The sequence below is a fragment of the Bradyrhizobium sp. STM 3561 genome, assembly GCF_045571455.1.
In the GTDB taxonomy this organism is placed as follows: domain Bacteria; phylum Pseudomonadota; class Alphaproteobacteria; order Rhizobiales; family Xanthobacteraceae; genus Bradyrhizobium; species Bradyrhizobium vignae.
Genome location: NZ_CP120695.1, coordinates 7343693 through 7399713 on the forward strand (window position 1 = coordinate 7343693; position 56021 = coordinate 7399713).

A 56021-nucleotide genomic window follows, 5' to 3' on the forward strand; every position below is an offset into this window, starting at 1 on the left:
GCGGTCGACCAAGCTGCCAGATCTCTCCGGGATCTTCGCATTGCAGAGGTCGTCAAGCTCGATATGCAACTGGATGACAAGGGAAAAGTCGAGGCCTATCGCGCCAAGCTCAACGTATCGTTCAAGTTCGAGGGCTCCTGAGCCTCAGTACCTCGCCCCTTCCCGGGCGAGGATGACTCGTTGGAAAAGGCGCATTGCGATCCGCCCAACCGGACGCCGTGGCCCATCCCGGAAGTTGGCACTAGTCCGACTAAGACCGAAATGGTTTGATGCGAAGGGGCGTATGGCGCGTGGTGACTCCATGTACATGGTCATTCGCAAGTACAGCAAGGTTCGTTCGGTAGCGGACGCCGCTCGTCGCGCTAAGAGCGGCGTTGGTGAGATCCTAAGGCAATCGCACGGATTCAGATCTTATCATGTGCTGGATGCGGGCGATGGTGTCGGTATCGCCGTGATGATATTTGACGACCGCGAAAGCGCCAACGCAGCGAACGCCAAAATACTGGCATTTGTTCAAGCCAGTCTACCTGACCTCGATCTTGGAGTTCCTGAAATCGCTGCCGGCGAGGTTTTGGTAAACATAGAGCCTAATGGGTCCTGAGGCATCAAGTGGCCGAATACGCTGCCTGCTGCATGGCCTGCCGCCCGCTCATGACGCAGTCAACCTGACCCGCATCGCGTTGGCGACGATCGCGCCTGGCACCGGCGTTTGCCGGCAAAGACTTTGCGACTGCGCATATTTTTCAAGGAGCACACGGACATGAAGCAACACACCTCCGAAGCATTTTCCACTGCAGCGGTCGGCCGGACACTACTCATGCTGACGCGCATCGTGATGCCACCCAGGGATCCCGACGAAGACGAGGAGGAAACGGTCACGGCACCAAAGTTGCGGAGGAGATGCTCACGGGCTTTGAGCACAATCTAAAGACACTGCGTGAGCATCGAGAGATAGTCGTCAGAACGATTGAGCAGATCGACAACGGGCTGGCTTGATCACTCGACCTTACAAGGTCCGACCGAATCGGTTCCTTCTTTACCCATGCGGAGCCAACACCGACGGCCCATTGATGAGGTTGCCTTGAAGTCCCTCGTCGGCCTCCTCGATGGCCCTAACGATGAGTTCTCAGTGTTCGCGCATTACTTGGAGATTGGCCTCGAATACCCGCAACGTTTCCTCCGCGAGCTTCGTGTCTTGACCGTCGCGTCGTAGGTTCTCGGTCAAGGCCACTTGCTCTTCGATCACGCGTTCAGCTTTCGCTACGTGTTTGTTGGCAATTGATAGCTGTTGCCGCTCAAAAGATTGCCGCTCCTGCGCCTTCCTTTTTCTATCGACAGCTGCTTGCATCCGAAAGCCATCAGGCTGCTGAGGTGATGGTTTTTTGATCTCGTGCTGCGGGGTCTTTGGAATGTGGGGTCGAGGATTTTCCGAAGCACTTTGCGGCCCAGCGCAATACAATAGCCGCGCGTCCCGACGCCAAGTGACGAGCATCGTGCTCTTTGTCGAGAGACGAGAGACGGAAAAAGCGGAGACCTGGCAACACCATCCCGGCGTTCCCTGTGACAGGCGGAAGCGCGACCAGGTCCCGTTGCCAGGACGCAGAACCGCCGGCGACAAGGGCAGCTGGGGGCGGGGGCCAATAACGGAAATTACTGGACCGGCGGGAGATCGCCCCGGTTTGACCAGATCAAATCGAAATCATATTGGCTTCAACAACCTCCTAGAACGCACATAGTCCATTTCGGCGCGGGCTCTCAAAATGGCTTCCTGCGTTTTCCTTATGGTCTCTCCCGCTTCCAAAATTGCCTTATCGGCTCTTTGCAAGAGGTCTAAGAAACGTGCGTCTGAGCTCGTCCGAACGGATGCGGTCGCGTTGGTCTTTCGCATCAGAACGGCTGCGGTCGCGTCGGTTACATGATGGACGAGCGCGACTATCGATCCCTTTTCATCCACCACAGGCCAGTTTTTCGGAAGCCAATAGCGCACCTGCCAAGGCCGTCCGTCTGGTAGGATATCATACCGTTGCAGAGGCATCACGTGCCCGCGCCCTTCGTGGAGCACCTTCTCAAATGATGCGGCCAGATTACTTACCCCATCCGCGAGTGCGACATGCGGGTTGTCGGGAAATGCATCGAACATGTGCAGGCCAGCCAGCGCGTCCCGCGTACGCAATACCTCTCGAAGATAGCTCTCATTGGCATCCACTATCTTCAAGTCCGGCGTGAGCAACAGTACCGGGACAGGGGAATGCTCGAACAGCCGATGCCACGCGTCTTGTGCTTCAGCCATCAAAGCTTCCGGGGACCGGAAGTTCGGTTGCATAGTTCTCATATCTTTGGCTCGTGATTTCCGGGCAAAATGCCGTGCTCGGAAAGTAAGCCGTCGCAAACCCTTTGTGAATGGGTGGAACCATTGCGCCGCGCGGCGTTCCCTAAAGCATGATCCGGAAAAGTGCGAAGCGGTTTTCCGGAAGATCATGCGCAAAACAACAGCCTGAAGCGCGATGACGATTCATCCAAATCTCATCGCGCTTTAGAAGTGGCGGCGGCCTTGCGCCGGGCTACGCTGGGCTTTTGCGATGCAAAAAGCTATCTCACAGGGCGCGAGCCAATGTTGAGTACCCGCGAGCGGCCAGCAATTGCTCCCCGTTCGGCGAGCGCGCGAGGATTGCGTGTGTCCTTATCGCTCAGGCATGGAAGATGAAGCGTGTGCCCGTGTAGGAGCGCAGGAGCTTGTTCGGCATCTCGGCCTTTGCCATTTCGTAGAACGGCTCACCAGTGCAATGCAGTGGAATGACGTAGTCGATATCGAGACCCTTCAGCGCTGCGATCGTCTCGCGCACATAGTCCTCCTTGTAGGGTGCGAGGTGGAAACCGCCGATCACCGCATGAACCTTGCTAATACCCGAAGCCGCTTGGGCTTGTTTGATTGCGTTGATGACCCCCCGATGGCTGCAGGAGGTCAATACGATCAACCCGCGACCCTTCAAATTGAACGCGGTGGCGATCTCGTGCCGGAACTGGTCCGGGATGACAGCCTTCGTCCGTTCGTCCTCCGGAAGCTTGTCAGCATAGCATCCAATGCCGTGGTCCACGCCGATCTTCATGGCGCTGGGCGAGAGCAGCTTCTCGAAGCTCGTCTGACCGATAGGGCCGGTGGAGAAGCCGTGGTCGGCAACCGATGCCGGCCCTTCTACATACGTCACCGCAACATTGGCGTCTTCGAGTGCTTTTCGATCCAGGGCTCCGAAGTCGCCGCGCACCGGCGGAGCCGTCCATTCCCGCGAGCAGAATGCCTCCTCGCCGCCGATGTAAATCGGCAGCTTGGCTTTGAACTTGCCGTTGTTCTGCTTCAGGAAGCCGGCGAGGCCGCCGAAATGATCGTAGTGACCGTGGCTCAAGACAAGGGCGTCGAGCGCAGCCGGATCGATGCCGACGAGATGGGCATTATTCACCAGCGCATCAGGGGTGAAGCCGAAGTCGACCAGGATATTTCGTGTTTCGGCGCCACGCCGCGACTCGACATGCATCGACAGGCCGAACTCACTGATCAGCGTCTTGCCGGGCGGCTTGCCTTCGCCGATGCCCCAGCCGAAGTGCTCGATGTCGACATCGGCGATCTTCCGGCTCGGTGCCACAGCGAATTGGTAGCTGTCGACGACGACGCGCACTGCCACGCGCTCGATCTCCGGAACCTTGCCGGTGATCGTTTCTGCGCGCACCGGCTTCCCGCTGCCGATCAGCGTGGCCACAATGGCGCTGAACAGGGCCGCGCCGCCGCCGCACACGACGTCGCGTCGATGAATTGCGTTGCACGAGCAAATTAACATGGTCAAATCCTCACCTTGCGTCGCCTTCGCTGCCGCAAGGCGTCATGCGCAACCGCGCTCCGGGGCGGAGGCGTTGGGGTGCCGAACACGCCAGCGCCTGGCAGCCCGCACATGAGGATTGGACGCATCCTATCCCGCGCGGGATAGTGTGGCGAGTCGCATTGGTCTGCTCCGGGTCAATCGCGTCGACTTAGCTACATCCTCGGCGCGTCCGGTATGGCCTTAACTGCTGACGTGCCGGACGCGATCTCGATCTTCGCCTTAGCGCTACAGGCGACCTCAGCTTGCTCAGCGTGTGCGGCCCGGAGTCACCCCACCGGTACTCTGCGCCTTCGACGAAGCATCAATCATTCCGCCGCGAGTGCTCGGCTCTCATTCGGTCTCGCAAGGCGATCTCACCTGCAGCCGCCAAGTCTGCAATGGATTGCGAGCCTCCTATCACGCTGAAGGCGGCTGACTTCCGCGTAGCCTTGGAAACTCTTGATACGGAGCTGCGCGGGGCTCGCGCTATCCTGGTTCTTCCGATGCTGCCATCCTGCTCCTGTTTTGCCCGACGGTGCAACAGTTTCGTAAAATCAGCAGAATGCGCAGCGGCCTTTCGAAAAGATCATGCTTGATCGACGAGCGAAGGCGCGGTGGCGATCCATCCCATTTCATCGCGCTGTAAGCCGTTGATTTTGCTGCCCCCGGCTACTGTGCATGGGGTTGTTTTCGAGCTTTTTGTTTGGAGGTGCGAAAGCGCCACGCCGAACCGGACCTGATCCGGCCTTCGCCCGCTACTTCATCACCCTCAGCCCCTTGGTCGTGAACCGCTGCGTCTTGCCGCCCGGACGCACCGGCCGCCGCGTGCCGGCGGCCTTGCCGGTGCCGGGCGGCTGGTGGGCGGGGACGAGCTGGTGGGGCTGCGAGCCGATCAGGTCGGCGCGGCCCATCTCTTTCAGCGCCTCGCGCAGCACCGGCCAATTGTCGGGGTCGTGGTAGCGCAGGAAGGCCTTGTGCAGGCGGCGCTGGCGCAGACCCTTGATCGCCTCGACCTTGTCGCTGCCGCCGTGGCGCACGCCGCGCAAGGGGTTGACGCCGGTGTGGTACATCGCCGTGGCGGTCGCCATCGGCGAGGGCAGGAAGGTCTGCACCTGGTCGGCGCGATAGCGGTTCTTCTTGAGCCAGAGCGCGAGGTTCATCATGTCCTCGTCGGTCGTGCCCGGATGCGCCGCGATGAAGTAGGGGATCAGATAATATTTCTTGCCGGCGCGTTCGGCCGCTTCATCGAACATCCGCTTGAACTTGTTGTAAGCGCCGATGCCCGGCTTCATCATCTTGTCGAGCGGGCCGCGCTCGGTATGCTCGGGCGCGATCTTCAGATAGCCGCCGACGTGATGGGTGACGAGCTCCTTGATGTATTCGGGGCTCTCGACCGCAAGGTCGTAGCGCACGCCGGAAGCGACCATCACCTTCTTGATGCCCTTGGTCTCGCGCACCTTGCGATAGAGCCGGATCAGATCGTCATGCGAGGTGTTGAGGTTCGGGCAGATCTCGGGGAAGACGCAGGACGGCCGCCGGCACGCCGCCTCGACCTTCGGGTCCTTGCACGCCATCCGGTACATGTTGGCGGTGGGGCCGCCGATGTCGGAGATGACGCCGGTGAAGCCCGGCGTCTTGTCGCGGATGCGTTCGATCTCGCGCAGGATCGAGCCTTCCGAGCGGTTCTGGATGATGCGGCCCTCATGCTCGGTGATCGAGCAGAAGGTGCAGCCGCCGAAGCAGCCGCGCATGATCGTCACCGAGAATTTGATCATCTCCCAGGCGGGGATTCTGGCATCGCCGTAGGACGGGTGCGGGGCGCGCGCGTAAGGCAGGTCGTAGACCGCGTCCATCTCCTCGGTGGTGAGCGGGATCGGCGGCGGGTTGAGCCAGAGATCGCGGTCGCCATGACGCTGCACCAGCGGCCGTGCGTTGCCGGGATTGCTCTCCCGGTGCAGCACGCGCGAGGCGCGCGCATAGGCCTCGCGGTCCTGCTCGACCTGCTCCAACGCGGGCAGCCGGATCACGGTCAAGCCCTTCTGGCGCGTTGCGCCTTCGTCGGCGGAATCGAGATCGTCGGCGTGCAGCTCGGCGTAATCCTGGGGGACCTTGCGGAACAGCGCGACGCCCCTGATGTCGTCCAGCTCGCGCGGCGTTTCGCCGGCGGCGAGGCGATGCGCCACCTCGACGACGGCGCGCTCGGCATTGCCGTAGAGCAAGAGGTCCGCCTTGGCGTCGGCCAGCACCGAGCGGCGCACCTTGTCGGACCAGTAATCGTAATGCGCGATCCGGCGCAGCGAGGCTTCGATGCCGCCGAGCACGATCGGGGTGTCCTTGAACGCCTCGCGGCAGCGCTGGGCGTAGACGATGGTGCAGCGGTCCGGCCGCTTGCCGCCTTCGCCGCCGGCCGTATAGGCATCGTCGCTGCGGAGGCGCCGGTCCGCGGTGTAGCGGTTCACCATGGAATCCATGTTGCCGCCGGTGACGCCGAAGAACACCCGCGGCTTGCCGAGTGCCTTGAACGGCTCGGCCGAGTGCCAGTCCGGCTGCGCGATGATGCCGACCCGAAAGCCCTGCGCCTCCAGCAGGCGGCCGATGATCGCCATGCCGAAACTCGGATGGTCGACATAGGCATCCCCCGTCACCAGCACGATGTCGCAGGCATCCCAGCCGAACGCATCCATCTCGGCGCGGCTCATCGGGAGGAACGGCGCCGGCTTGCGCGGCTGCGCCCGGGCCATCAGCGGTTTTTCGGCGGTGATCATCTGGGTGTCCATGGCGCCTACGCATAGGGCCCCGAGGCCACGAATTCAACCGATCGATGTGTCGCCGGGTGCGACGGTCAGCCGAGGGGTTCCGGTCGCAACGCGACGGACCGATGCGGTCCGAGGAACCAACCGCGCCTGCGAACATTCTGCTTGAGGGTTCGAAACGAGCCCGGGTCGCGTGCGCCCTCAATCTCGGCGTTCGTGACATCGCCTCTGGCGATGGGGGAATTGTGAGCACGGTCATAGAGAACTTGCTGACGCGGAAACAGAAGCTCGTTGAGGAACTCGAGAAGGCGCAAGCCGTCGAGGACCGCGACAGGATCGAGCATCAACTCGAACAGATCAACACCGCGCTGGATTTCCTGGACAGGCCGGGACCGAAGGATGGGACGTAGTGGCGCTTAACCGACCTTCAGCGCCTCTACCTTCAGCGCCTCTACTTTCAATGCCTTGGCATAGACCACGCCCGAATTGGTGATATGCGTCGTCATCAGGTCTTCGAAGGCGGCGAATTCGCCGCGTGCGAACAAATCGAGCAGCTTGCGATGCTCGTCGAAGGACGTGCGGGTGCGCACGTCGATCGGTGAGGTCAAATTGGTGCGGAGCGCGGCGACGCGGCCAGAGACGAGCTGATAGGATTCGGCGAGATAGCGGTTGCCGCAATGGGCGAACAGCGCCTCGTGGAAGGCGGCATCGGCGCGGCCATAGGCGATGTTGTCCTTCGCCGTGACCGCGGGCTCCATCGCCGCGATCGCTGCGCTCATCGCCGCAATCGTACCGTCGCGGTCGTGGCGGAAGGCGAGCTCGGCCGCCTTGGGCTCCAGCGCGATGCGGAAGGTGCAGAGCGCATTGATGTCCTCGGCGCTCGGCGTGAACACGAAGCTGCCGACCTGCGGCCGGATCACGACGAGGCCTTGCGCCTGCAACTGTCCCATCGCCTCGCGCACCGGCGTGCGGCTGACGCCGAAGGAACTTGCCACCATCTCCTCGGAGATGGCGGCGCCGAGCGCGAACTCGCCATCGATGATGGCCTGGCGCAGCCGCTGCATCACGCGCAGCGCCAGCGATTTCGGCGTATCGAGCTTGAGCGATCGCATGGTGCCCTCAGATCACCTTGCCGGGATTGAGCAGGTGATCGGGATCGAGCGCAGCCTTCAGGGTGCGCATCAGCGCGATCTCGGCCTCGCTCCTGGCATGGCCCAGCCACTGCTTCTTCAGCGTGCCGATGCCGTGCTCGGCGGAGACGCTGCCACCCATCTCGCGCACCAGACCGTAGATGATCGCGTCCATCTCCTCCTTCGGCTGCTGCGCGACGGAGAGGCCGGTGACCCAGGAGACGAGATGCAGATTGCCGTCGCCGATATGGCCGTAATAGACGCTCTCGCAGCCATTGATGCCGTCCGCGAGCGCGGCCTTGCAGCGCGTGACGAACTCGTCCATGCGCTTGACCGCAAGGCCGATGTCGTAGGAGATGTGCGGGCCCAGCACCTGGCCGAATTCCGCGCAGATGTCGCGCACGCGCCAGAAGGCTTGCGTCTGCGCCAGCGATTGCGCGACAGCGGCGTCGGCGAGCAGCCCGCGCTCCATCAGTTCTTCGAGCCAGCTTTGGAAGCGCGGCGCATCGATGCTCTCGTCGGTGCCCTGCGCTTCCACCAGCACGTAAAGGCCGTGACCTGCTGCGACCGGCGGCTTCACGCCGGCGCGCATCGTGATCACGTCCCAATAGTCCGGCCACATCACCTCGAAGGCCGACAGCAGCGGGCCGAGCCCCGAGCGCGCGGCATCCAGCAGCGCGATCACCGCGGCATAATCCTTCAGCGCGCAGAGCGCGGCCATGGTCGAACGCGGCTTCGGAAACAGCTTGAGCACCACACGGGTGACGATGCCGAGCGTGCCTTCCGAGCCGATGAAGAGATGCTTCAAATCGTAACCGGCGTTGTTCTTCATCAGCTTGTTGAGATTGGTGATGATGGTGCCGTCAGGCAGCACCACTTCCAGGCCAAGCACCAGCTCGCGCGTCATGCCGTAGCGGATCACGCGGTTGCCGCCGGCATTGGTGGAGAGATTGCCACCGATCGCACACGAGCCGCGCGAGCCGAGATCGAGCGGAAAGAAGAAGCCGGCCTCGTCCGCAGCCTTCTGGATCGTCTCCAGCGGCGTGCCTGCCTTCACGGTCATCGTCGCGGAGGCGCGATCGATCTCCTCGATGCCGGTCATGCGCTCCAGCGAGATCGCGACCCAGCCCGCTTCGGGCGAGGCGCCGCGGCATAGGCCGGTCAGTCCGCCCTGCGGCACGAAGGGGAGCCGCGCCTGCCGGCAGGTCGCGATGGCATCGGCAACGCCCTGCGCATCGAGCGGCCGGATCACCGCAAGCGGGGTTTGCGGCAGGCTCGCGCTCCAGTCGTTGCAATTGCGCGCCGGCACCTCGCTGCCGGTCAGTACCGCGGCCGCGCCGAGCCTGTCGCGCAACGCGCCGAACACTTGGTCAGGGCCTTCAATGGGGGTCACCATGTTCATGCGAGACCTCCTCTGGATTCGGCTGCGCCTCATGCGCGCCGTGACGGTGGAAAGGGTTTGCACGCGTCTTGTATGTAAGGTACAAGATCAAAAGTAAAGTAAAAACAGGGCTTCGGAAGCGCGGAAGATCATTGGGGATCAGCGGCTTAGTTCGGGGCGGCAGCAAAGGGCGGTGTGATGACGGAGGCAATTCGCGGGTTCTGGGTGGCGTCGGCGACGCCGCTGGCGGCCGATGGCAGTGTGGATCACGCCCGGCTCGCCGGCCATGCCAAGCACCTCTTCAGCAAGGGCGTCGAAGGCGTCGTCCTGTTCGGCACCACCGGCGAAGGCACCTCATTCAACGCCAGCGAGCGCGTCGCAACCATCGAAGCCATGCTCAAGGCCGGCGTCGCGCCGGAGCGCATCGGAATCGGCGGCGGCTTCCCCGCCATCACCGACAGCATCGCTCTGACGCGCGCCGTGCTCGGCCTCGGCCTGCGTCACGTGCTGCTGCTGCCGCCCTATTTCGACCGCAACGTCACGCCTGAAGGCATTGAGGATGCCTTTGCCGCGATCATCGATGGTGTCGCCGACGACCGGCTGCGCGCCTCGCTCTATCACATCCCGCAGGTCTCGGGCGTCGCGATCCCGACGACAGTTGCCGCCAGCCTGCGCCGGCGCTACGGCAAGATTGTCGCCGGCCTGAAAGACTCCAGCGGCGACTTCAAACAGTTCCAGGCGTTCCGCAATGCCGCGCCCGAGCTCGCCATCACCGTCGGCAACGAAGCCGACATCGCCCGCGCGATCGCCGCGGGCGGCGCCGGCACCATTTGCGGCATGGCCAATGTCGTGCCGGAGCTGGTCAAGGGCATGCTCGATGGCAGGGATGTCGAGGCGCGCATGCAGGCGGCGATCGACGTCGTGGTGAAGACGCCGTCTCTGGTCGCGACGTTGAAGGCGATCCTCGCCGTGCAGACCGGCGATAGGGGCTGGTTGCGCGTGCGCCCGCCGCTCCGCGCGTTGTCCGACGGCACTGCGTTCAAGCAGAAGCTCGACGCGTTGATCGCGCCTGCGCTCGCGTGAGCCTGCGCAAGATCGCGCCGCGCGGCCGCGAACGCGCGTGCCGCGCCCTGCCCTCGGCGTGACGGCGATTGGCGATTGCCATTCAGCGCCGCCTATTCTTAGAACGATTCAACACTAGAGCGATTCAAGTCCGCTCACGGTTCTCTTCACGCATGGCGGCTGTTAGACGCGCGAGCTTCAATGCGGTGTCTGACCTGGAAGTGAATCGAACGTGCGTGCTCATCTGGGTGGTCGCGACAGCGGCCATCGAATTCGTGCCGGCAAGAGCCGTGCAGGTCTTCTCATCGGAGCAGCGGTGCTGCTCGCCGAATGCCCCTCCACCCCGACGACCGCGCAGGCGCAATCAGCTCTGCCGCCGGTGACCGTGGACGCGCCGGCACAGCGGCCGAAGTCAGCGCGCGCATCGGATCAGTCTTCACGCCGCACGCAAGCCGCGCGCCAGCCCAATCATAATCCCGCCCCCGCAGCGCCGACGCCCTCGGAGCGTGCCGCCGCGGAGGCCGCCGCACAGCAGGCCGCAAAGCTCGGCTACCGCGCGACGCCGAGCGCGACCACGCTGCGCAGCGGCGCCTCGCCGCTCGACACCTCGCAGGCCGTCAACGTCGTGCCCGAGCAGGTGCTGAGGGACCAGCTGCCGCGCAACATCGACGATGCGCTCATCAACGTCTCGGGCATCACCCAGACCAACACGCTCGCCGGCACGCAGGACGCCGTGATCCGCCGCGGCTTCGGCGACAATCGCGACGGCTCGATCATGCGCAACGGCATGCCGCTGGTGCAGGGCCGCAGTCTCAATCCCGCAGTCGAGAGCGTCGAAGTGCTGAAGGGGCCGGCCTCGCTGCTCTACGGCATCATGGATCCCGGCGGCATCGTCAACACCATCAGCAAGCGCCCCGAACTCTATCAGCACGGCTCCGTCACACTGCTCGGCTCAGCCTACAATTCGTCCAAAACCGGCGCCGACGGCCTGCTCGACGTCACCGGCCCGATCGGCGATCATGGCCTTGCCTACCGCTTCATCGGCTATGGCGTCAGCGAGGATTACTGGCGCAATTTCGGCCGCCATCGCGAGATGCTGATTGCACCGTCGCTCGCGTGGTACGGCCAGAATACCACGGTGCAGCTCAACTACGAGCATCGCGGGTTCATCACTCCGTTCGACCGCGGCACGGCCTTCGTCAACGGCGCGCCGCTGGCGATCCCGGCGACGCGTCGGCTCGACGAGCCCTACAACAACATGTGGGGGACGTCCGACCTGATTCAGGCCTCCATCGAGCATCGCCTCAATCAGGACTGGAAGCTTTTTGCCGGCTACAGCTACAACACCGAGACCCTCAGCGCCAACCAGCTCCGCGTCACCGGCGTCAACGCGAAGACCGGCGTCGAAACGCGCAGCAATGACGGCACGCAGGGTTCGCTCAGCAATTCGAGCTACGGCACATCCTACATCTCGGGCGGCTTCTGGCTCGGCGACATGCGCAACGAGGTGCTGTTCGGCGGCGACGGCCAGTATCGCACGATCTACCGCGATAATCTGATCCGGCAGGCGGCCCCGTCGTTCAATGTCTACAACCCGGTCTACGGTCTGATCGGGCCGGGCACGACGGTTTCGAATAGCGACAGCGCCCAGACCGACAAGCTCGGCCAGTGGTCGTTGTTCTTCCAGGACACGTTGAATTTGACCGAGCGTTTCGCGCTGGTCGGCGGCGTGCGCTACATGGATTATGATCAGCTCGCCGGGCGCGGAAAGCCGTTCAAGACCAACACCAACGTTTCGGCGGATGCGGTGCTCCCGCTCGGCGGCGCGATCTTCAAGCTCACCGAACAGATCTCGCTTTACGCGAGCTACACCCAGTCGCTGAAGCCGAACTCGACCATTGCTCCATTGAGCAATGGCGGTGGCGTCGTGCTCGGATCGAACATCGCGCCCGAAGAGGGCACGCAGTACGAGACCGGACTCAAGTTCGATCTCAACAAGCGCCTCTCGGGTACGGTCGCGGTCTACGACATCGAGAAGCAGAACGTGCTGGTCAGCCAGCTCAACACCGTAGCCGGTCTCAACGTGTACACCGCGGCCGGCAAGGTCCGTTCGCGCGGCCTCGAGATCGACGTCACCGGCCGGCTCTCCGACGATTGGAGCATGATCGGAAGCTATGGTTACACCGATGCGCGTGTGACCGAGGATCCGACCTATGCGGGCAAGCAGTTGCAGAACGTTGCGATGAACACGGCTTCGCTCTATCTGGTCTACGATCTTGGCACGGTGTTTCCTGGCCAGCTCAGGCTCGGCGGCGGCGCGCGCTATCTCGGCGACCGGCCTGGCGATGCGTCGAACACGTTCGTGCTGCCGTCCTATGTCCTCGCGGATATCTTCGCGACTTATGAGACGAAGCACCAGGCACTGCCGGTCATCTATCAGCTCAACGTCAAGAACCTGTTCGACACCGTCTACTATGCCTCCGCTCAGAACAATCTGGGCGTCGCCATCGGCGATGCAAGACGCGTATCGCTGTCGGCAACTGTGAAGTTCTAGCGATGATGCGGCTGCGTGGGCACACGATCAAGGCGGTCCTGCTCCAGGTCCATTCCATCGCGGGGCTCGTGCTCGCGCTGCTGCTCGCCCTGATCGCGCTGACCGGCGCGATCATGAGTTTCGAGGACGAGATCGTCGATCATCTGAACGCCGACATCATGCGCGTCATACCGCGCGAGATGCGGCCGCTGACGCCTGATGACCTGATCGCGCGACTGAAGGCAGCGCAAGACGTCGGCAAGGTCTCGGCCGTCACGCTGTCGAGCGATCCGGCGGCGGCCGTCCATGTCCGCTTCGCGCGCGACGAACACGGCGGCCGGCCGGCCTCGCTCTATGTCGATCCCTACGACGCGCGTGTGCTGGGCCTGCCACGTGGCGAGGCGTTCTTCGCGACCGTGCGCAGGCTGCACCGCTGGCTGCTGATCCCCGGTGACGCCAGGGGCTGGGGGCGCCCGATCACCGGCACCGTCGCGCTCGGTCTGGTCGTCATGCTGATTTCGGGTCTCGTGCTGCGCTGGCCGCGTCGCGCCGGCAGCGTCAAGACGTGGCTGAAGCCGAATCTCGGGCTCAGCGGCCGCGGCTTGCACCGCTCGCTTCATGCGGTGATCGGCACCTGGGTCCTTCCGGTCTATCTGGCGATGACGCTCACCGGGCTGTGGTTCTCCTTCGAATGGTACAAGGATGGGCTCATCTGGCTGTTGTCGCGTCCGCAGGTTGCTGCTGCGAAGATGCCGCCCAAGATGCCACCAAAACCGTCCCGTGGGGCCGACCGTTCCGAGCCGGCTCAGCCGATCGGATTCGATCGGGCATGGACGACGTTCCAGCGCGAGGAGGGGGACCGCTTCTCCAGGGCCTTGCTGACGCTGCCGGCCGGCCCAGGCACCGTGATTCGGATCCGGTCGTGGGGGAAGGACCGCACGCTCGAGGCCACGCGTGACGAATTTCGCATCGATGCGGCTGCCGGGCAGCTGGTCTCCGCCGAGCGCTACGACGACAAGAGGTTCGGCGAGAAGATCATCGCGGCGATCTACGACATCCATCGCGGCGCGATCCTGGGGTGGCCGGGCAAGCTCGTTTTCATGATTGCGGCAGTCTTGATGCCGCTGTTCTCGGTCACGGGCATCCTGCTCTATCTGTCGCGCCGCAAGCTGCGGCGCCCGGCACAGCGCCCGCTTGGGCGCCTCGTTCCCGGCGAATGAGCCGGCAAGGCTAGCCAACGCGCTCTCAATCGTTCAAAAGCCCATGGCCTGTCCTTCCCAGGGTCCACGCCATGAAGCTCCCGACCGTCACTCCCGCCGATATCCGCCGCGTACTGCTCCTGCGCGAAGAAATCGCGCTGCTCGATCTCAGATGCGAGGCGGCCTTCGCGACCGGCCATCCGCTGTTCGCCGCCAACATGGCGGCGGACCGGATCGCGGTCGAGGCGCAGGTGCGGCTGCCGCGCAAGGATGTGCCGATCGTGCTCTATGATGACGGGGAGGGGCTGGTCGCGACCGGAGTCGAGCGCCTGGCGGCGCTCGGCTACACCAATATCAGCACACTCGACGGCGGGCTGACGGCCTGGCGCGCTGCGGGCTTTGAGCTGTTCGAGGACGTCAATTCCTACTCGAAAGCGTTCGGCGAACTGGTGGAGTCGCGCCGCCACACGCCCTCGCTGAGCGCCGACGAGGTCGCAAAGCTCATCGCCGACAAGGCCAACATCGCCATCCTCGACGTCCGCCGTTTCGACGAATATGCGACCATGAACATCCCGGGCTCGGTCAGCGTGCCCGGCGCGGAGCTGGTGCTCCGGGCGGGACGAGCCGCACCCGATCCCGAGACGACGATCATCGTCAACTGTGCGGGCCGCACCCGCTCGATCATCGGCACCCAGTCGCTGATCAATGCCGGCGTGCCCAACAGGGTCCGCGCGCTGCGCAACGGCACCATCGGCTGGACGCTGGCGCGCCATGCGCTCGATCACGGCGCCGACAGGCGAGGCGCAATCGGTCCGTTCGAGGGTGGCCCGGCCAATGCCCGCGATGTCGCTTATCGCGCCGGTGTCCGCCACATCGGAGCGAACGAGATGTCGGCGCTTGCCGCGCAGACCCATCGTACGCTGTATCGCTTCGACGTACGCGATGCCGAGGAATATGCAGCCGGCCATCTCCCCGGCTTCCGCCATTATCCCGGCGGCCAGCTCGTCCAGGAAACCGACATGGCCGCGCCCGTGCGCGGTGCGCGCATCCTCCTGACCGACGACAGATGCGTCCGCGCCGACATGACGGCGTCCTGGCTGGCGCAGATGGGCTGGGAAGTCTATGTGCTCGAAGGCGGCTATGACGGTGCGCTCGAGGTCGGCCCGCCGCAACTCTTGCCAAAGCCGGATCCGGCACACCGCTACCGCCGCCCCTACGAAGGCACTGATGTTGCCGAAGCCGCGATGCAGGCCTATCTCGACTGGGAATACGGCCTCGTCGAGCAGCTCCGCCGCGACGGCACGCACGGGTTCTACGTGATTTGACCGAGTCGGTGGGATGCCAAGCCCACCCATCGCCTCGCCATCTTCTCCCCGTGTCCAAGCCCTATTGTGCTGCGCACCGCCCGCGGTCTATGAGCTGCGGCAAAGCTGCTATTTACGGAGATTCCATGTCAGCCCCAGGCCAAAGCCCTGAGCGAAGCGCCAAGGCGCTGCTGCTCGAAGGCGTCAATGACAGCGCCGTGGACCTGTTCCGGAGCGCGGGCTTCAGCAATGTCGAGCGGCTGACCAAGGCGCTGGACGGCGAGGACCTGCGGCGCACTCTCAAGGGCGTGTCGCTGCTCGGCATCCGCTCGCGCACCCAGATCACCGATGAGGTGCTCGCCGCCGCCGACCAGCTTCTCGCGGTCGGCTGCTTCAGCGTCGGCACCAACCAGGTCGATCTCTCGGCGGCGCGCAAGCGCGGTATTCCGGTGTTCAACGCGCCGTTCTCCAACACGCGCAGCGTCGCCGAGCTCGTGATCGGCGAGATCGTGATGCTGCTGCGGCGGATCTTTCCGCGCTCGGTGTCAGCCCATGCGGGGGGCTGGGACAAGTCGGCGACCGGCAGCCGCGAGGTGCGCGGCCGCACGCTCGGCATTGTCGGCTACGGCAATATCGGCTCGCAGCTTTCGACCCTGGCCGAAGCCATGGGCATGCGTGTGATCTATTTCGACCGCACCGACAAGCTTCGTCACGGCAACACCGAGCCGGTCGAGAGGCTGGAGGAGTTGCTGGCGCAGAGCGACATCGTCAGCCTGCACGTGCCGGAGACGCCGGAGACTGCAGGCATGATAGGCGAGAAGGAGCTGCGGGCGATGAAACCGGGCTCGTTCCTGATCAACAACAGCCGCGGCACTGTGGTCGATCTCGACGCACTCGCGCGCGCCTTGCGCGACGGCCATCTTGCCGGTGCGGCAATCGACGTGTTTCCGGTCGAGCCCTCGTCGAACGCCGAACGCTTCAAGAGCCCGGTGCAGGGTCTGGAGAACGTCATCCTCACGCCGCATATCGGCGGCTCGACCGAAGAGGCGCAGGAGCGGATCGGCGGCGAGGTGGCGCGCAAGCTGGTCGACTATTTCATCACCGGCTCGACCATGGGCGCGGTGAACTTCCCCGAAGTGCAGTTGCATCTTCGTCCCTCCGGCGCGCGCTTCAGCCATGTCCATCGCAACGTGCCGGGCATGCTGCGGCGGCTGAACGAGGTCTTCCTCCAGCGCGACATCAATATCGCCGCGCAGTATCTGGAGACCGCCGGCGACCTCGGCTATGTCGTGCTCGACGCCGATCTCGGTGGTCAGGACTCCGGCGAGCTCCTCCAGCAGATCCGCGCCCTCGACGGCACCGTCGGCGCGCGGCTGGTGTTCGAGCACTAGAGGCTTGTTGACGGCCCTCGGGAGGTCGCATTCAATGTGGTCTCCTGACAGATCGAACAACAGCTGGGTGGAAACGATGACTCTGACGAGGGCGAAGCTGTGCGCATGGCTCGTGGGGACGGCAGCTGCGCTGAGCGCGAACGCCGCGCTCGCCGCGACATTGCCTAAGGACGCGGAGACCGTCTGCAAGGGGCTCAATGGCGGCACTGACGCCGTGAAGATCGATTCCGCAGCGTTGCAGGCACCCTCGCAGCTCGCCGTCGCCGAACGTGGGCCGACCCCGTCCGGGCGCATCACGCCCGTCAATCCAGCCTTTTGCAAGGTGCTTGGCCATATCGACCCCGTTGATCCCAAGGCGCCGCCGGTCAAATTCCAGGTCAACCTTCCCGTCGAATGGAACGGCCGCTCGCTGCAATATGGCGGCGGCGGCTTCAACGGTGTGCTGATCACGGGGCTTGCGCTGCCGCCAGCCTATCCCTTCGACAAGCCGTCGCCGCTCGCGCGCGGCTTCGTCACCTACGGCACGGACTCCGGCCACGAATCCAAGCCGGGCGAGCCGCCGCAGCTGTTCGCGCTGAACGACGAGGCTTTCGAGAATTTCGCCCATCGCGCCTACAAGACGGTGCGCGATGCAGCCGTCGCGTTGATGCAGCGCGCTTACGGCAAGAAGCCGGAGAAGATGTACTTCATAGGCTCGTCCGAAGGCGGCCGCGAAGGCCTCACCATGGCGCAACGCTACCCCGACGATTTCGACGGCATCTTCGCCCGCGTGCCCGTGATCAACTGGGTCGGCCTGCAGCATGCCGGCACGCGCTCCGGCCTCGTCAGCATGGGCGAGGGCTGGATCAATCCGGCGCAGGTGAAGCTGGTCGCCGATGCGGTGCGCGCGGCCTGCGACAAGGCCGACGGCTCCGACGACGCGCTGGTGCAGAACCCCGTCGCCTGCAAGGCGGCATTCAAGGTCGAGACGCTGCGCTGCGCGGCGGGCCAGAGCGGCGACCAGTGTCTCACCGATGCGCAGATCAAGGCGGTGAACACGCTGCACGCCACGTACAAATTTCCGTTCGTGCTCGCCAATGGTCTCGACGATTATCCGGGTTGGGGCGTGTCGGGCGAGGACACGCCGGCGGTCGGGCCGACCGGCGGCTGGGTTGCGTGGTGGCTCGGCACCGCGCCGCCGGCGCAGCCGCCTGCGCCGAACAACGGCATCGCCTGGATCTACGGTGCCGGGGGCATTCAATATGTGTTCGCGCGTGATCCGAAGCTCGACGTCACCACCTACAAGGTGGAGGACCACAAGGCGCGGCTGCTCGAGGTCTCGAAGCTGATGGATTCGACCGATCCCGATCTCAGCCGCTTTCGCGCGCGGGGCGGCCGGCTGATCATGCTCGAACACATGGCCGACTATGCGCAGAGCCCCTATGCCGGCATCCGCTATTTCGAAAGCGTCGAGCGCAAGATCGGCAAGGCAGAGACGGCGGAATTCGCGCGGCTCTACACCGCGCCCGGCGTCGATCATGTCGGCTCCGGCGCGCCGGCCAATGTCGACATGCTGAGCGTGCTGGTCGACTGGGTCGAGAACGGCAAGGCGCCCGGCGACCTCGAAGTCAGCGAGCAGAAGGTCGAGGCGCCGTCCTTTGCGGTGACCCGCTCGTTGCCGCTGTGCCGCTGGCCGGCCTGGCCGCACTACAAGAGCGGCCCGGTGACGGAGGCGTCGAGTTTTGCCTGCGCGCCGTGAGTTTTCACCTCTCCTCGCAAGCGGGGAGAGGTGAAAAGCCTAATGCGCGCCACCACCGGCACCCGCCGCCCTTACCCGCCGCGTCAGAAGCACCGCGATCGCGGCGAGCACCAGCACCACGCCGATCACCGCAAAGGTGTCGGAATAGCCCATCACCAGCGCCTGGCGTTTCACCGTCTTGCCGAGCGCGATGATGGCCTGCTCGCGTGCGGCATTGGGATCGGGGACGCCGTGGGCCATGAAATAGTCCGTCATCTGCACAATGCGGCTGCGGACCTCCTCGCGGCCGAGCGTGACGGAATGGCCGATGATGTTGGAGTGGAATTGCTCGCGCTTGGTGACGATGGTGGCGAGCACCGCGGTGCCGATGGCGCCGCCGAGGTTGCGCATCATGTTGGAGATGCCAGAGGCGGCCGCCGCATCCTGCGGCGCGACGCTGCCGAGGCTGAGCGCCGAGAGCGGCGCCAGCGTCAGCGCTTGGCCGACCGCCCGCACGATATTGGGCACCAGGAACTGATCGCCGGAATAATCGAGCGACATCTGGATGTTCATGAAGGAACTCGCGGCGAATAGCAGCAGGCCGACGGTGGCGACATAGCGGCCGTCGAACCGCTGCATCAGCTTCGGCACCAGCGGAATCAGCAGGAGCTGCGGCAGGCCGGTCCAGGCCAGCACGTTGCCGATCTGCTCGGCATTGTAGCCCTGCACCTGACCGAGATAAGCGGGCAGGAGATAGACCGAGCCGAACAACGCGAAGCCGAGGAAGACAGCCGCGATCGTGCCGATGCCGAAATTCCACTGCGTCAACAGGCGCAGGCGCAGCAGCGGCTTCTCCACCACGAGCTCGTTGACGATGAACAGCGACAGGCTGACCGCGGCAATGACCGCGAGACGCACGATGAAGGGTGAGCCGAACCAGTCGTCCTTGTTGCCTTCCTCCAGCACGGCCTGCAGCGAAGCGAGGCCGATCGCCATGGTGGCGATGCCGAACCAGTCGCCTTCGCGCAGCAGAGTGAGGTTGAGCGGTCGGCGCTCCAGCGTGAAGAACAGCGTGGTCACCATCACCGCGGTCGGCAGCACGTTGACGAAGAAGATGGTCTGCCAGCCGTAATTCTCGGTGAGAAAGCCGCCGATGGTCGGGCCGATCGCGGGTGCGAACGTCACGGCGAGCGAGAACATGGCAAGACCGATCGGCTGCTGGCCCTTCGGCAGCTTGGTGAACACCAGCGTGAAAGCCATCGGAATCAGCACGCCGCCGAAGAAGCCCTGAAGACCTCGCATCGCGATCATCGACGGCAGATCGTGGGTGAAGGCGCAGGCGACCGAGAAGGCGGCGAACAGGCTCGCGAAACCCAGGATGATGTTGCGGAACGAGAACACCCGCGACAGATAGTCGGTCAGCGGAATGACGATGATCTCGCCGATCAGGTAGGACGTCGAGATCCAGGATCCGTTGTCGGCGCCGGTGCCGATGCCGCCTTCGATGTTGAGCAGCGAGGCGTTGGTGATCTGGATGTTCAGGATCGCCATGAAGGCGCCGATCATCGCCGCGAACACGGCGATCCAGATCGTGGCGCTGGCCCGATTGGGGTCGGCAGCGACGCGCTCAGGCGTCGCGGCCGGAATTGCTTGTGCTGGCATCGATATTGAGAGGCTGTTTGACATGGCACGACCCTCCGGAAACAGGTTTTGCTTTGGGCGTCGCTGCCGCCTGAGCGGTCGGCGCCGAGCGCGTTGCGATCGTCGGGATCACGGACATGCCGGGCCGCAGCTCGATCGCAGGCGCGGTCTCGGCGTCCAGCGCGATCTTCACGGGAATGCGCTGCACGATCTTGGTGAAGTTGCCGGTGGCGTTGTCGGGCGGCAGCAGCGCGAACTCCTGGCCGCTGGCCGGCGCGATGGAATCGACGTGCCCATGCACGACCTGGCCCGGGAACGTGTCGACCTCGATCTCGACGCTCTGTCCGGCGTGGACGTGGGTGAGCTGCGTCTCCTTGAAATTGGCGACCACATAGGCGCCCGTGGCCGGCACGATCGACATCAACTGCGTGCCCGCCTGCACATACTGGCCGATGCGCAAGGTGCGATTGCCGACGACGCCGTCGATCGGCGAGACGATCGTGGTGTAGCCGAGATTGAGCTCGGCCTGTTGCTGGACTGCGGCTGCGCGCGCGGCGGCGGCCCTGGCTTGCACGATCTCGGCCTTGAGCAGATCGACCTGCTTCTGTGCGGAGATGAGGTTGGCGTTGTCGCGCGCGATCGCGGCGTCCGCGCCGGCATCGCGCGCCTGCGCCTGCTGCGCATTCTGCACGCTGCCGTAACCGGTCCTGGCGAGATCGGTGTAGCGCTTGTTCTCCTGCTGCGCGAAAATCTTCGCGGCGGTGTCGACATCGATGGTCGCCTTTGCGGCCGCGATCACCGCTTCCTGAACCTCGAGCTGGGCCTGCTTGCTGGTCACCGTCGCGTTCGCGGCGGCGACGTCGGCCTTGGCCTGATCAAGCGCGACGCGGAAGTCGCGGTCGTCGATCCGGGCCAGCATCTGGCCGGCCTTCACATGCTCGTTATCGGCGACCAGGACGCGGTCGAGATAGCCGCTGACCTTCGGCGCGATGGTGGTGTTGTCGGCCTTCACATAGGCGTCATCGGTGGAGACGAGGAAGCGGCCGACGGTCCAGTAGTCGTAGCCGTACCAGCTCGCGCCGGCGAGCGCGATGGCGGCCACGCCGGCCAGCAACAGCTTGCGAAGGTTCAGCTTTCGGCGCGGAGCGGGGGTCGGCGCGGCGGGCAGGATGCCCTCGGGCGGGCTGGTTGGCACCACGATGGTTTCACTCTTGGACGGGTTGGTGTGCACGGTCATGGCCGGGTCCCTGAATTAGGAAACTTGACGATTTCCAAAATAGGACTAGCTTGGGGAGAGTCAATGGAATGACAGGCATCATCTAAAAACATGGCTCAGGCAAACCCGTCATCAGAAGGCCGTCCGCGCGGGCGACCGCCGGTGCGCAGCGACGACGAGACGAAGCGGATCGTGATCGAGGCGGCACGGCACGCCTTCGCCGTCGACGGCTACGCAGCAACCAGCACCGAAGAGCTGGCGCGTGGCGCCGGCATCTCCACCAAGACTCTCTATCGGCTGTTTCCGAGCAAGGCGGCGCTGTTCGAGGCGATGTGCGCAGATCGGCTCGACCGGTTGCTCTCCGACGTCAATCTTCACGCCAACAATCAGGCCGACATCGAAACGAGCCTGGCTGCCGTGCTTGTCGCCTGTGCCGATCTCGCGCTCGATCCGGAGGTCGTGGCGCTGCAGCGTATGGTGCTGCAGCAGTCGGCCACGTTTCCCGACCTTGCCGCGAATTTCTACAGGGACGGCATCTCCCGTACGGCGGCGGCACTCGCGGGCTGGCTCCGCGATCAAGTTAAGAAGAAGCGCATCACGCTCGAAAACGTCGATGAAGCCGCCGGGATGATGATCGGCATGATGGTGTCGGCGCCGCAGCGTGCTGCGATCTATGCGAACCTGACATTGCCCTCACGCAAGGAGATCGAGAAGCGGGCGAAGGTATGCGCCGCAATTCTGCTCGACGGCTGTCGCGGGCCGTTGGGCAACTAAGCGACGGCAGGTTTTGACAATCCGCCGGAGCTCGACTATATGTTTCGCATGCGAAATAAATCGCCAGAGGCGAGGCATCACCGGCTGATCTACCTGCTCAACGTCGCACAGCGGCGTTTGCAGCGCTGGATGGCGGCGCAACCGCAAAATGAGGTGACGCCGGCGCAGGCCGGGCTGCTGTTCATTCTCGGCAAGCAGGATGGCATTCTCATGGGCGAGGCGGGCGCGGCGCTCGACATGGGGCCGGCCGGGATTTCCGGGCTGGTTGATCGCAGTGCTGCGGCAAGGCTGGTCGAGCGCAGGGCCGATCGCGAGGACGGACGCGCCTTTCGCGTGTGGCTGACCCCGAAGGGATGGACCGTGCTGGCGCAGGCGAAAGCTGCCGCGGCGGAAGTCAACGCGGCGCTGACGGACGGATTCACGGCTGCGGAGATCGACATCGTCGCGCGCTGGCTGACCAGCATTCAGGACAAGTTTCCAAGATCTTCAGAAGCAAGACATTCAGACGAATAGAAGGAGCAGAGCCATGACCGAGCATGTCCGGATCGAGAATAGCGACCGAATTCTCACCCTCACGCTGGCGCGTCCCGACAAGAAGAACGCGCTGACCGATGCGATGTACGGCAAGCTGGCGGATGCAATCGAATCCGCCGAGTTCGATCCGTCCGCTCGCGTGATCCTGATCCGCGGCGAGGGCGACATGTTCACTGCCGGCAACGACGTCGGCGAGTTCGCCGCAGTTGCCGCCGGCAAGTCCGAAGGCAGCCGCAACGTCGTGCGCTTCATCCAGTCGCTGGCCCGCTGCACGCGGCCGCTGGTTGCGGCCGTGCAGGGCCGTGCCGTTGGCGTCGGCACCACGATGCTGCTGCATTGCGATCTCGTCGTGCTTGCCGAGGACGCGCAATTGTCGACGCCGTTCGTCAGCCTCGCGCTGGTGCCGGAGGCCGCGTCCAGCCTGTTGATGCCGGCACGCATCGGCTACGCCCGCGCCTACGAGATGTTCGCGCTCGGTGAGGCCGTTCCTGCCAAGTCGGCGCTGGAATGGGGCCTCGCCAACCGCGTGGTGCCGCTCGACAAGCTCGATGCCGAGGCGCTCGCGCTCGCCCAGCGTCTCGCCCGCCAACCGGCCGGTGCCCTCATCGCCACCAAGCGGCTGATGCGCAACGGCGAGGCACTGGTCGCGCAGATGCAGGCCGAGGGCGAGCAGTTCGCGCAGCGCCTGCGTACCGCTGAGGCGCGCGAGGCGTTTACGGCGTTTGCCGAGCGCCGGCCGCCGGACTTCACGAAGGTGGCGTGAGCCGGCTGCCTAAAAAGCCGGCAACTCCGGGACGCATATCACTCGAGATAAACCTTAACGAAAATTTGGCATGTTGCCGTGCAAGATGACTGCTCGCGACAAGCAGGTCTTCGGTCCATGTCAATTCTTAAGAAATCGGTAAGCACGCTCTCCTGGTCTTGATGGCTCTGCTGGCGGCTGGCGCGCTCACCAGCACGGCGATCCAGATGGCCGGAGCATTCGGCCGCTACAGCGACAGTCTCGAGACGGCCCGGCTTGCCGCCGCCGACAAGGCGATCTTCCATGGCGTGGTCGCGCTGCGCAACAATCGCGGCGACGCCCAGAGTGCGTTGCTTGGCGAGGACGATCCACGCGCCAAGCTCGATGCCGCCGATAAGGCCGAACACGCCGGCTATGACGCGATTGTCGCTGCGCTCGCGACGGTCGAATTCGCCCGGCGCGACAAGCTCGCCAGCACGCTGAAGCAGCGCTGGAGCGAGGCTGAAGAAATTCCAGCTTTTCTACGACGAGGCGAAGCAGCCGCGCGCCGAGCGCAAGCTGGAGCGTACCAGCATCTGGTACGATTCCATCACCAAGGTGATCGATACCGCCAACCTGGTCTCCACCGCGGTGTCGAACCGCGCCTGGATTAACGATCCGTTCATCGCCCGCATGATTCAGGTCCGCCGGCTCGCCTGGCAGGTGCGCGACCGCTACGGCATCCCGTGCTCGACGCTGCGGCCGAACGTCAACACCAGCAAGCCGCTCGACGAAAACCAGAAGCAGACGGTGGCCGGCTGGAACGGAACCGTTGCCTTCGGCTGGACCGGCATGGACGAACTGCTGGCCGCGCCCGACGTGGCCGCAGATCTGGTCGAGGCGGCGAAGGAGGCGCGGGCAAAGACCGACGGCGCGCTCAAGAAGATGGGAGAGATCACCAGGAATTTCGACGGCAGCGGCAAGCCCGCGATGCCCGCTGCGGAGTGGAATGCGCTGTGCCAGTCACCCTTCGCATCCATCGTCGCGATCGCCAGCAAAGCGCTCGACCTGTCGATCGCGCACGCCGAGGCCGTGCAGGCGAAGGCCCTGACCAATCTCATCGTGCAGTCTTTCGCGTTCCTGCTCGCGCTGGCCGTGATCCTGGCCGCCGTGTTCGTGGTGCGCAATCGCCTCATGCGGCCGGTGCGCGCAATCCTCAACGCGATCGCGCGCATCAGCGCCCGCGACTATGCGACACCGGTTCCGCAATCCCGGCATCCCGACGAGTTCGGCACCATGGCTGCTGCGCTCGAAAGCCTGCGCGAGAGCGCGGCGACCGCGGAACGGCTGGGCCAGGAACGCGAATCGCAGCAGGCGCTTCAGCTCGCCCGCTCCGGCACCGTCGATGCGGCCTGCCGCAGCTTCGACGATACCGTGCAGGCGGTCATCCAGAGCGTCGTGGCCTCGACGCGGGAGCTCGACGCGACCGCGACCGGCGTACGCTCGCTGGTCCTGGAATCGAGCAGCCAGACCGCCGCGGTCTCGTCCGCGGCCGAGCAAGCCACCAACAACCTCGAGACCATCGCGGCCGCGACCGAGGAGCTTTCCGCATCCGTCGGGGAGATCTCCGCACAGGTACAGTCGAGCGCACGCGAGGCCCGCGAGGCCGTGGCACAGGCCGAGCAAACCAACGCCATCGTCGAGATCCTCGATCAGACCGCGAGCCGCATCGGCGAGGTCGTGAAGATGATCAACGCCATCGCGGCCCAGACCAACCTTCTGGCGCTGAACGCCACCATTGAAGCTGCGCGCGCAGGCGAGGCCGGCCGCGGCTTCGCCGTGGTCGCCGGCGAGGTCAAGAGCCTCGCCTCCCAGACGGCCACAGCGACCGAAGAGATCTCGCGCCAGGTCGAGGAGATCCAGGGGGCCACCGGCCAGGCCGTCACCGCGATCCGCTCGATCGGCGGCGCCATCAGTGGCATCGACGAGAAGATGACGGCAATCGCCGCCGCCGTCGAGCAGCAGCGCGCGGCCACCACCGAGATCTCGCGAAATTTCCAGCAGGCAGCCCAGGGCACCCGCGAGGTCACCGACACCATCGGCAGCGTCGCGAGGCTCAACCAGGAGACCGGCAACGCCGGCACGGTGCTGTCGGACTCCGTCAAGAAGATGTCGGCCGATGCCGATCGTCTCCGCGTCGTGGTCGAAGGCTTCTTGGGAGCCGTGAAGACGGCATAATCTCGTCGTCTCTTCATCAGGTGTCGCGCGGGGCATTGCCGCCGGTCCGCGCGACGGGTAGATGTGTCAGCCACGCCGCGCGAGTGCGGCGACGGACGTAAGACACATCAGGGATGGAGAGTTCGATGCCGGTCACCCCCCACAAGGCCCAGCGCCCGTATCGCGGCGTGTTCCCGGTCGCGCCCACCATCTTCGACGAGCGCGGCGAGCTCGACCTCGAGGGCCAGCGCCGCTGCATCGACTTCATGATCGATGCCGGCTCACACGGTCTCTGCATCCTCGCCAATTTCTCCGAGCAGTTCGTGCTCACCGATGCCGAGCGCGAGACCGTGATGCATACGGTGCTGGAACATGTCGCTGGCCGGGTCCCCGTGATCGTCACCACGACGCATTTCAGCTCGGCCGTGTGCGCCGCGCGCAGCAAGCAGGCCGAAGCGGCGGGGGCCGCCATGGTGATGGTGATGCCGCCCTATCATGGCGCGACCTTCCGCGTGCCGGAGAAGGGCATCGTCGAGTTCTTCAAGGTGCTCTCGGGCGCGATCGACATTCCCATCATGATTCAGGATGCGCCGGTGGCGGGCACGCCGCTCTCGGTCGAGCTGCTGGCGCGGCTGTCGCGCGAATTCTCCAACATCCGCTATTTCAAGATCGAGGTGCCGGGCGCGGCTTCGAAGCTCCGCAGCCTGATCGAGGCCGGCGGCAAGGATATCGAAGGTCCCTGGGACGGCGAGGAGGCGATCACGCTGCTGGCCGATCTCGACGCCGGCGCCACCGGCGCCATGACCGGCGGCGGCTATCCCGACGGCATCCGCCAGATCATCGATCCCTATTTCGCCGGCGATCGCGAGAAGGCGAAGGCCGCCTACGAACGCTGGCTGCCGCTGATCAACTACGAAAACCGCCAATGCGGACTGATCGCCTGCAAGGTCATGATGCAGGCCGGCGGCGTGATCAAATCCGAGATGGTACGGCATCCCTTGCAGCCGCTGCATCCGGCGACGCGCGCCGGCCTGCTGGAACTCGCCAAGGAACGCGACGCGCTGGCGCTGCGGTGGGGGAAGTAGCGGCGCCAGACCATTCATTGTCGTCCCGGACAAGCGCGCAAGAAGCGCGCGCAGATCGGGGATCCATATCCACAGGGAGTGGTTTGGCGAAGACTTTGGGTTACCAGCTCGCGCCAAACTTCTCGCTGCGGATACGGGTCCTGGCTCCCGTGCGCAATTGCGCACCAGGCCGGGACGACACCGGATGTGAGCTACGAGCTCCGGCCGTATTCCGCCGGGCTGAAGGCGTCGAATTAGCGCGGCCCCGGGCCGTTTCCCGCAGCTCCGCGATGGCATATTGTACGCCCGCCAACCAGGCCCCGCGGAGCAATCTCGAAACGTCGCCGAACACCTCTTCATTATGCCGTTATCCCGAGCCAAGTTGGCGCGAACCGACAGAACAGGGAGGCAGTGCCATGACGATGAGGCCGGATCCCACCTTTCACGCATCGCCCAAGCTTGCGATGGAAGCGCCTGCGGAGAACTTTGCCTACACGTTGCTGCTCAGTCCGGATTTCTCGAAGCCGGATGCTCTCGCGGTCATCGACGTCAAGCCGGGATCGCCGACCTATAGCCAGATCGTCCATACCGTCACGATGCCCAACAAGGGCGATGAGTTTCATCACTTTGGCTGGAATGCCTGCTCCTCCGCCCTGTCGCCGCTCGCCGGACACGCCTTCATCGAGCGGCGCTATCTCATCATCCCAGGGCTCCGCTCGTCGCGGATCTACGTCATCGATACCAAGCCCGATCCGACGAAGGCCAAGATCCACAAGATCATCGAGCCGGAGGAGGTCTTCAAGAAGACCGGCTACTCGCGGCCGCACACGATCCATTGCGGGCCGGACGGCATTTACGTGAGCACGCTGGGCGGCGGCGGCAAGGACGGCACCAACGGTCCTCCCGGCGTTTTCATCATGGATTGCGAGACCTTCGAGGTCCTGGGGCGATGGGAGATCGACCGCGGTCCGCAGACGCTGCATTATGATTTCTGGTGGAACCTGCCGCGCGACTACATGGTGACGAGCGAATGGGCATTGCCGCCGCAGTTCGAGAACGGGATCGTCCCGGAAGATCTGCTGTCGAACAAATATGGCCATCGTCTCCACTTCTGGGATCTTCGCGCCCGTCGCAACGTCCAGACCATCGACCTCGGCGCCAATCATCAGATGGCGCTGGAGGTGCGACCGGCGCACGATCCGGTTCGCGAGTACGGCTTCGTTGGCGTCGTGGTCGACACCACCAACCTTGAAGCATCGATCTGGACCTGGTGGCGCGAAGGCGGGACATTCCATGCCGAGAAGACGGCGACGATCCCACCCGAGCCCGCGCCCAAGGAGAAGCTCCCGCCGCTGCTGCAGGGATTTGGCGCGGTGCCGCCGCTGGTGACCGACATCGACCTCTCGATGGACGACCGGTTTCTCTACGTCTCGTGCTGGGGCACGGGTGAAATGCGCCAGTATGACGTCAGTGATCCGCGCCAGCCGAAGCTTGCGGGCTCCGTCCACATCGGCGGCATCGCGCGCCGCACGCCCCATCCGAACGGCAAGCCATTTGCGGCGGGTCCGCAGATGGTCGAGATCAGCCGCGACGGCAAGCGCGTCTACTGGACCAATTCGCTCTATTCCACCTGGGACGACCAGTTCTATCCCGATGGCGTTCCGGGCGTCGAGGTCATGGCCAATGTCGGTCGCAACGGCGGCCTCGAGCTCGACAAGAACTATTTCGTGAGCTTCCCCGACGGATATCGTGCGCACCAGATCAGGCTCGAGGGCGGCGATTGTTCGACGGACTCCTTTTGCTATCCGTCGGTCTAGATTGGGGGCACGCGAGCCCGGCACTCGGCTGGCTGTGGCTCGCTCTTGTTGCGAGCGGTCTCTACCACGGGATCAATCCTGGCATGGGATGGCCGCTCGCCGTTTCGGCGGGGCTCATGGACAAGAGCCCGCGCGCGCTCCTCCGCGCCTTGTGGGCCTTGTCGGCCGGGCATCTCCTGGCCACGCTTCTCGTGCTGCTGCCATTCGCGTTCCTGCTCGTGCTGGCGGAGTGGCAGCGTCCGATCCAGCTGGTCGCGAGCCTTCTCGTCATCGGCTTCGGCGTCTATCGGTTGATCGTTGGGCGCCATCCCCGCGCGCTGGCACGAATCCCACCGACGCAATTGGCGCTCTGGTCGTTTGCCGTCGCCATTGCTCACGGCGCCGCCTTGATGCTGGTGCCGATCTATCTCGGGCTTTGCCAGGCCTTCGAGCTCGATGCCGGCCATGAGGCGGCGGGCGAGTTGATGAAGGCGAGTGTCGGGATGGCGGTGCTGGTGTCCCTGGTGCACGTTGCCGCCATGATCAGCGCCGGCGGATGTCTGGCGTGGCTGGTCTACCGCTATCTGGGATTGAAGTTCGTCTCGCGAAGCTGGTTCAACCTGGATGCGGTCTGGGCGACCAGCCTCGTTCTGGTCGGCGCGGTGGCGCTCGCCTTCAATCTTGCGAGCTGGCGCTGAGGTCTACCGTGCCAGAGCCCATTCGCCGATGATGCGGAACCTTTCCTTTGCGTCATCCTGCTTGAACAGCGCGATGCGATCGATCTCAAGCGCATCGAGCTTCAACGCCGCAAACCGCCCCCGCAGCATTTGCAGAATCGGCCCGCGCCGCTCCGCATCGAGCCGTCCCGTCAGCGTCATGTGGAAGCGGAATTCTTCCATGACGTAAGGATAGCCCCAGCGGTCGAGATAGTCGCGCTGTCGCTCGCCGAGCTTTTCGGGCTTGCGCCGTGCGCGATCTTCCGGCGTCAGCGGCGCACGGAAAGCGTCGAAATCGCGGACGCTGTCGGCTGCCAGGTCCTGGAGCGTATCGACCGGCTCGGCCGGAATGACGGCGATGAAGCCGCTGATGGCATCCACGACGGGACGGATCACCGGAAGCGGCCGTGCCCTGCCGGCGAAGGCCGCACACGCAGCCATCAGCTCGGCTTCGGTCTTGCTTAACGCCAGAGCCATGGGCGCCTTCAGCGTGGCATGAAAGCCGTATTTGCGGGGATCTGCGCTGATGTCACGCCAGTCCGGCGCAATTTGCAGCGCCTCGCGCGGGAAGGGCAGCTCGTCGCCGGTATAGGCATCGTAGCCGAGCAGCTCGGCGCCGAAGCGGGAGAGGGCGCTGTCGGCGCCTGCGGCAAAATAGACCGCGTAGCGGGGAAATCCTGTCATCGTCTCAGCATAGCGGTTTTACGCGGCGACGACAGCCTCGCGCGGCGCCGCCACGGCGGTGAGCAGCCGTGTCGCATCGGTGAGATGCACGAGCTTGCCGCCCGAGATCACCGCGATCAGCCGCGGCCGCAGCTTGACGCTGTCGTCGACGAGGAGAATGTCGGCGCGGCGTCCCTCCGCGAGGGTGCCGCGATCGGTGAGGCCGGTCGCGCGGGCAGGACTGGCGGAGACCAAATCCCAGGCCTGTACCAGCGGCACCACACCATCTGCCGCGAGCCGGAATGCGGCGAGCAGCTGTGCGGGATAATAATAGTCTGACGCCAGCACCGAGCAGAGCCCCTTGGCAATCATGTCGGATGCCCTGGTCCAGCCGGTGTGACTGCCGCCGCGCACGACGTTCGGCGCGCCATAGACGATGGCATCGCCGTGGCTGGCTGCCGCCCGCGCCGTCTCCTCGTTGATCGGAAACTCCGCGATTGTCGCGCCGAGCTCGCGAAACGCATGCCGCATCGCCGGCGTCGCGTCATCGTGCGAGAGCATCCGCACCTCCGCCGCGCGGGCAGAAGCGGCCAGGCGCGACACCGAAGCCGGCACCTCGTCGGCGCGCGAGATCACGCGCTCGACCAGAAGGTCGAATTCTTCGCTCGAAAGGCCGGTGCGCTCCACCATCCGGTTGCGCTTGCGCGGTTTGGCCATGTCGGCGACGGTGCCGTCCATGTGGTCGTTGAAGGCGAGCAGGTCGACCCGGCCTTCGGCGAGCCATTGGGCGATCTCGGCCTCCGCGTCGAGATTGTAGGTCTCGTGGCGCAGATGGAAGCGGGTGTCGGCGGCGAATTGCGGACGCTGCCGCTCGATCGCCTCCATCAGGCCGCGCGCATTGTCGGCGCAGCGCAGGCCCGGCTCCCACGAGCAGGTCGCGGCGTGAAACACGGTGGTGATGCCGTTGCTGATCGCCTGGCGGTCGCTGTCGGCGAGCGCGACGTCGATCGGAAAATCGACGCCGGCGCGCGGCATCATCTGTCGCTCGAAGGCATCGCCGTGCAGGTCGACGATGCCGGGCAGCAACAGCAGGTTACGTGCATCAATCGCCAGCCCCGCCCGGCCGCGAGAAGCGCCCACCTCCGCGATGTCTGTCCCGGACACGAGAAGTGAGGTTTCGATGAGCTCGGCGCCGATCAGGGCCCGGCCGCCTTCAAGGAATATGTCTGTCACGCGACTGCGCTTCGTTTGCTGGCAGGAGAATTGGTGAGAGAGCCCGCCCGTGCTTCGTATGCCGAAAGAAAATCTTCAATCCCGAGCTTGCGGAAATCGGGCAGCGCCTCGCGCAATTTGTCGTGATCCCAGTCCCACCAGGCGAGCTTCCCGAGGCGCCCCGCGATCTCCTCCGAGAACCGCCGCCGTACGATCCGCGCCGGATTGCCGGCGACGATGGTGTAGGCCGGCACGTCCTTGGTGACGATCGCGCCGGCTGCGATCACCGCGCCGGTACCAATGTTGCGGCCCGGCAGCACGATGGCGCCATGGCCGATCCAGACGTCGTGGCCGATATGAACGTGATGCTGGCGCCGCCAGTCGAAGAACTCGGCATCGTCGCCCTCGCCTTCGAAATAAGCGCTCGAACGATAGGTGAAATGCGCCTGCGTCGCGCGATGCATCGGATGGTTGCCGGGGTTGATGCGCGTCATCGCCGCGATCGAGCAGAACTTTCCGATCGTCGTGTAGGTGATCTGCGAATCGTTCACGACATAGGAGTAATCGCCCATCGCCACTTCATGCAGGATCGTGCGCGCGCCGACCTCGGTATAGGCGCCGAGCCTGGTCTCGTGCAGCTTGGCCGAGGGATCGATGGTCGGCTGAACCGAAAGGGCTTTCGCGGCCATGTTGCATCCGAGGTGCGAGGGCGGGCGTCTCTCTTCGAGCGGCTTGATGACGATATCATGACGCCGAGATGACAGCGGATGAGGTGTGTAGGATCGCCGCACCGCAACGGCGCTGTCACACAAGTGTTAAGCGCCGGCGTTAGCGGTTGGCCCAGCTACTCTGGAGTCCCTGCATGCTGGTGGTGGATGGTCTGACGTGTCGCTTCGGCGCAAAAGCCGCGGTGGATGACGCTTCGTTTCAAGTGTCCCCCGGCGGCTTCGTCGGTGTGATCGGGCGATCCGGCGCCGGCAAGTCGACATTGCTGCGGACCATCAACCGCCTGGTGACGCCGACCGGGGGCCGCATCCTGTTCGACGGCGTCGACGTCACCTTGCTGCGCGGCAAGGAGCTGCGGCAGTGGCGCGCGCGCTCGGCGATGATCTTCCAGCAGTTCAACCTGGTCGGCCGGCTCGATGTTCTGACCAACGTCCTGATGGGGCGGCTTGCGACGATGCCCGCCTGGCGCTCGTTGTCGCAGGCCTGGCCCGAGCAGGACAAGGCGCTGGCGATGTCCGCGCTCGAGCAGTTCGACATTGCCTCGCTCGCCGCCCAGCGCGCCGACCAGCTCTCCGGCGGTCAGCAGCAGCGCGTCGCGATTGCCCGCGCGCTGGTGCAGCAGCCCGACATCATCCTCGCCGACGAGCCGATCGCCTCGCTCGATCCGCGCAACACCAAGATCGTCATGGATGCACTGCTGCGCATCAACAAGCATTTCGGCATCACCGTGCTCTGCAACCTGCATTCGCTCGATCTCGCCCGCACCTATTGCGACCGCCTGATCGGCATGGCCGCGGGCCGCGTGGTGTTCGATGGTGCGCCGTCCGCGCTGACCGATCACGTGGCGCGCGAGCTCTACGATCTCGAAGCCGCCGACGTCATGGGCGGCATGCCTGTACCGGCGCCCGGGGGCGTTCCGGCGCTCGGGACGGCCGCGGCGGCCTGAGCCTCGCCTGTTTAGTTCAAGTCTTTGCGTCAACCGACCTCAACCGATGAAGAGGATACCATGACTACTCGCAGACTGATCCTTGCCGGCGCCGCCGCGCTCGCGTTCACGGCGTCCGCCTCGGCGAACGACTGGAAGGCCAAATATCCCGAACTGACCTTTGCGGTCGTGCCGGCCGAGAACGCCTCCGGCGTCACCGAGCGCTGGACCCCGTTCGTGGAATACCTCTCGAAGCAGCTGGGCGTGAAGGTCACGCTGCGCATCGCCAACGACTACGCCGCTGTGATCGAAGGCCAGCGCGCCGGCAACATCCACATCGCGAGCTACGGCTCGGCCTCGTTCGCCCGCGCCCGCCTGACCGGCGTCAAGACCGACGCGTTCGCCAACGACATCAATGCCGACGGTTCGACCGGCTATTACTCGGTGTTCTTCGTCAAGGCGAGCAGCTCCTACAAGAAGGTCGATGATCTCAAGGGCAAGAACCTGGGCCTGGTCGACCCGAACTCGACCTCGGGCAACAACGTGCCGCGCTTCGAGCTCGACAAGATGGGCATCCACGATGCCGAGGGCTATTTCGGCAAGGTCGTCTTCACCGGCAGCCACGAGAATGCGATGCTCGCGCTGGCGCAAGGCACGGTCGACGTCGCCGCCAACCAGTGGACCAGCGACGACGATTCCACGCTGGCGCAGATGCTGACCAAGGGCATGCTGAAGAACGCCGACGGCTCGGCGATGAAGAAGGACGATTTCCGCATCATCCACAAGTCGGCGCCGATCATCAACGGTCCCTATGCCTACAATTCCGACCTGCCTGATGACGCCAAGGCCGCCATCGCCAAGGCTTTCTTCGACGCGCCGGCCAAGGACAAGGCCGCGTTCGATCGCCTGTCGGACGGCCAGAAGAAGGGCTTTCATCCCGCCACCACCAAGGACTGGGATGGCACGATCGAGCTGATCAAGTTCGTCGATGCGCTCCGCAAGAAGAAGGCGTCCTGAGTCATCGGGACGATGCACCCGAGCCGGGTCCTAGGACCCGGCTCTTTCTTTGACGGGACCTGTTTCGACCGATGACGACAGCGGTTTCGATCCTCCCCGAGCAGCAGCTTGCCGCGCTCAATGCCGCCTATCGCCAGGCGGTCTCGCGCAGGCGGCTCCGTCTCCTGTTGGGGGCCGCGGTCTTCGCCGCAGCGCTGGTGCTCGCCGCGATCGGCGCCGAAGTGAATTTGCATACCCTGTTCACCTATTTCGGCAATTTCGTCAGCTATTTCGACCGCATCCTCACGCTCGACAGCGGCCAGCGGGTCTGGACCGATGTCGGCGAGTGGTTCTGGGGCTGGCGCAAATGGCTGAAGATGCTGGGTGAGACCCTGCTCATCAGCTATGTCGGAACTCTGATCGGCGCGACATTGGCCTTCGCCCTCAACTTCTTCGCGGCCGAGAACACTTCGCCCGCGCCCTGGCTGCGCTTCGTCGTGCGGCGCCTGCTCGAATTCGCCCGCACAGTTCCCGGCATCGTGTTCGCGCTGGTGTTCGTGATTGCCTTCGGCCTGGGGCCAATGGCGGGCGTGCTGGCGATTGCAATCCACTCCACCGGCGCACTGGGAAAACTGTTCTCGGAGATCGTCGAGAATGCCGACATGAAGCCGGTGGAGGGCATTCGCTCGACAGGTGCGAGCTGGCTCTCCTGCATGCGTTTTGCGGTCGTACCGCAGGTGACGGCGGGCTATGCCAGCTATGCGCTGCTGCGCTTCGAGATCAACGTCCGCGAAGCCTCGGTGATGGGCTTCGTCGGCGCCGGCGGCATCGGCCAGGAGCTCGTCGTCGCCATCCGCAAGTTCTATTACTCCGACGTCAGCGCCATCCTGCTCACCATCGTCGTCACGGTCTTCATCATCGACATCACCACCGGCTGGCTGCGCGGCCGCCTGTTCGGCGAGGAGGCGCGGACGTGACGAAGCCGCAGCAGGTCGATATCGCGCAAATTCGCGCGCGCTACCCTGACGTGTTCGACCGGCCCGCCTCGGCGCGGCTCGCCACGCCGGCGATGATCGTCGCGGCGTTGGCGATCCTCGCTTACGGCCTCGTCGATCTCGATTTCTCGCCGTCGCTCTTCTTCGCCGGCCTCAGCCAGCTCGGCTGGATCAGCCTGATGATGATCCCGCCGGATCCCGGCTCTTCGCTGCCGGTCTATCTGAAGGCGCTGGGCGAGACGCTGTCGATCGCGCTGCTCGGCACCACGCTCGCCGCGGTCTTCGCGCTTCCAATCAGCCTGCTCGCGGCGCGCAACGTCGTGCCGTCGAACATCCTGCGCTTTCCCGTCCGCCGCTTCCTGGATTCGATCCGCGGCGTCGACACGTTGATCTGGGCGCTGGTGTGGATCAACGTGGTCGGGCTCGGCCCGTTCGCCGGCGTGCTCGCGATCGCCGTGTCGGATTTCGGTGCGTTCGGAAAGCTGTTCTCGGAGGCGATCGAGGGCGCCGACCAGAAGCAGGTCGAAGGCATCCGCGCCTCCGGCGGCAGCGCGCTGCACGAGATCCGCTTCGGCCTGTTGCCGCAGGTCCTGCCCGTCATCGCCGGCCAGGTGCTCTACTTCATCGAATCCAACACCCGCTCGGCCACCATCATCGGCATCGTCGGCGCCGGCGGCATCGGCCTCCAGCTCGCCGAGCAGATTCGCGTGCTGGAGTGGCAGAAAGTGTCGTTCCTGATCCTGATGATCCTGGTCGCCGTCGCCGCAATCGATTTCATCTCGGGCAAGCTGCGGTTTGCCATCATCGGCCGGCGGGCGGTGGCGTAGGCGGCTCTCTTCCTTCCTTGTGGGAGAAGGTGGCGCGAAGCGCCGGATGAGGGGTACGTGTCCTCAGTGCCGTAGGGTGGTCAACGCGTAGCGTGCCCACCGCTTCTGATGATCGAGAAAGATCGTGGGCACTCCCACAAGGGGAGAGGGGAAGAGGCCTACGACTCCACCAGAAACTCGACCCGCTCCGCGGCAAAGCGCGAATGCTTCGTCACCAGCGGCTTGCCCGTGAGATCGTGGTCGGTGGCATCGACTACCAGGATCGGCCGTCCCAGCGCAAGATCGAGTCTTGCGGCGTCGGTCGCGTCGACGATGCCGGCGGTGATCCGGGTCGCGCCGCGGCGATAATCGCGGATGCCGTAATGCGCGAGCAATTTCGTCATCGAGCGCGTCGCCGCGAACACGGCGCCCGCGTCCGGAAACAGCTCGGCCGACAGCCAGGTCGTGGACACGCAGATCGGCGTACGGTCGGCGAGGCGGATCGCCTCGATCCGCACCAGGGGCGCGCCGGTCTTCAATCCCAGCTCCCGCGCGAGCTCGCGCGTCGCGACGTCATCGGTCGCCTCGATCAGCCGGCCATGCGGCTCGCGTCCGCCCGCGCCGACGATCTCTGAGAAGCGCGTGCGCGAGCGCAGGGGATAGGCGAGCTTCTGTGCCTCGACATAGGTTCCGCTGCCGCGCTCGGCGCGCACCAGGCCGCGCTCGGCAAGCGCGGCCAGCGCGCGGCGCACGGTGTGGCGGTTGACGCGATAGGTTTCCGCGATCTCCATCTCGCCCGGCAATTTGTCGCCGGCCGCAAAGCGGCCGTCGGCGATGCCGCGCTCGATGCCGTCGGCAACGAGGCGCCACAGCGCGACTCCCGAGGAGGCTGTGTCCTGCATGCTCATGTCGCGCGAAACCTACTCCAGAAATCACAACATTGTCACGAAACAGTCATGGCGCGTCCGTATGAAGTTGTCTATTATCATAGACAACTTAGATGCGGCAAGTTCGGTGGACCAGGTGACGCAGCACAACAGCCAGCAAGCCCAGCGCAAGGCCGCCATGGCCGTGCTGGCGCACGCGGAGGCGGGCGAGATCGCCGCTCGCCTCCGCAACTTCACCCTCCCGGCCCATCAGGATCTGCGCGCGCCCGAAAACGGGCTGGTCATGCTGCGCGGCCGGATCGGCGGCGACGGGGCGCCGTTCAATCTCGGTGAAGCCACGGTGTCGCGCGCGGCGGTGCGGCTTGCGAGCGGCGAGGTCGGCTTCGGCTACACGCTCGGCCGCGACGGTGAGAAGGCGCGGCTGATCGCGCTGTGCGATGCGCTGGTGCAGTCCCGCGATTTCGGCGGGCTCGTCGAGCGTGGCGTTATCGCGCCGTTGCGCGAGCAGCTTATGGTCAAGCGCAAGCAGGCGGCGGAAGAGACCGCCGCGACGAAGGTTGATTTCTACACCATGGTGCGCGGTGAGGGGTGAGATCATGACCACGATTGCGGAGCTGCCGCCGGGTTTCGCCGACAAGGTGTTGTCGGCGCAATCGACCTTTCGCTCGGTCATGGATGCCATGGCACGGCCGGGCTCCGTCCAGCAAATCGTGCCGATGGTCGGCGCGCCAGGGCCGATGATGCGCGGCACCGCCGCGATCGCGCTGACGCTGTTCGACCACGATACGCCGCTCTGGCTCGACGCGGGAATGGCGGAGAACTCGGATGTGACGAAGTGGCTGAAGTTCCACACCGGTGCGCCGGTCGTGCAGGACGCCTCGATCGCGAGTTTTGCGCTGATCTGTGATGGCGATGCGCTGCCTTCGCTCGAGCGATTCGCGCTCGGCACCAGCGAGTATCCGGACCGTTCGACCACGGTGATCATTCAGGTCGACAGCCTGAACTCGGGACGCAGCTTCGAGCTGCGCGGCCCCGGCATCGGTGGGGTCGCGACGCTGCAGGCGTCGATCAAGCCTCTCGATCTGCTCGAGCGGCTGCGTATGAACGAAGCACTGTTTCCGCACGGCATCGATATGGTGCTGGTCGCCGATGATGCCGTGGTCGCGATCCCGCGCACCACGCGCGTCGTGAGCAAGGGAATCTGAAGCATGTATGTCGCAGTCAAAGGCGGCGAACGCGCCATCGAGAACGCCCATCGCCTGCTCGCACATAAGCGGCGCGGCGATCAAAGCGTTGCGGAAATCTCCCTCGACCAGATCTCGGAGCAGCTTGGCCTCGCCGTCGATCGCGTCATGAGCGAAGGCTCGCTCTATGACCGCGAGCTCGCGGCGCTGGCGATCAAGCAGGCGCGCGGCGATCTGATCGAGGCGATCTTCCTGGTTCGCGCCTTCCGCGCCACCTTGCCGCGCTTCGGCACCAGCGAGCCGGTCGACACCGGCGCCATGCAGGTGCAGCGGCGGGTGTCCGCGACCTTCAAGGACATTCCGGGTGGCCAGATCCTCGGGCCCACCTTCGACTACACGCACCGCCTGCTCGATCCCTCGCTCGCGCAAGGCGTCGTGCCGCAGGTTCCGTCGACGGCCGAAGCATCCACAGCGCCGACGCCGCGCGTAACGGATATTCTCGGCCGCGACGGGCTGATCGAATCCTCGCCCGAAGCCGAGGACGGCGCCAGCGTCGGCGATCTCACCCGCGAGCCGCTGAATTTTCCGGCCGACCGCGACCTGCGCCTGCAAAACCTCGCGCGTGGCGACGAAGGCTTTCTCCTCGCGATGGGCTATTCCACCCAGCGCGGCTACGGCCGCAACCATCCTTTTGTCGGCGAGATCCGCTTCGGCGAGGTCGAGGTCGAATTTCTCGCGGAAGAGGTCGGCTTCGCCGTGCCGCTCGGCGCGATCGAACTCACCGAGTGCCAGATGGTCAACCAGTTCAAGGGGTCTGCGACGGAGGCTCCGTGCTTCACCCGCGGCTACGGCCTCGCCTTCGGCCAGAGCGAGCGCAAGACCATGTCGATGGCGCTGGTCGATCGTGCGTTGCGCGCCCGCGAGCTCGGCGAGGAGGTGCGTGCGCCGGCGCAGGACGAAGAGTTCGTGATGTCGCATTCGGACAACGTCCAGGCCACCGGCTTCGTCGAGCATCTGAAGCTGCCGCACTATGTCGACTTCCAGTCCGAGCTCGGCCTCCTGCGCAAGCTGCGCCAGGAGTTTGCCGAGGCCAATACGCCGGATGCCATGAAGGAGGCCGCGGAATGAACGCGCCCGCCTACAACTTCGCCTATCTCGACGAGCAGACCAAGCGGATGATCCGCCGCGCGATCCTGAAGGCGATCGCGATTCCCGGCTATCAGGTGCCGTTCGCCAGCCGCGAAATGCCGATGCCCTATGGCTGGGGCACCGGCGGCGTGCAGGTGACCGCAGCGCTCCTTGGACCGCAGGACGTCTTGAAAGTGATCGACCAGGGCTCCGACGACACCACCAACGCGATCTCGATCCGCAAGTTCTTCGCCAAGACCGCCGGTGTTGCCACGACGACGGCGACGGACGAAGCGACGGTGATCCAGACCCGCCACCGCATCCCGGAGAAGGCGCTGAACGAAAACCAGGTTCTGGTCTATCAGGTGCCGATCCCGGAACCCCTGCGTTTCCTCGAACCGCGCGAGACCGAGACGCGGCGCATGCATGCGCTCGCCGAATACGGCCTGATGCATGTGAAGCTCTACGAGGACATCGCCCGCTTCGGCCACATCGCGACCGCCTACGCTTATCCGGTCAAGGTCAACGCGCGCTACGTGATGGACCCGTCGCCGACGCCGAAATTCGACAATCCCAAGATGGACAATTGCCCGGCGCTGCAATTGTTCGGCGCCGGCCGCGAGAAGCGCATCTACGCGATCCCGCCTTATACGCAAGTGGTCTCGCTCGATTTCGAGGACCACCCGTTCGAGCCCTACCGCTTCAACGCGCCCTGCGCACTGTGCGGTGCGGAGAATTCCTACCTAGACGAGATCGTCACCGACGACCAGGGCGGGCGGATGTTCGTCTGCTCGGACACCGATTATTGCGAGGGCCGCCAGGCCGCCGGCCATCGCGGCAGCCTCAGCGCCGCGCCGTACAAGGAGAAGGCGCAGGAGGCCTCGAATGGCTGATCAGAATCTGGTCGAGAACGACGAGCCGCTGCTGGTCGCGGAGTCCCTCAGCAAGTCGTTTGGCCGCATTGCCGCCTGCCGCGATGTGTCGTTCTCGCTCTATCCCGGCGAGGTGCTGGCGATCGTCGGTGAATCCGGCTCGGGCAAGTCGACGCTGCTGCAAATGCTGTCGGGCCAGCTCGCGCCGGGTTCCGGCCATGTCTCGTATCGGATGCGCGACGGTGTCACCCGCGATCTCTCGACGCTGGGCGAGGCCGAGCGTCGCTTCCTGTTCCGCACCGATTGGGGCTTTGTGCATCAGGATCCAGCACAGGGCCTGCGCATGGCGGTCTCGGCCGGCGCCAATGTCGGCGAGCGGCTGATGGCGGTGGGCTGGAATCACTACGGCCGCATCCGCGACACCGCGTCGGACTGGCTCACCCGCGTCGAGATCGACACAGCACGCATCGACGATGCACCGCGCACCTATTCCGGCGGCATGCGCCAGCGCCTCCAGATCGCGCGCAACCTCGTCACCGAGCCGCGCCTGGTGTTCATGGACGAGCCGACCGGCGGCCTCGACGTGTCCGTGCAGGCGCGCCTGCTCGACCTCCTGCGCAGCCTCGTTGCCGAGCTGCATCTCGCCGTCATCATCGTCACCCATGATCTCGCGGTCGCACGCCTGCTGTCGCACCGCGTGATGGTGATGAAGGGCGGCCGCGTCATCGAGACCGGTCTCACCGACCAGGTGCTCGACGACCCGCGCGAGCCCTATACCCAGCTTCTCGTCTCCTCGATTCTGCCGCCATGAGTTTTCCAATGACCGTCATGATCGACGTTACCGATGCGCAAAAGACGTTCACGATGCACCTGCAGGGCGGCATCGAACTGCCTGTCGTGCGCGGCGTGACCTTCCACGTCAATCCGGGCGAATGCGTCGTTCTGTCAGGCCCGTCAGGCGCCGGAAAATCGTCGATCCTGAAAATGATCTTCGGCAATTACCGTTGCGATAGCGGCCGCATCGGCATCCGCCATCGCGGCGCGCTGATTGATCTCGCCACCGCCGAGCCGCGGCAGATTCTCAACATCCGCCGTTCCACCATCGGCTATGTCAGCCAGTTCCTGCGCGCGGTGCCGCGCGTTGCCACCATCGACGTCGTCGCGGAGCCACTGATCGTCAACGGCATGAGCCGGGCCGAAGCGCAGCAGCGCGCTGGCAGCCTGCTGCATCGTCTGAACATTCCCGAGCGCCTCTGGCAGCTTCCGCCCGCGACCTTCTCCGGCGGCGAGCAGCAGCGCGTCAACATCGCGCGCGGCTTCATTTCGGACCTGCCGATCCTGCTGCTCGACGAGCCGACCGCCTCGCTCGATGCCGCCAACCGCGCTGTCGTGGTTGAGCTGGTTGCCGAGAAGAAGCGCGGGGGCGTCGCCATGGTCGCCATTGTCCATGACGACGAAATCCGTCATCTGATTGCCGACCGTATCGTCGACGTCACCAGCTTTGCCGCCGCGGCCTGAAGGAAGAGGGAAATGAACGCCAAGCCGAAGGACACATTGATCGCCAACGCCAGGATCGTGCTGGCCGACCGGGTGATCGAGCAGGGCTGGCTGGCTCTTGCCGACGGACGCATTGCCGAGATCGGCGATGGGACTGCGCCCGCCGGCGCCGAGGATGCCGGCGGTGACCTGATCATGCCCGGCCTGATCGAGCTCCATACCGACCATCTCGAAGCCCATTACGTGCCGCGGCCGAAGGTGTTCTGGAATCCGGTCGCCGCGGTCATCTCCTATGACGGCCAGCTCGCGACGTCAGGCATCACCACCGTGTTCGATTCGCTCCGGGTCTGGCGCGAGGACGGCGCCGAGGAGGTCGATGGCCGCGCCGGCGTGCTTGCCGCCGCGATCACGACCGCGCGCGAGGCCAGCCTCCTGCGCGCCGACCACTTCCTGCATCTGCGCTGCGAAATCCCGATGCCGAGCGTGGTCGAGGAGGCCAGGGAGCTGATCGACCGTCCCGACGTCAAGCTGATGTCGCTGATGGACCACACGCCGGGCCAGCGCCAGTTCCGCGACGAGGTCAAGCTGCGCGACTATTATCGCGGCAAGGGCGGCGGCAAGACCGATGCCGAGCTCGACGAGCTGTTCGCAAAGCGCTTCGAATACCAGAAGAAATATGCAGCGGCCAACATGCGCGAGATCGTGGCGCTGGCGCATCAGTACAACATTCCGCTGGCGAGCCACGACGACACCACCGAGGAGAACGTCGCCGACGCCGTGCGGGATCGTGTTTCGGTTGCCGAATTCCCGACCACGCTGGAGGCGGCGCGCGGCCTGCATCAGGCCGGCATCGACATTCTGATGGGGGCGCCGAACGTCGTGCGCGGCGGCTCGCATTCCGGCAACATCGCCGCGGTCGATCTCGCCCGCGAAGGCCTGCTCAACATCCTATCGTCGGACTACATTCCGTCCAGCCTTCTCATGGCCGCGCTGCAACTGCCCGAGCATGTACCCACGATCAGCCTGCCGGCCGCGGTTCGCACCGTGACCAAGGCGCCCGCCGAGGCGGTCGGCCTCACCGACCGCGGCGAGGTCGCGACCGGCAAGCGTGCCGATTTGATCCGCGTGCATGTCGCAGGGCACGTTCCCGTGGTACGCAGCGTCTGGCGCGAGGGAAGCCGGGTCGCATGAGCAAGATGGTCACCACGGCGCAGGGGGAGGCGGGTGCGATCGGCCCCGGCCGGCTCGTGCTCGTGGTCGGCCCCAGCGGCGCCGGCAAGGATACGCTGCTGCGCCTCGCGCAGGCGGCCTGCATCGATGATCCCGAAATCGTCTTCCCGCGCCGCATCGTGACCCGTGCATCGTCGTCCGATGAAGACAATATCGCCGTGAGCCAGGACGAGTTCCGCCGCGCGCGCGAGCAAGGCGACTTCGCCGTGCACTGGGAGGCGCATGGGCACGCCTACGCGCTGCCGCTCGAAATCAACGATGACATCCGCGCAGGCCGCGCGGTGGTCGTCAATGTCTCACGCACCGTGATCGCCGCGCTGCGCGAGGCCTATGCTAATGTCGTTGTGGTTGCGATCACGGCGCCGCCCGATGTGCTGGCGCAGCGGCTCGCAGCGCGCGCCCGGCAAAGCGACGGCGACATCGCCGAGCGGTTGTCGCGCGTCGATGGTTCGTCGGCGCAGGCCGATGTCACCATCCTCAATGCCGGCAGTGCGGACTACCACGGCCGCCAGCTCGTGCGCGTGATCAGGAATGAAGGCTGGCAAGATTAGTTGCGGGTAACAACAAGGAGAGAGTGGAATGACGGTGATCGAAACGGTCGAACAGCTGGAGGCCATCTACGGCGCCACCAATGACGCCTCGACCGTGAAAGTCGCCGACCACGTCACGCCGCTCTACCGCATCTTCATCGAGAAGGCACCGTTCGCCGCGCTCGCCACCATCGGACCGGAGGGCATCGATTGCTCGCCGCGCTGCCCGGCTTCGTCCGCATTCACGATCCCAAGACGCTGATGCTGCCGGACCGCCGCGGCAACAACCGGGTCGATTCCCTGCGCAACATCGTGCGCGATCCCAGGGTGTCGCTGATGTTCCTGATCCCCGGCTCCGGCAATGCCGTCCGCGCCAATGGTCGCGCGCATCTGTCGATCGATCCGGACGTGCTGGCCTCGTTCAAGGTTGATGGCAAGGCGCCGCGCAGTGTCATGGTGATGAACGTGGAGGAAATCTACTTCCAGTGCGCCCGCGCCATCGTCCGCTCCGATCTCTGGAATCCGGACAAGCGCGTCGATCCCAAGACGCTGCCGACGCCGGGTCAGATTCTCGCCGAGATGAGTGACAACAAGGTCGGCGGCGCGGAGTACGACCGCATCTGGCCGGAGCGCGCTGCCGCGACGATGTGGTGAGCGTCCGCTCTCTCGTCTCCCTCGCCCCGTTCTTTTGGGGGAGAGGGCGGGGTGAGGGCCTCTCTCCGCACGTGAGATCGCCGTGGGACCTGTATCCCCTCACCCGGATTGCATCTTCGATGCAATCCGATCCCGCAAGCGGGGAGAGGGGAAGCAAGCCCGTCGCTCCGCTTCAGTTAAACGCCATCCCGCCGCTCAGCGCGACGGTCTGCCCGGTCATGTAGGCGTTGTCGACCAGCAGCATCACGGCTTTCGCAACTTCCTCCGCCGTGCCGAAGCGGCCGAGCGGGATGCGGCTGACGAGGCCGGGTTGGCCGCTCATCATGTCGGTCTCGATCAGCGAGGGCGCCACCGCATTGACGGTGATGCCTTCCTTCACCAGTCGCGCCGCATAGCCTCGCGTCAGCCCCTCCATGCCGGCCTTGGACGCATTGTAATGCGGGCCGATCGCGCCGGCGCCGCGCGCCGCGCCCGATGAGATGTTGACGATACGGCCCCATTTCCGCGCGCGCATCGTCGGCAGCACCGCCTGCGTACACAGAAAGGCGGATTTCAGATTGACCAGGATGGTGCGGTCGAAATCGTCTTCGGTGAGATCGTCGACGCTGCGTGTGATGGCGATGCCGGCATTGTTGACGAGGATGTCGATCGGACCAAGCCCGGCCGTGACGCGCTCGATCATGCCGGCCACGGCTTCGCGCTGCGAGACGTCGGCGGCGATGACGATGGCGCGGCCGCCCCGCTTGCCGATCTCGCTCGCCAGTTGCTCGGCCTGGCCGATTCTTTCGCGGCAGTTGATCGCCACCGCCGCGCCTGCTTCGGCCAGCGCACGGCAGACGGCCGCGCCAATTCCGCGCGAGCCTCCGGTCACGAGCGCCGTGCGCCCCTTCAGAGCATCCGCCATGCCTGGAACCTCCCAATCATCCGCTTGCCTTGCATCGATCGTATCATGCTTGCAGCTCACGCGCGTTGAACTCATCGCGAGATGAATCCGTCTGCCGGTGCTTGCGGCGGGAGAAACGCCCCAGCGCATGTGTCGCAAATATGGATAGCCATTTCATTGACCAATCGCGCCAACCGCTTGATATTCAGAGCGTCAAGACTGCTCCTCGAGCCCAAGCCGCACCATGACAACCGATCGCCAGCGCAATCAGAACGACATGCAAGCATGCATGACGCGGTGCTGCTTCTCGGTGGCAACGGGCGCCTGTTGTTGTTGCTGATCGTCTCCTGGCAACACCGCACACCGAAAGACGCAAAAGAGGAACGCCGAAATTCCGGCGAGCGAGCAGTCATGTCCCAAGCCCAGTCCAACGCCTACATCATCGAAATCCACGACCGCGCTGCCGGTATCATCACGAGAGATGAGCGCGGCTTCCGCTTCTTCTCCTCCGAGCGCCTGTTCGACAGCCTCGAGGGCCGCCAGTTCCGCTCGGCGCGAGAGGCCGAGCGGGCCGCCCGTGCCGTGTTGTCCGAGCGTAGCCGTCGCGCGAGCTCGCAACCTTCGCCAACTGATCTCACCGAAAGGGCCGCATTATGATCACCCGACGAAACATCCTAGCAACGACGCTCCTGCTCGCGACCGCCTTGGCCGCGCGCGCCGAGGACAAGCCGGCGGAAATCCGCATCGGCACGCAGAAGGGCGGCTTCTTCCCGGCGGTGCGCCAGCGCCAGACGCTCGAAAACGCCTTCAAGCCGCTCGGCATCGAGATCAAGTGGGTCGATTTCCAGTTCGGTCCGCCGCTGCTGGAGGCCATCAATGTCGGCAGCGTCGATTTCGGCTATGTCGGCGACTCCCCGCCGATCTTCGCGCAGGCCGGCGGCGCCAAGATACGCTACGTCGCCGCGGTGAAATCGGACGGCAACACCCAGGCGATTGTCGTGCCGAAGGATTCGCCGATTCACTCGCTGGCCGATCTCAAAGGCAAGCGCATCGCCTTCGGCAAGGGATCGAGCGCGCATAATCTCCTCGTTGCGGCGCTCGAAAAGGCCGGCCTGTCCTGGTCCGACATCACGCCGGCGCCGCTCGCGCCGGCCGATGCGACGGCCGCCTTCGTCAAGGGGTCGGTCGATGCCTGGTCGATCTGGGATCCGTATCTGGCGCTTGCCGAATTGAAGGAGAACGCGCGCGTCATCGCCTTCGACAAGGACGTACACAGGCCGAATGCGTTCTACATCGCCAACACCGATTTCGTGGAGAAGTATCCGGCGCTGGTCGCGAAGCTCAACACGACCTTCGCGTCCGAAGGCGTCTGGGCCAACGAGCACCACGAGGACGTCGCCAAAGCGCAGGCGGACGCGACCGGCGTCGACATCGAGGCCGTCAGGCGTTTCGTGGATCGCTCCAACTTCCGCGTCGTGCCGCTGGATGCCGAAATTGTCGCAAGCCAGCAGGCCGTCGCTGATCGTTTCGCAAAGCTCGGCCTGATCCCGAAGCCGGTCACCATCTCCGACATCGTCTGGAAATGGACGCCGGGCTCCTGAACCGGCGCGCCTGATCAACTCCGGCGGCGCGCCCTGGTGCGTGCCGCCTTCTTGGCGGCGGCGGAGCGGACCTTCGATCCCTTGGTGTGGCTCGCTTTCCGCGCGGCAGCCGAGCGGGACGCTGCGGTTCGCCGGCTTGCAGCCTGCTTGGCCTGCTTCGACAGCGCGCCGCGCGATGCGGTCGACCGCGGCTCCTTCTTCAACACGCCTTCGACGGCACGTGACACGCGCGGGCGGCGTTTCGCGGTGCGCTTGCCCTGGCCCACCTCATAGGCATATTTGGCGCTGCGGCGTGTCGCCTTCTTGGTGCGCCCTTTGCGCGGCGGCGGCAGATCGACGCCGGCGCGACGCGCTTCGGACAGGCCGATCGCGATCGCCTGCTTGGTCGAGCGCGCTCCGTGCTTGCCCTTGCGAATTTTGTCGATCTCGTCCTTGACGAATTCGCCGGCCTGCGTGCTGGCCGACTTGCCGGCACGCTTGTCCCGCCTGGCTTTGCGAATGACTTCTTGTCTTGGCATGGTCGAGTTCCCCTTCGTGATTGGCAGGGATATCTGACGCAACGCGCAAGGGAGAAGATCGATCCGTTTTAGTTCCTCAGCGCGGCCAGCAACTCATCCGGCCGCTCGGCCATGATCATGTGGCCGGCGCCCTTCACCACGATGGTCTTTGCGTGCGGGATCGCGGCGGCGAGCGCCTTGCCGGCCTTGGCCGGTGTCATCATGTCCCGCTCGCCAAGAATGAGCGTCGTCGGCACCTTCACGGTTGCGGCAGCGGTCAGAGCATTGGCGTAGGCATTGCAGGCCGACAGATCCTTGAACAGGACACCCGGCTCGCAAGCCCTCAGCACCGCCTGCGCACCGCCATGCATCCACAGGCCCGGCGCGAGGCTGCCGCCGAGCTCGGCCTTGAAGCCGAGGCCCCAGATCGAGACCATGTCGTTGGCATCCTGCGAGTTGGCTTCGGCCGCCTTCAAGAGATCCGGGCCGACCGTCATGGTCGCGGCGGTGCCGATCAGGCTCAGCGCGGAGACCTTGTCGGGATGCCGCGCGGTGGTCTCCAGCGAGATCAGCGAGCCCATGGAATGGCCGATCAGATGCGCCTTCGCGGCTCCCGCCGCTTCGAGCAGCGCCGCCGTCCAGTCGGCCATCTCCGCGATGCTGCCGAGCGAAGGTCCGGCCGAGCGGCCGTGGCCCGGGAGGTCCGGCGCGAGAACGGAAAAACCATGATGGGCGAACCAGCGCGTATGCAGCGCCCAGGTCGAATGATCGAAGCCGGCGCCATGGATGAAGACGACCGGGGGCAGGGACTTGTCGAAATCGCGGCCGCCGGTTGCGACGAATACCTCGGTGCCGTTGACGGAAAGCTTCATGGTGTCAGGCCTTTTGCGAGATGCGGAGCGCTTGGTTGAGGTCGTCGATGATGTCGCTTGCGGTCTCGATGCCGACCGAGAGGCGCACCAGCTCCTCGCCGATGCCGGCGGCCTTGAGCTGCTCGGCGTCCATCTGCTGATGCGTGGTCGAGGCGGGATGGATCACCAGCGTCTTGGCGTCGCCGACATTGGCGAGATGGCTGATCATGCGCAGCGATTCGATGAACTTGCGGCCTGCCGGCCGCCCGCCCTTGATGCCGAAGGACACGATCGAGCCGGCGCCGCGCGGCAGCAGCGTCTTGGCGAGCTGGTAGTCGGGGTGGTCCTCCAGTGACGGATGCAGCACCCAGTCGACGGCCTTGTTGGCCTTCAGTGCTTCCAGCACGAGATAAGTGTTCTGCATGTGGCGGTCCATGCGCACCGGAAGCGTCTCGACGCCCTGCAGCAGCTGGAACGCGTTGGTCGGCGACAGGCAGGCGCCGAAATCGCGCAGGCCTTCCGTGCGGGCGCGCATGATGAAGGCGGCCGTGCCGAACTGCTCGTCGAAGACGATGCCGTGATAGCCGCCGTAGGGCTCGGTCAGCACGCCGAACTTGCCCGATGCGCGCCAGTCGAACCGGCCGCCATCGACGATGGCGCCGCCGATCGCGATGCCGTGGCCGCCGATCCATTTGGTCGCCGAATGCATGACGATGTCGGCCCCTAACTCGATCGGCCGGCTGAGATAGGGCGTAGCGAAGGTGTTGTCGATCAGCAGCGGGATCTTTGCCTCATGCGCGATCGCCGCGACCTTGGGCATGTCGAGCACCTCGAGGCCGGGATTGCCGATGGTCTCGCCGATCACGAGTTTCGTGTTCGGCCTGATCGCCGCGCGGAACGCGTCGAGATCGCGTGGTTTCACAAACGTCGTGGTGATGCCGAAGCGCGGCAGCGTGTGCGCGAGCAGGTTGATGGTGCCGCCATAGAGCGAGCTCGACGCCACGATGTGGTCGCCGGCACTCAGCAGCGTCGCGATGGCCAGGTGCATCGCCGCCTGACCGCTCGCGGTGCAGATCGCGCCGACGCCGCCTTCAAGCGCCGCGAGCCGCTCCTCCAGGACGCCGGTGGTGGGGTTGGAGATGCGGGTATAGATGTGGCCGGCGCGCTCCAGGTTGAACAGCGCCGCGGCGTGGTCGGAATCCTGGAATACGTAGGACGTGGTCTGGTAGATCGGCACCGCACGGGCGCCGGTCACGGGATCCGGATGCTGGCCCGCATGCAGGCTCAGGGTCTCGAAGGCAGGCGGCTTTGGCGCGGGCATGCGTGGCCTCGTTGGTCGGTCAGCGATGGCGGGCGTTGTGCCATAAAACGACGCACGAAGTCAGCCATTGACAGCGCCGCACGCCGGTGCGCTCCCTCGCCCGTTCTTACGGGGAGAGGGTTGGGGTGAGGGGCTCTCTCCGCGAAGACGGTGGCAGTTAGACTCGCGGAGACTCCCCCTCACCCGGAAAGCTCCCGCAAGTTCCGGCCTCTCCCCGCGAACAGGTCCCGTCCGCGCTTCAGCCTCCGATCGCCTGCTCGATGATCCGCGCCTCCCGCAGCAATATCTCCGCGACCTCCTGCTCGCGGCGCGGGCCGAGCCTCGTCCGAACGGCGGAGACGGTCATCGCCGCGGCGGGCTGTCCGTCGGGAGTCTTGATCCAGGTCGAGATCGATTTCGTCCCCTGCACCAGGCCGATCTCTCTCATGCCGTAGCCCAGCCGCCTGGCAGCGGTGACCTCGCCGAGCACCGTCGCGACGTCGGTCCGGTAGGGCTCGAACCGCTTCTCGTTCGCCGCGACGATCTTTCGCGCCTCCTGCGCCGGCATTGCGGCGAGGATGGCGACGCCGGCGCTGGAAACGCCGAGAGGCCGGCGCGCGCCGACCTCGATCGACAGCACCTGGATCGGATAAACGCCGATCCGGCGATCGACGCAGAGCGTGTCGTTCCCGGTGCGCACCGTCAGGAACAGCGTGTCGCCGATCTCGGCAGATGCGCGCTGCAGCGACGGATTTGCGGCGACCAAGAGCCGCGACGGCCGCGGTCGTGCCAGTGCCAGCTCCGGCACCTGGTTGCCGATCGCGTAGCGGCCGCTCCTGCCATGTCGCTCGACGATGCCTTCCTCGATCAGCACGTGGACGATGCGATGCACGGTCGGGCGGGTGAGGCCCGTCGCCCGGATCACCTCGGCCAATGGCACACCTTCTTCACGACCTGCGGCAAGGATGCGCAGCACCGCGAGCGCGCGCCGGATCGCCTGCGCGCCCTGTCGCGGTTCCACGGCGCTGCGGACGGATTTAGGTGATCGTCCCTTGTCCATATTATGGACAAGAACGCCACAATTCACTCGACAGGGCAAGCGCGCATCTGAAGATTGCGCTCCGATCGGAATGCCTTGTGAGCTGCTTGCACGACATCAAGGATTCGACGTGAGTTGGAAGCGCCGCCGGGAGGTCAACATGAGATCAATCTGGATTGCCATAGCTGCCGCCACCGCGATGCTGGCTGCGCCGGCGTCGGGCCAGCAATGGCCGGCGCGCAACGTCAAGCTGATCGTGCCTTATCCCGCCGGCGGCAATGTCGATAGCGCCGCACGCATCATCGCCGACAAGCTCCAGGAAAAGCTCGGCCAGCCCTTCGTCATCGAGAACAAGGCCGGTGCCGGCGGCATGATCGCGGGCGAAGCCTTCGCGAAATCGGCGCCCGATGGCTACACCCTGTTCGTCGGAGCCAACGGCCCGGTGCTGTTCGCGACCGAGATCAACAAGCGCGACGCCTACGACTGGAAGAAGGATTTTCTCCCGATCTCGACGATCTCGATGACGCCGCTGGTGCTCGAGGTGCATCCGTCGGTGCAGGCCAACACGTTCAAGGAATTCATCGACCTCGCCAAGCGCGAGCCGGGCAAGCTGACCATGGCCTCGCCGGGCCCCGGCACCACCAATCATCTGCTCAGCGAGCTGATGCAGTCCAGCCTCGATCTGCAATGGGTCACGGCGCACTACCGCGGCAACGCGCCCGCCATCAATGACCTCCTCGGCGGTCAGGTGCAATTCGCGTTCGACCAGCTCACGGTCAGCTTGCAGCACATCAAGGCCGGCCTGTTCCGCGCGCTAGCCGTCACCAGTCCGCATCGCCTGAAGTCGCTGCCTGATGTGCCGACCTTCGCCGAGCTCGGCTACAAGGACTTCGACGGCCAGACGTTTACCGGCCTGTTCGCGCCCGCAGGCACGCCGGCGCCGATCGTCGACAAGCTGCACGAAACGCTCGTCGCGATCCTCAAAGACCCTGCGGTGATCGACAAATTCGAAAAACTCGGCGGCGAAGCCACCGCGATGACGCCGACCGAGTTCAAGGCTTATCTCGAGCGCGAGGACGCCAAGTGGATTCCGGTGGTGCGCAAGGCCAATATCAGGGCGGATTGACCGATGCGGATCGACCCCACCGAGCTCGGCGCCGAGCGCATCTACCGGCTGATGACCGGCATCGTGGTGCCGCGCCCGATCGCGTGGGTCACGAGCCTGTCGCGCAGCGGTGTGCTCAATCTCGCCCCCTTCAGCGCCTTCACCTTCGTCTCGCAGAAGCCGCCGATGCTCGCCATCAGCGTCGGCCGCAAGGGCGCCGACTACAAGGACACAGCGCACAACATCCTCGATACCGAGGAGTATGTGATTCATATCGCCGACACCCCGCTGATGTCGGCGGTGCACGACAGCTCCGTCGAGCATCCGCCTGAGATCAGCGAGGTCGAGCATCTCGGGCTCGAAACACTGCCTTGCGATCTCATCAAGGTACCGCGGCTTGCCGCCGCGCCGGTCGCGATGGAGTGTCGCTTCCGGCAATGCCTCGAATTCGGCGAGGCCAAGAGCCGGCTCATCGTCGGCGAGGTCGTGATGTTCCATTTGCGCGACGGTCTCGTGAACGACGGCAAGGTCGAGACCAAGGCGCTCGACCCGATCGCACGTATCGGCGGCCCGCGGTACGCCCGCCTCGGTGAGATCGTCACGCTCAACACCGTCTTCCAGACTCCCAAATCGAAGGACTGAGCGCGGGCCAGTCGTCGGCCAAGCTGCCTCAAGATCATTGGAGGAAATACAATGCGTCTCCTGAGCTATCTCCTGGACGGAGAGCTGCGCTACGGCGCGGCCGTGGAGGGCGGCGTGGTCGATCTGACCAGCCGCATCGGTCGCGACTTCTCGGATGTCAAAGCGCTGATCGCAGCCGATGCGCTCGCGGATGCGCAGGAGGCGGTGGCCGGACAGAAGCCGGACTATGCGCTGGATGAGCTCGTCCTGTTGCCGCCGGTGCTGGCGCCGGAGAAGCTCTGGTGCATCGGCGTCAACTACGCCGAGCGCAATGCAGAATATAAAGACAATTCGGACCTGCCCAAATATCCCAGCTTGTTCGTGCGCAGCATGTCCTCGATGACCGGCTCCGAGCAGCCGATCGAGAAACCGGGAGTCTCGGACCAGCTCGACTACGAAGGCGAGCTCGTCATCGTGATCGGGCAGGGCGGCCGTCACATCCCGCGCGAAAAGGCGTGGTCGCACATCTTCGGCATGACCTTGTGCAACGAGGGCACGGTCCGCGACTGGCTGCGCCACGGCAAGTTCAACGTCACGCAGGGCAAGAACTTTGACCGCTCCGGCAGCATCGGCCCGTGGATCGTCACGGCGGACGAGCTCGATCCGCGCGGGCCTCACGACATCGTCACGCGCGTCAACGGCGAGGTGCGGCAGCAGGACACCACCGAACGGCTGATGTTCCCGTTCGATTTCCTGATCTCCTATCTCTCCACCTTCGCCACGCTCAAGCCCGGCGACATGATCGTGACGGGCACGCCGACCGGCGCGGGCGCGCGCTTCGACCCGCCGCGCTGGCTCGAGATCGGCGACGTCGTCGAGGTCGAGTCCAGCCGCATCGGCGTGCTGCGCAACACCGTCGTCGCGGAGCAATAGAGCATGCTGGATAGCGCCACGATCGAACGCCTTGCCGGGCGGCTGGACGAGGCCGAGCGCAGCAAGACGCTGATCCCGATGTTCTCGAAGGACTATCCGGACTTCGGCATCGAGGACGCCTACGCCATCCAGCGCGCCTGGACAAAACTTCAGCTCGGCCGCGGCCGCGTCATCAAAGGGCACAAGATCGGCCTGACCTCGAAAGCCATGCAGAACGCGGTCGGCATCGCCGAGCCCGACTACGGCGTGCTGTTCGCCGACATGTTCTATGCCGACGCCACGCCCGTTCCGTTCGATCGTTTCCACGCGCCGCGCATCGAGGTCGAGCTCGCCTTCGTGCTGAAGGCGCCGCTGCGTGGCCCCGACTGCAGCATCTTCGACGTGCTCAACGCCACCGACTACGTCACACCCGCGCTGGAAATTCTGGAGACGCGCATGCATCGCGTCGATCCCGAGACCGGCAAGACGCGAAAAGTCATGGACACGATCTCGGACAATGCCGCGAACGCCGCGCTGGTTCTCGGCGGCCGACCGATCCGCCCGATGGATGCGGATCTGCGCTGGATCGGCGCACTGCTGTTCCGCAACGGCGAGATCGAGGAGACCGGCGTTGCCGCCGGCGTGCTCAACCACCCCGCCAACGGCATCGCCTGGCTCGCCAACCGTCTCGCGCCGCATGACGAGCATCTCGCCGCCGGCGAGGTGGTGCTGGCGGGATCGTTCACGCGTCCGGTCGACATCCGCCGCGGCGACACGTTTCATGCCGATTACGGCGCCTTCGGCTCGGTGTCGTGCCAGTTCGTCTGAATCAACAACCAGGGAGCGCACCATGAATGGTCAAACGCGGCGCAAGAGCATCCACATTGGCGGCTTCAAGCACGTCAATCCGATTCCGAACGCCTGCCGCATCGGCAATCTCGTGATGTCGGGCGTCATCTTGGGGCGCGATCCCGCGACCAATGCGATGCCGGATAGCCTCGAGGCGCAATGCGCCAACATGTTCGCGCATATGAAGGCGACGGTGGAGGCGGCCGGTGGCTCGACCTCCGACATCATCAAGATGACGGTGTGGCTGAAGGATCGCTCGCAGCGCGGCCCGGTCAATGTCGAGTGGCTCAAGATGTTTCCGGACGAGCATTCGCGGCCCGCGCGCCACGCGCTGCCTATGGACAACATGGACGGCGGTGCGCTGGTGCAGTGCGACTTCACCGCCGTGCTCGATTGAGGAGTTTTGCGCATGCCGACCTATCTGCCGTTCGATCCCAATCCGCGCCGCCCGCTGAAGGCGCCGCCGCCGAAGACCATCGACAGCCAATTCCATGTGTTAGGTCCGATCGAAAAATACCCGGAGCGTCCCGGCGCCGCGTATCGGATGCCGACCGCGACCTGGGAAGCGGCGCTGCGCATGCACAAGGCGCTCGGCATCGAGCGCGGCATCATCGTGCAGACCACGACCTACGGCGCCGACCATGCCGTCGTGCTCGACGGCCTCGCGGCGATGGGTCCGAACTATCGAGGCTGCGCCAATGCGCTGGTGTTTGCGGAGGCGAGTGATTCCTATCTGGCCAAGCTCCACGCTTCAGGCGTGCGCGGCGCGCGCTTCAGCTTCCGCCAGGAGCTCGGCGCGGTGCTGTCTGATGCCGATTTCGCCCGCGCCATCGCGCGCATCCGCGAGCTCGGCTGGTACGTCAAGATCCAGCCGGAGAAGGACGGCATCATGTCCAGCGTCGACAAGTACGAGAACCTCGACGTGCCCGTGCTGATCGACCACATGGCGCGTCCCGATCCGGAAGCCGGCAAGAACGATCCGAATCTGCGCAAGATGCTGGAGCTGCTCCAGAAGGGCAATTTCTGGGTCATGCTGTCGCTCGGCGAGAAGACCTCGAAGACTGGGGCTCCCTACGACGACGTGATCCCGATCGCGCGCGCCTATATCGAGGCTGCGCCCGACCGCTGCGTCTGGGCCAGCGACTGGCCGCATCCGGTGTCGGTGAAGCAGCCGCCGAACGACGCCGACCTGTTGGAGCTGATGTACCGCTACGCAGCGGACCAGGCGGAGCTGGAGAAGATTCTGGTGCACAATCCGGCGAAGTTGTTCGGGTTTGCGGATTGAAGGGGGCTGGCTTCAAGGTGACTTGAGAGGGCTGGGCGCTGAAGCCTCGACAGCGTCATGGCCGGGCTTGTCCCGGCCATCCACGTGTTGGCTCGGGCACAAGGACATGGATGCCCGGGACAAGCCCGGGCATGACGATCTTTCGAGAAGGCTCGACGTGCGTCGCTCACCCCGCCGGCTGCGCCGCCAGCCGATCCCGCACCTCGGCTGCGATCTCGAACGAGCGCAGCCGCGCGGCGTGGTCGTAGATCTGCCCCGTCGTCATCAATTCGTCCGCGCCGGTCTCGGCGATCAGCGTCTTCAACCTCTCTTCCACCACATCGGGCGAGCCGACCGCCGAGCACGACAGTGCTTGCGCAACACCGGCCTTCTCGGCCGGCGACCACAGCGCGTCCATGTCGTCGACGGGCGGCGGCAGCGGCCCGGGCGTGCCGCGGCGCAGATTGATGAACTGCTGCTGCAACGATGAGAACATCCGCTGCGCCTCCGCCTCGGTGTCTGCCGCGAACACGTTGACGCCGATCATCGCATAGGGCTTGTCGAGCTGCGCCGAAGGTTCGAACCGCGCGCGATATTCGCGCAGCGCCGGCATCATCATCTGCGGCGCGAAATGCGAGGCAAACGCAAAGGGCAGGCCGAGCATCGCCGCAAGCTGCGCGCCAAACGTGCTCGATCCCAGGATCCAGAGCGGCACCTTCGTCCCCATGCCGGGCACGGCGCGGATCGTCTGGCCGGGCTGCACGTCACCGAGCAGCGCCTGCAACTCGAGCACGTCATGAGGAAAATTCTCGGACGTGGTGGCGAGATCGCGCCGCAGCGCTCTTGCCGTGAACTGGTCGGTGCCCGGCGCGCGGCCGAGGCCCAGATCAATCCGTCCCGGATAGAGCGATTCCAGCGTGCCGAACTGCTCGGCGATGACCAGCGGCGAATGGTTCGGCAGCATGATCCCGCCGGAGCCGACGCGGATCGTCTTGGTCCCGCCCGCGACATGCCCGATCACCACTGAGGTCGCCGCGCTCGCGATCCCCGTCATGTTGTGATGCTCGGCCAGCCAGAAGCGTTTGTAGCCCCATTTCTCGGCGTGCTGCGCGAGATCGAGCGAATTGCGAAACGCCTGGGCGGCATCGCCACCCCGGCGGATCGGTGCGAGGTCGAGGATGGAGAAGGGGATCATGTGGAGAACCGGTGAGGGGCGCGCGATGTGCGCCGGGGTTCACATATAGGAGCCGCGCATGGGAATGTTAGCGTAGCTTGTCGCAGATGATGATGAGGCGTAGCTTTGCGGGATGGCTGTCAGCGCTCCCGATCTGAAAGCGTTCCTGCTCGCCACGCCCTTCTTCGGCGGTCTCTCCGACCCAAGCCTCGACTTCCTGATGTCGATGCTCGTCGAACGCCGCTTCGATGCCGGCGCGACTGTCGTTGTCGAAGGCGAGCCGGGACGTTCGATGTTCATCGTCCGATCCGGCCGGCTGGCCGTGAGCAAACGGGCGAATTCGGGAATCGTCATTCCGATCTCTGTTCTGGAGCCAGGCGATTTCTTCGGCGAGATGACGCTGATCGAGATGCAGAACCGCTCCGCTACGGTGGTCGCGGAGGCGACGACGGTGCTGTACGAACTCACGGCCCAGAAGCTTTACGCGTGCTACAAGGCCGACATCCATGCCTATGTGATCGTCCTGCAGAACATCAATCGCGAGCTTTGCCGGCGGCTGCGCCGGGCGGACGATCGTTTCGCGGCACTGTCGGTGGATGACGGCGATGATGTTGCGTAGG

At 65.0% G+C, this 56021-nt stretch carries 54 protein-coding genes and 2 pseudogenes (1 of these 56 cut by a window edge); 38 read left to right on the forward strand and 18 right to left on the reverse strand.

Going from position 1 to position 56021, the window contains the following annotated elements; translation table 11 throughout:
- Positions 1-141, forward strand: the 3' portion of a protein-coding gene (locus tag P6U28_RS34765) for a dodecin family protein (protein ID WP_122405984.1). The gene continues 75 nt to the left of window position 1, outside the view; the window shows 141 of its 216 coding nt (coding positions 76-216); its start codon lies off the left edge, out of view; its stop codon occupies positions 139-141.
- Positions 142-301: 160 nt separating this feature from the next.
- Complete coding sequence (locus P6U28_RS34770; protein WP_122406971.1) at positions 302-601, forward strand: hypothetical protein; 300 nt, start codon at positions 302-304, stop codon at positions 599-601.
- A 525-nt stretch (positions 602-1126) separates the two neighbouring features.
- Here P6U28_RS34770 and P6U28_RS34775 read toward each other — a convergent pair.
- The 4 genes from P6U28_RS34775 to P6U28_RS34790 form a co-directional block, all read right to left on the reverse strand.
- Positions 1127-1348 (reverse strand): hypothetical protein, encoded by a 222-nt coding sequence (locus tag P6U28_RS34775; RefSeq protein ID WP_129144565.1) that lies wholly within the window; start codon positions 1346-1348, stop codon positions 1127-1129.
- Positions 1349-1699: 351 nt separating this feature from the next.
- Positions 1700-2290 carry a PAS domain-containing protein gene (locus tag P6U28_RS34780; protein WP_164937038.1) on the reverse strand — a complete coding sequence of 197 codons (591 nt, stop codon included), beginning with the start codon at positions 2288-2290 and terminating at the stop codon, positions 1700-1702.
- A gap of 397 nt (positions 2291-2687) precedes the next feature.
- On the reverse strand, positions 2688-3830 hold the full coding sequence (locus P6U28_RS34785; protein ID WP_129144567.1) for an MBL fold metallo-hydrolase: 1143 nt from the start codon (positions 3828-3830) through the stop codon (positions 2688-2690).
- 776 nt (positions 3831-4606) lie between these two features.
- Positions 4607-6628, reverse strand: a complete 2022-nt coding sequence (locus P6U28_RS34790) for a YgiQ family radical SAM protein (RefSeq protein ID WP_129144568.1) — start codon at positions 6626-6628, stop codon at positions 4607-4609.
- 101 nt (positions 6629-6729) lie between these two features.
- Between P6U28_RS34790 and P6U28_RS34795 the strand changes: the two genes are divergently transcribed.
- Positions 6730-7014: a hypothetical protein gene (locus P6U28_RS34795; RefSeq protein WP_129144569.1), complete on the forward strand. Its 285-nt coding sequence runs from the start codon at positions 6730-6732 to the stop codon at positions 7012-7014.
- 6 nt (positions 7015-7020) lie between these two features.
- Here P6U28_RS34795 and P6U28_RS34800 read toward each other — a convergent pair whose 3' ends face one another.
- Both P6U28_RS34800 and P6U28_RS34805 read right to left on the reverse strand, forming a co-directional pair.
- A complete protein-coding gene (locus P6U28_RS34800; protein ID WP_122405979.1) occupies positions 7021-7716 on the reverse strand; it encodes a GntR family transcriptional regulator in 696 nt (231 codons plus the stop codon).
- Between the two features lie 7 nt (positions 7717-7723).
- Positions 7724-9136: an FAD-binding oxidoreductase gene (locus P6U28_RS34805; RefSeq protein ID WP_129144570.1), complete on the reverse strand. Its 1413-nt coding sequence runs from the start codon at positions 9134-9136 to the stop codon at positions 7724-7726.
- A 177-nt stretch (positions 9137-9313) separates the two neighbouring features.
- Here P6U28_RS34805 and P6U28_RS34810 point away from each other — a divergent pair, with 177 nt between their 5' ends.
- From P6U28_RS34810 to P6U28_RS34835, 6 genes are all read left to right on the forward strand, one after another.
- The gene (locus P6U28_RS34810) at positions 9314-10198 is read left to right on the forward strand and encodes a dihydrodipicolinate synthase family protein (protein WP_164937039.1); all 885 of its coding nucleotides are present in this window, start codon (positions 9314-9316) and stop codon (positions 10196-10198) included.
- Between the two features lie 211 nt (positions 10199-10409).
- Positions 10410-12731 carry a TonB-dependent siderophore receptor gene (locus P6U28_RS34815; RefSeq protein WP_407120662.1) on the forward strand — a complete coding sequence of 774 codons (2322 nt, stop codon included), beginning with the start codon at positions 10410-10412 and terminating at the stop codon, positions 12729-12731.
- A gap of 5 nt (positions 12732-12736) precedes the next feature.
- On the forward strand, positions 12737-13930 hold the full coding sequence (locus tag P6U28_RS34820) for a PepSY-associated TM helix domain-containing protein (RefSeq protein ID WP_407123139.1): 1194 nt from the start codon (positions 12737-12739) through the stop codon (positions 13928-13930).
- A gap of 71 nt (positions 13931-14001) precedes the next feature.
- Positions 14002-15234 (forward strand): rhodanese-like domain-containing protein, encoded by a 1233-nt coding sequence (locus P6U28_RS34825; RefSeq protein WP_122405975.1) that lies wholly within the window; start codon positions 14002-14004, stop codon positions 15232-15234.
- A 125-nt stretch (positions 15235-15359) separates the two neighbouring features.
- On the forward strand, positions 15360-16604 hold the full coding sequence (serA, locus tag P6U28_RS34830) for a phosphoglycerate dehydrogenase (protein WP_209295470.1): 1245 nt from the start codon (positions 15360-15362) through the stop codon (positions 16602-16604).
- Positions 16605-16680: 76 nt separating this feature from the next.
- Entirely contained in the window at positions 16681-18342 is a 1662-nt protein-coding gene (locus P6U28_RS34835) for a tannase/feruloyl esterase family alpha/beta hydrolase (RefSeq protein ID WP_209295471.1), read from the forward strand.
- Positions 18343-18381: 39 nt separating this feature from the next.
- On the opposite strand, the gene P6U28_RS34840 is transcribed toward P6U28_RS34835, so the two are convergent.
- Both P6U28_RS34840 and P6U28_RS34845 read right to left on the reverse strand, forming a co-directional pair.
- Complete coding sequence (locus P6U28_RS34840; RefSeq protein ID WP_283811070.1) at positions 18382-19983, reverse strand: DHA2 family efflux MFS transporter permease subunit; 1602 nt, start codon at positions 19981-19983, stop codon at positions 18382-18384.
- Positions 19949-21199 (reverse strand): HlyD family secretion protein, encoded by a 1251-nt coding sequence (locus tag P6U28_RS34845; protein ID WP_407120663.1) that lies wholly within the window; start codon positions 21197-21199, stop codon positions 19949-19951. Before P6U28_RS34845 ends, P6U28_RS34840 begins: the two co-directional genes overlap by 35 nt.
- A 141-nt stretch (positions 21200-21340) precedes the next feature.
- Here P6U28_RS34845 and P6U28_RS34850 point away from each other — a divergent pair, with 141 nt between their 5' ends.
- The 7 genes and pseudogenes from P6U28_RS34850 to P6U28_RS34880 all read left to right on the forward strand — a co-directional run bounded on the left by P6U28_RS34850 (position 21341) and on the right by P6U28_RS34880 (position 28982).
- Complete coding sequence (locus tag P6U28_RS34850; RefSeq protein ID WP_312016188.1) at positions 21341-21952, forward strand: TetR/AcrR family transcriptional regulator; 612 nt, start codon at positions 21341-21343, stop codon at positions 21950-21952.
- A gap of 48 nt (positions 21953-22000) precedes the next feature.
- A complete protein-coding gene (locus P6U28_RS34855; RefSeq protein ID WP_209295522.1) occupies positions 22001-22465 on the forward strand; it encodes a MarR family winged helix-turn-helix transcriptional regulator in 465 nt (154 codons plus the stop codon).
- 13 nt (positions 22466-22478) lie between these two features.
- Positions 22479-23249, forward strand: coding sequence for an enoyl-CoA hydratase (locus P6U28_RS34860; RefSeq protein ID WP_122405970.1), 771 nt, complete (start codon positions 22479-22481; stop codon positions 23247-23249).
- 117 nt (positions 23250-23366) lie between these two features.
- Positions 23367-25445: pseudogene (locus tag P6U28_RS34865) on the forward strand (methyl-accepting chemotaxis protein).
- 125 nt (positions 25446-25570) lie between these two features.
- Positions 25571-26509 carry a dihydrodipicolinate synthase family protein gene (locus tag P6U28_RS34870; RefSeq protein WP_129144576.1) on the forward strand — a complete coding sequence of 313 codons (939 nt, stop codon included), beginning with the start codon at positions 25571-25573 and terminating at the stop codon, positions 26507-26509.
- 395 nt (positions 26510-26904) lie between these two features.
- On the forward strand, positions 26905-28305 hold the full coding sequence (locus P6U28_RS34875) for a selenium-binding protein SBP56-related protein (protein WP_407120664.1): 1401 nt from the start codon (positions 26905-26907) through the stop codon (positions 28303-28305).
- An 83-nt stretch (positions 28306-28388) separates the two neighbouring features.
- Complete coding sequence (locus P6U28_RS34880) at positions 28389-28982, forward strand: hypothetical protein (protein ID WP_209295475.1); 594 nt, start codon at positions 28389-28391, stop codon at positions 28980-28982.
- Positions 28983-28985: 3 nt separating this feature from the next.
- On the opposite strand, the gene P6U28_RS34885 is transcribed toward P6U28_RS34880, so the two are convergent.
- The 3 genes from P6U28_RS34885 to P6U28_RS34895 are packed head-to-tail and all read right to left on the reverse strand — an operon-like array spanning position 28986 to position 31564.
- Positions 28986-29684, reverse strand: a complete 699-nt coding sequence (locus tag P6U28_RS34885; RefSeq protein WP_209295476.1) for a DUF1045 domain-containing protein — start codon at positions 29682-29684, stop codon at positions 28986-28988.
- Between the two features lie 18 nt (positions 29685-29702).
- Positions 29703-30896, reverse strand: coding sequence for an alpha-D-ribose 1-methylphosphonate 5-triphosphate diphosphatase (locus tag P6U28_RS34890; protein ID WP_407120665.1), 1194 nt, complete (start codon positions 30894-30896; stop codon positions 29703-29705).
- Complete coding sequence (locus tag P6U28_RS34895; protein WP_407120666.1) at positions 30893-31564, reverse strand: chloramphenicol acetyltransferase; 672 nt, start codon at positions 31562-31564, stop codon at positions 30893-30895. The genes P6U28_RS34890 and P6U28_RS34895 overlap by 4 nt, the downstream gene beginning before the upstream one ends.
- A 173-nt stretch (positions 31565-31737) precedes the next feature.
- Between P6U28_RS34895 and phnC the strand changes: the two genes are divergently transcribed.
- The 4 genes from phnC to phnE (P6U28_RS34915) all read left to right on the forward strand — a co-directional run bounded on the left by phnC (position 31738) and on the right by phnE (P6U28_RS34915) (position 35344).
- Positions 31738-32547, forward strand: a complete 810-nt coding sequence (phnC, locus tag P6U28_RS34900; RefSeq protein ID WP_407120667.1) for a phosphonate ABC transporter ATP-binding protein — start codon at positions 31738-31740, stop codon at positions 32545-32547.
- Between the two features lie 60 nt (positions 32548-32607).
- The gene (gene phnD, locus P6U28_RS34905; RefSeq protein ID WP_407120668.1) at positions 32608-33543 is read left to right on the forward strand and encodes a phosphonate ABC transporter substrate-binding protein; all 936 of its coding nucleotides are present in this window, start codon (positions 32608-32610) and stop codon (positions 33541-33543) included.
- A 71-nt stretch (positions 33544-33614) separates the two neighbouring features.
- Complete coding sequence (phnE, locus tag P6U28_RS34910) at positions 33615-34499, forward strand: phosphonate ABC transporter, permease protein PhnE (protein ID WP_407120669.1); 885 nt, start codon at positions 33615-33617, stop codon at positions 34497-34499.
- A complete protein-coding gene (gene phnE, locus P6U28_RS34915; RefSeq protein WP_407120670.1) occupies positions 34496-35344 on the forward strand; it encodes a phosphonate ABC transporter, permease protein PhnE in 849 nt (282 codons plus the stop codon). The genes phnE (P6U28_RS34910) and phnE (P6U28_RS34915) overlap by 4 nt, the downstream gene beginning before the upstream one ends.
- Positions 35345-35502: 158 nt before the next feature.
- Here the strand turns inward: phnE (P6U28_RS34915) and phnF are convergent, their stop codons facing one another.
- Complete coding sequence (gene phnF / locus P6U28_RS34920; RefSeq protein ID WP_209295480.1) at positions 35503-36231, reverse strand: phosphonate metabolism transcriptional regulator PhnF; 729 nt, start codon at positions 36229-36231, stop codon at positions 35503-35505.
- A gap of 106 nt (positions 36232-36337) precedes the next feature.
- Here phnF and phnG point away from each other — a divergent pair, with 106 nt between their 5' ends.
- From phnG to P6U28_RS34965, 9 genes and pseudogenes are all read left to right on the forward strand, one after another.
- Positions 36338-36802 carry a phosphonate C-P lyase system protein PhnG gene (gene phnG, locus P6U28_RS34925; RefSeq protein WP_209295524.1) on the forward strand — a complete coding sequence of 155 codons (465 nt, stop codon included), beginning with the start codon at positions 36338-36340 and terminating at the stop codon, positions 36800-36802.
- Positions 36803-36806: 4 nt separating this feature from the next.
- Entirely contained in the window at positions 36807-37415 is a 609-nt protein-coding gene (gene phnH, locus P6U28_RS34930; protein WP_209295481.1) for a phosphonate C-P lyase system protein PhnH, read from the forward strand.
- A gap of 3 nt (positions 37416-37418) precedes the next feature.
- On the forward strand, positions 37419-38522 hold the full coding sequence (locus tag P6U28_RS34935) for a carbon-phosphorus lyase complex subunit PhnI (RefSeq protein WP_122405957.1): 1104 nt from the start codon (positions 37419-37421) through the stop codon (positions 38520-38522).
- Entirely contained in the window at positions 38519-39415 is an 897-nt protein-coding gene (locus P6U28_RS34940) for an alpha-D-ribose 1-methylphosphonate 5-phosphate C-P-lyase PhnJ (RefSeq protein ID WP_122405956.1), read from the forward strand. Before P6U28_RS34935 ends, P6U28_RS34940 begins: the two co-directional genes overlap by 4 nt.
- Positions 39408-40205 (forward strand): phosphonate C-P lyase system protein PhnK, encoded by a 798-nt coding sequence (gene phnK, locus P6U28_RS34945; protein WP_122405955.1) that lies wholly within the window; start codon positions 39408-39410, stop codon positions 40203-40205. The genes P6U28_RS34940 and phnK overlap by 8 nt, the downstream gene beginning before the upstream one ends.
- 8 nt (positions 40206-40213) lie before the next feature.
- The gene (gene phnL / locus P6U28_RS34950) at positions 40214-40912 is read left to right on the forward strand and encodes a phosphonate C-P lyase system protein PhnL (protein ID WP_164937042.1); all 699 of its coding nucleotides are present in this window, start codon (positions 40214-40216) and stop codon (positions 40910-40912) included.
- Between the two features lie 12 nt (positions 40913-40924).
- A complete protein-coding gene (locus tag P6U28_RS34955; RefSeq protein WP_407120671.1) occupies positions 40925-42082 on the forward strand; it encodes an alpha-D-ribose 1-methylphosphonate 5-triphosphate diphosphatase in 1158 nt (385 codons plus the stop codon).
- On the forward strand, positions 42079-42672 hold the full coding sequence (phnN, locus tag P6U28_RS34960) for a phosphonate metabolism protein/1,5-bisphosphokinase (PRPP-forming) PhnN (RefSeq protein WP_209295485.1): 594 nt from the start codon (positions 42079-42081) through the stop codon (positions 42670-42672). Before P6U28_RS34955 ends, phnN begins: the two co-directional genes overlap by 4 nt.
- Positions 42673-42700: 28 nt before the next feature.
- Positions 42701-43305, forward strand: a pseudogene (locus P6U28_RS34965) (pyridoxamine 5'-phosphate oxidase family protein).
- Positions 43306-43477: 172 nt separating this feature from the next.
- Here the strand turns inward: P6U28_RS34965 and P6U28_RS34970 are convergent.
- Positions 43478-44209, reverse strand: coding sequence for an SDR family NAD(P)-dependent oxidoreductase (locus tag P6U28_RS34970; protein WP_407120672.1), 732 nt, complete (start codon positions 44207-44209; stop codon positions 43478-43480).
- A gap of 390 nt (positions 44210-44599) precedes the next feature.
- Between P6U28_RS34970 and P6U28_RS34975 the strand changes: the two genes are divergently transcribed.
- The gene (locus P6U28_RS34975; RefSeq protein ID WP_122406964.1) at positions 44600-44845 is read left to right on the forward strand and encodes a hypothetical protein; all 246 of its coding nucleotides are present in this window, start codon (positions 44600-44602) and stop codon (positions 44843-44845) included.
- On the forward strand, positions 44842-45789 hold the full coding sequence (locus P6U28_RS34980; RefSeq protein ID WP_209295486.1) for an aliphatic sulfonate ABC transporter substrate-binding protein: 948 nt from the start codon (positions 44842-44844) through the stop codon (positions 45787-45789). Before P6U28_RS34975 ends, P6U28_RS34980 begins: the two co-directional genes overlap by 4 nt.
- Positions 45790-45803: 14 nt before the next feature.
- Here the strand turns inward: P6U28_RS34980 and P6U28_RS34985 are convergent, their stop codons facing one another.
- From P6U28_RS34985 to P6U28_RS35000, 4 genes are all read right to left on the reverse strand, one after another.
- Complete coding sequence (locus P6U28_RS34985) at positions 45804-46307, reverse strand: DUF6496 domain-containing protein (protein ID WP_122405950.1); 504 nt, start codon at positions 46305-46307, stop codon at positions 45804-45806.
- A 68-nt stretch (positions 46308-46375) separates the two neighbouring features.
- Entirely contained in the window at positions 46376-47158 is a 783-nt protein-coding gene (locus P6U28_RS34990) for an alpha/beta fold hydrolase (RefSeq protein WP_209295487.1), read from the reverse strand.
- Positions 47159-47162: 4 nt separating this feature from the next.
- Positions 47163-48458, reverse strand: coding sequence for an O-acetylhomoserine aminocarboxypropyltransferase (locus P6U28_RS34995; protein ID WP_209295488.1), 1296 nt, complete (start codon positions 48456-48458; stop codon positions 47163-47165).
- A 238-nt stretch (positions 48459-48696) separates the two neighbouring features.
- Positions 48697-49497: an IclR family transcriptional regulator gene (locus P6U28_RS35000; RefSeq protein WP_162500485.1), complete on the reverse strand. Its 801-nt coding sequence runs from the start codon at positions 49495-49497 to the stop codon at positions 48697-48699.
- A gap of 139 nt (positions 49498-49636) precedes the next feature.
- Between P6U28_RS35000 and P6U28_RS35005 the strand changes: the two genes are divergently transcribed.
- From P6U28_RS35005 to P6U28_RS35030, 6 genes are read left to right on the forward strand one after another with little or no spacing between them, the layout of a single operon-like run.
- Complete coding sequence (locus tag P6U28_RS35005; protein WP_209295489.1) at positions 49637-50602, forward strand: tripartite tricarboxylate transporter substrate binding protein; 966 nt, start codon at positions 49637-49639, stop codon at positions 50600-50602.
- Positions 50603-50605: 3 nt separating this feature from the next.
- Positions 50606-51223 (forward strand): flavin reductase family protein, encoded by a 618-nt coding sequence (locus tag P6U28_RS35010; RefSeq protein WP_122405945.1) that lies wholly within the window; start codon positions 50606-50608, stop codon positions 51221-51223.
- 51 nt (positions 51224-51274) lie between these two features.
- Complete coding sequence (locus tag P6U28_RS35015; RefSeq protein WP_209295490.1) at positions 51275-52135, forward strand: fumarylacetoacetate hydrolase family protein; 861 nt, start codon at positions 51275-51277, stop codon at positions 52133-52135.
- A 3-nt stretch (positions 52136-52138) separates the two neighbouring features.
- Positions 52139-52942: a 2-oxo-hept-4-ene-1,7-dioate hydratase gene (hpaH, locus tag P6U28_RS35020; protein WP_209295491.1), complete on the forward strand. Its 804-nt coding sequence runs from the start codon at positions 52139-52141 to the stop codon at positions 52940-52942.
- Between the two features lie 22 nt (positions 52943-52964).
- Positions 52965-53360: a RidA family protein gene (locus P6U28_RS35025; protein ID WP_129144597.1), complete on the forward strand. Its 396-nt coding sequence runs from the start codon at positions 52965-52967 to the stop codon at positions 53358-53360.
- 12 nt (positions 53361-53372) lie between these two features.
- Positions 53373-54248, forward strand: coding sequence for an amidohydrolase (locus P6U28_RS35030; RefSeq protein ID WP_122405941.1), 876 nt, complete (start codon positions 53373-53375; stop codon positions 54246-54248).
- A 166-nt stretch (positions 54249-54414) separates the two neighbouring features.
- Here P6U28_RS35030 and P6U28_RS35035 read toward each other — a convergent pair whose 3' ends face one another.
- On the reverse strand, positions 54415-55422 hold the full coding sequence (locus P6U28_RS35035; protein ID WP_209295492.1) for an LLM class flavin-dependent oxidoreductase: 1008 nt from the start codon (positions 55420-55422) through the stop codon (positions 54415-54417).
- Between the two features lie 112 nt (positions 55423-55534).
- Here P6U28_RS35035 and P6U28_RS35040 point away from each other — a divergent pair, with 112 nt between their 5' ends.
- Positions 55535-56020: a Crp/Fnr family transcriptional regulator gene (locus P6U28_RS35040; RefSeq protein WP_129144600.1), complete on the forward strand. Its 486-nt coding sequence runs from the start codon at positions 55535-55537 to the stop codon at positions 56018-56020.
- Position 56021: the final 1 nt, after the last annotated feature.

Coding starts and splice junctions, on each gene's coding strand:
- P6U28_RS34770 (WP_122406971.1), top strand. CDS start 302: ATGTACATGGTCATTCGCAAGTACAGCAAGGTTCGTTCGGTAGCGGAC.
- P6U28_RS34775 (WP_129144565.1), bottom strand. CDS start 1,348: ATGCAAGCAGCTGTCGATAGAAAAAGGAAGGCGCAGGAGCGGCAATCT.
- P6U28_RS34780 (WP_164937038.1), bottom strand. CDS start 2,290: ATGGCTGAAGCACAAGACGCGTGGCATCGGCTGTTCGAGCATTCCCCT.
- P6U28_RS34785 (WP_129144567.1), bottom strand. CDS start 3,830: ATGTTAATTTGCTCGTGCAACGCAATTCATCGACGCGACGTCGTGTGC.
- P6U28_RS34790 (WP_129144568.1), bottom strand. CDS start 6,628: ATGGACACCCAGATGATCACCGCCGAAAAACCGCTGATGGCCCGGGCG.
- P6U28_RS34795 (WP_129144569.1), top strand. CDS start 6,730: ATGCGGTCCGAGGAACCAACCGCGCCTGCGAACATTCTGCTTGAGGGT.
- P6U28_RS34800 (WP_122405979.1), bottom strand. CDS start 7,716: ATGCGATCGCTCAAGCTCGATACGCCGAAATCGCTGGCGCTGCGCGTG.
- P6U28_RS34805 (WP_129144570.1), bottom strand. CDS start 9,136: ATGAACATGGTGACCCCCATTGAAGGCCCTGACCAAGTGTTCGGCGCG.
- P6U28_RS34810 (WP_164937039.1), top strand. CDS start 9,314: ATGACGGAGGCAATTCGCGGGTTCTGGGTGGCGTCGGCGACGCCGCTG.
- P6U28_RS34820 (WP_407123139.1), top strand. CDS start 12,737: ATGCGGCTGCGTGGGCACACGATCAAGGCGGTCCTGCTCCAGGTCCAT.
- P6U28_RS34825 (WP_122405975.1), top strand. CDS start 14,002: ATGAAGCTCCCGACCGTCACTCCCGCCGATATCCGCCGCGTACTGCTC.
- serA (WP_209295470.1), top strand. CDS start 15,360: ATGTCAGCCCCAGGCCAAAGCCCTGAGCGAAGCGCCAAGGCGCTGCTG.
- P6U28_RS34835 (WP_209295471.1), top strand. CDS start 16,681: ATGACTCTGACGAGGGCGAAGCTGTGCGCATGGCTCGTGGGGACGGCA.
- P6U28_RS34840 (WP_283811070.1), bottom strand. CDS start 19,983: ATGCCAGCACAAGCAATTCCGGCCGCGACGCCTGAGCGCGTCGCTGCC.
- P6U28_RS34845 (WP_407120663.1), bottom strand. CDS start 21,199: ATGACCGTGCACACCAACCCGTCCAAGAGTGAAACCATCGTGGTGCCA.
- P6U28_RS34855 (WP_209295522.1), top strand. CDS start 22,001: ATGCGAAATAAATCGCCAGAGGCGAGGCATCACCGGCTGATCTACCTG.
- P6U28_RS34860 (WP_122405970.1), top strand. CDS start 22,479: ATGACCGAGCATGTCCGGATCGAGAATAGCGACCGAATTCTCACCCTC.
- P6U28_RS34870 (WP_129144576.1), top strand. CDS start 25,571: ATGCCGGTCACCCCCCACAAGGCCCAGCGCCCGTATCGCGGCGTGTTC.
- P6U28_RS34875 (WP_407120664.1), top strand. CDS start 26,905: ATGACGATGAGGCCGGATCCCACCTTTCACGCATCGCCCAAGCTTGCG.
- P6U28_RS34880 (WP_209295475.1), top strand. CDS start 28,389: ATGGGATGGCCGCTCGCCGTTTCGGCGGGGCTCATGGACAAGAGCCCG.
- P6U28_RS34885 (WP_209295476.1), bottom strand. CDS start 29,684: ATGACAGGATTTCCCCGCTACGCGGTCTATTTTGCCGCAGGCGCCGAC.
- P6U28_RS34895 (WP_407120666.1), bottom strand. CDS start 31,564: ATGGCCGCGAAAGCCCTTTCGGTTCAGCCGACCATCGATCCCTCGGCC.
- phnC (WP_407120667.1), top strand. CDS start 31,738: ATGCTGGTGGTGGATGGTCTGACGTGTCGCTTCGGCGCAAAAGCCGCG.
- phnD (WP_407120668.1), top strand. CDS start 32,608: ATGACTACTCGCAGACTGATCCTTGCCGGCGCCGCCGCGCTCGCGTTC.
- phnE (WP_407120669.1), top strand. CDS start 33,615: ATGACGACAGCGGTTTCGATCCTCCCCGAGCAGCAGCTTGCCGCGCTC.
- phnF (WP_209295480.1), bottom strand. CDS start 36,231: ATGAGCATGCAGGACACAGCCTCCTCGGGAGTCGCGCTGTGGCGCCTC.
- phnH (WP_209295481.1), top strand. CDS start 36,807: ATGACCACGATTGCGGAGCTGCCGCCGGGTTTCGCCGACAAGGTGTTG.
- P6U28_RS34935 (WP_122405957.1), top strand. CDS start 37,419: ATGTATGTCGCAGTCAAAGGCGGCGAACGCGCCATCGAGAACGCCCAT.
- P6U28_RS34940 (WP_122405956.1), top strand. CDS start 38,519: ATGAACGCGCCCGCCTACAACTTCGCCTATCTCGACGAGCAGACCAAG.
- phnK (WP_122405955.1), top strand. CDS start 39,408: ATGGCTGATCAGAATCTGGTCGAGAACGACGAGCCGCTGCTGGTCGCG.
- phnL (WP_164937042.1), top strand. CDS start 40,214: ATGACCGTCATGATCGACGTTACCGATGCGCAAAAGACGTTCACGATG.
- P6U28_RS34955 (WP_407120671.1), top strand. CDS start 40,925: ATGAACGCCAAGCCGAAGGACACATTGATCGCCAACGCCAGGATCGTG.
- phnN (WP_209295485.1), top strand. CDS start 42,079: ATGAGCAAGATGGTCACCACGGCGCAGGGGGAGGCGGGTGCGATCGGC.
- P6U28_RS34970 (WP_407120672.1), bottom strand. CDS start 44,209: ATGGCGGATGCTCTGAAGGGGCGCACGGCGCTCGTGACCGGAGGCTCG.
- P6U28_RS34975 (WP_122406964.1), top strand. CDS start 44,600: ATGTCCCAAGCCCAGTCCAACGCCTACATCATCGAAATCCACGACCGC.
- P6U28_RS34980 (WP_209295486.1), top strand. CDS start 44,842: ATGATCACCCGACGAAACATCCTAGCAACGACGCTCCTGCTCGCGACC.
- P6U28_RS34985 (WP_122405950.1), bottom strand. CDS start 46,307: ATGCCAAGACAAGAAGTCATTCGCAAAGCCAGGCGGGACAAGCGTGCC.
- P6U28_RS34990 (WP_209295487.1), bottom strand. CDS start 47,158: ATGAAGCTTTCCGTCAACGGCACCGAGGTATTCGTCGCAACCGGCGGC.
- P6U28_RS34995 (WP_209295488.1), bottom strand. CDS start 48,458: ATGCCCGCGCCAAAGCCGCCTGCCTTCGAGACCCTGAGCCTGCATGCG.
- P6U28_RS35000 (WP_162500485.1), bottom strand. CDS start 49,497: ATGGACAAGGGACGATCACCTAAATCCGTCCGCAGCGCCGTGGAACCG.
- P6U28_RS35005 (WP_209295489.1), top strand. CDS start 49,637: ATGAGATCAATCTGGATTGCCATAGCTGCCGCCACCGCGATGCTGGCT.
- P6U28_RS35010 (WP_122405945.1), top strand. CDS start 50,606: ATGCGGATCGACCCCACCGAGCTCGGCGCCGAGCGCATCTACCGGCTG.
- P6U28_RS35015 (WP_209295490.1), top strand. CDS start 51,275: ATGCGTCTCCTGAGCTATCTCCTGGACGGAGAGCTGCGCTACGGCGCG.
- hpaH (WP_209295491.1), top strand. CDS start 52,139: ATGCTGGATAGCGCCACGATCGAACGCCTTGCCGGGCGGCTGGACGAG.
- P6U28_RS35025 (WP_129144597.1), top strand. CDS start 52,965: ATGAATGGTCAAACGCGGCGCAAGAGCATCCACATTGGCGGCTTCAAG.
- P6U28_RS35030 (WP_122405941.1), top strand. CDS start 53,373: ATGCCGACCTATCTGCCGTTCGATCCCAATCCGCGCCGCCCGCTGAAG.
- P6U28_RS35035 (WP_209295492.1), bottom strand. CDS start 55,422: ATGATCCCCTTCTCCATCCTCGACCTCGCACCGATCCGCCGGGGTGGC.
- P6U28_RS35040 (WP_129144600.1), top strand. CDS start 55,535: ATGGCTGTCAGCGCTCCCGATCTGAAAGCGTTCCTGCTCGCCACGCCC.